The organism is Pseudomonas sp. NPDC087346, from assembly GCF_044744235.1.
Classification (GTDB): Bacteria; Pseudomonadota; Gammaproteobacteria; order Pseudomonadales; family Pseudomonadaceae; genus Aquipseudomonas.
This window is the reverse complement of the sequence record NZ_JBIUXX010000003.1, coordinates 1-49388: the sequence shown is the minus strand read 5'-3', so window position 1 is coordinate 49388 and position 49388 is coordinate 1. Positions and strand designations below refer to the sequence as shown.

Here is a 49388-nt window from a genome sequence, read left to right as displayed (position 1 = left end):
ATGGCCCCATCGCTGGCAGGCCAGCTCCCACAGGTTCATGGGCGTGCGCATCATCTGTGGATGACGCAAAAATCTGTGGGGATCAGGCAGCAATGGTTTGTGGCTCATGGCCCCATCGCTGGCAGGCCAGCTCCCACAGGTTCATGGGTGTGCGCATCATCTGTGGATGACGCAAAAATCTGTGGGGGATCAGGCAGCAATGGTTTGTGGCTCATGGCCCCATCGCTGGCAGGCCAGCTCCCACAGGGTTCTGCGTCGTTCACAAATGATGGCGGCACCCGTAAACCTGTGGGAGCTGGCTTGCCAGCGATGGGGCCAGTCGGGGCGCCGCAGTTATCGGCTCAAGGCCCGGGCCAGAAACGGCGCCGTGCGGCTCTTCTTGCTCGCGGCGACTTTCTGCGGTGTGCCCGCCGCAACAATCTTGCCGCCCTGATCACCCGCCCCCGGGCCGATATCCATCACCCAGTCGCTCTGCGCCACCACGCGCATTTCATGCTCGACGACAATCACCGTGTGCCCCGCCGTCACCAGCGTATCCAGTTGCTCCAGCAACCGATCGACATCCCGTGGATGCAGCCCGGTAGTCGGTTCATCCAGCACATATAACGTGGCGCCACGCTGATTGCGCTGCAACTCGGTCGCCAGTTTGATCCGCTGCGCCTCACCGCCCGACAGCTCCGTGGCCGGTTGGCCAAGGCGCAGATAACCCAGACCGATATCGCGCAGAACCTCCAGCGAACGACGAATCCCCGGTTGCCCGGCGAACACCTCCACCGCTTGATCAACCGTCAGTTGCAGCACCTCGGCAATGCTCAAACCCTCCCAGCGAATCGCCAGCGTCTGCGGGTTATACCGTGCGCCATGACAGGTCGGGCACGGCGCGTACACGCTGGGCATGAACAGCAATTCAACGCTGACAAAACCCTCGCCTTCGCACGTCGGACAACGGCCCTTGGCGACGTTGAAAGAAAACTGCCCGGCGTCGTACCCCGCTGCTCGCGCCTCAGGTGTGGCGGCGAACAACTTGCGCACGTTGTCGAACAGCCCGGTGTAGGTCGCCAGATTCGAGCGCGGGGTGCGGCCAATCGGTTTCTGATCGACCTGCACCAGACGTTTGATCGACTCCAGCCCGGCGATAACCTGACCAGCACTGGTCTGCGGCGCGTCATCCTCCAGACTGAGTTCTTCCCGCTCGGGCTCAACCGTCGGCCGCCCCAATTGCGCGCCCACCAGCTCCAGCAAGGCCTGACTGACCAGACTCGATTTGCCCGAACCTGAAACGCCGGTGACCGAGGTAAAACAGCCCAAAGGAAACTCAGCGCTGAGGTTGCGCAGATTATTGCGGCTGATCCCCGCCAGTTTCAGCCAGCCCGAAGGTTTGCGCGCAACGCGGGTCTGGCGTTGCGATTCGCCAAACAGATAGGCGCGGGTTTGCGATTGTTCAATATCGGCCAGCCCCGCAGGCGGGCCGCTGTACAGCACTTGCCCACCCTGCTCGCCTGCCGCTGGGCCAACATCGATCAGCCAGTCGGCGCGGCGCATGGTTTCCAGATCATGCTCGACCACAAACAGCGTGTTGCCATCGGTTTTCAGCCGCTGCAAGGCTTCGAACAGCGCTTCGCCATCGGCGGGATGCAATCCGGCGGACGGCTCATCAAGTACATAGATCACGCCAAACAACTGCGAGCCCAGTTGCGTCGCCAGCCGCAGGCGTTGCAGCTCACCGGAAGACAAGGTCGGCGTGCTGCGTTCCAGCGCCAGGTAACCCAGGCCCAGATCAGTCAGAGTGCTGACCCGCTCCAGCAAGTCCTCGGCAATGCGTTGCGCCGCCAGACGTTTTTCCAGCGACAGGTTCGGCGTGTGCCGCACGTCCGGCGCGTTGCTGTGGCCACTCGCGCCATGGGCCACTCGCTGCTCACGGGCTTCACGGGTTTGCGCATGGCTGAGGGTTTCGCCGCTCTCCTCGAACTGCTGCAGATAACTGGCAGCCGCCACCGGCTTCAGCACCTCGGCCACTTGCAACAGCGGCATCTGCGACAGTTCACCAATGTCGTAACCGGCGAAGGTCACCGACAACGCCTCGCGTTTCAGCCGTTTGCCGTCGCACAACGGGCAAGGGCTACCGAGCATGAACTGCGAAACACGCTTTTTCATCAGCGCACTTTGCGAGTGAGTGAAGGTGTGCAGGATGTAGCGCCGGGCGCCGGTAAACGTGCCCTGATAGCTTGGCTCCATTTTGCGTTCAAGGGCTACGCGGGTTTCCTCCGGGGTCAGCCCGGCGTACACCGGCACGGTTGGCGATTCTTCGGTGAACAGAATCCAGTCACGCTGTTTTTTCGGCAGCTTGCGCCACGGGATATCGACATCGATGCCCATGGTCACGAGGATGTCGCGCAGATTCTGGCCCTGCCAGGCCAACGGCCAGGAGGCTACGGCGCGCTGGCGGATGGTCAGATTCGGGTCCGGCACCATCAGCGCTTCGGTCACTTCGTAAACCCGGCCAAGGCCATGACATTCAGGGCAAGCGCCCTGCGGGGTGTTCGGCGAAAAGTCCTCGGCATACAGCATCGGCTGTCCCGGCGGATAACTGCCGGCGCGGGAATAGAGCATGCGGATCAGACTGGATAGGGTCGTCACGCTGCCGACCGATGATCGTGTGCTCGGCGTACCGCGCTGCTGTTGCAGGGCTACAGCGGGTGGCAGACCTTCGATGGAGTCGACATCCGGCACGCCGACCTGATCGATCAGCCGCCGCGCATACGGTGCAACAGATTCGAAATAGCGCCGCTGCGCCTCGGCGTACAGGGTCGAAAATGCCAGCGATGATTTGCCTGAGCCGGACACGCCGGTGAACACCACCAGCGCATCGCGAGGGATATCGACATCGACGTTCTTCAGATTGTGCTCACGGGCGCCACGCACCCGGACCATGCCGGTGGGTGCTTGGGAGGTGCGTTTTGCAGTCATCGGGTTGCCTTGTCTGAAGGATGGATACTCTCTGTGGCGAGGGGATTTATCCCCGTTCGGCTGCGCAGCAGTCGCAAGACTTGAGGATGCGGTCTACCTGAAAAATGCAGGGAGTGCTGCGCCCTCCAACGGGGATAAATCCCCTCGCCACAAGTAATTTATCTGGCCACAAAAACTGTGCTCGCCTGTAAAGGTCAGGCACTCAGCACTGAACGAATCATCTGCAACATCGCCTCGGGCCCATAAGGCTTGCCCAGCAGATGCGTATCCGGGCTGAGCTGGTGATTGCGCGAGATGATGTCGCGGGTGTGTCCCGAGGTGAACAGCACCGGCACCGGCGGCTTTTGCACCTTGGCCCAGGCCGCCAGATCGGAGCTTTTGATCAGCCCCGGCATGACCACATCGGTAAAAATCAGATCCACGTCACAACCTTCGAGCAGCATCTGCATCGCAACATCAGCATTGCTCGCCGTCAGCACCCGATAGCCTTCCTCGTTGAGCAACTCCACCGCCGAGGCACGCACCGCGTCATTGTCTTCTACCACCAGCACCCGTTCATGGCCGCCGCTGTGTGGCTGATGAATGCTCGGCGCTTCATCGCGAACCGCGCGCAAGCTGCGTGGGAAATACAACTGCACCCGCGTGCCCTCACCGACGGTGCTGTCGATCTCGACATGCCCGCCACTCTGCTTGACGAAGCCGAAGACCATGCTCAAACCGAGACCGGTGCCCTGCCCGTCAGCCTTGGTGGTGAAAAACGGCTCGAACACTTGCTCCAGCACTTGCGGCGGAATACCCGCACCACTGTCGCTCACCGCCACCCGCACGAACTCGCCGGGGACAATGCCTTTGCCGGCACAAAACTCGCGGTCGAGACGGGTATTGGCCGCACTGAGCACAATAGTGCCCTCGCCCTGCATCGCATCCCGCGCATTGATCGCGAGATTGAGGATGGCGTTTTCCAGTTGATTGCGATCGACGTAGATGTGCCATGGATCATGCGGCAACTGAACGTCGATCAAAATGGTTTCACCCAGCGCCCGCTGCAATAACTCACCGACACCGTCGAAGATTTGCTGCGGATCGCAGACTGCCGGCGACAGCGGTTGGCGGCGGGCAAACGCAAGCAATTGCGAAGATAACTTGGCACCGCGCTCAACCGCTGCCAGCGAAGCACTGACCCGGCGCTGCACGTTGGCGTTATCGCGTTCGTGGCGGGCCAGCAAATGCAGGTTGCCGGCGATCACCTGCAACAGGTTATTGAAGTCATGGGCCACGCCACCCGTGAGTCCGCCGATGGCTTCAAGCTTCTGTGACTGACGCAATTGTTCTTCGGCCGCCAGCCGCGCTTCTACCTCATCGGCCACCCGTTGTTCGAGGTTGCGGGTGAATTTGAGCAGTGATTCTTCGGCGTTTTTGCGTTCGTGAATATCGATCAACACCCCGGGAAAACGGAACGCTTCGCCCTGTTCATTGAACTCGCAACCGCCGCTGGCCAGCACCCACAGATAACTGCCATCGGGGCGCAACACACGGTATTCCGCGTTATACGGCTCGCCGCTTTGCACCGCATGGTTGACCCGCTCCTGCACCCAAGCCAGGTCATCCGGATGGATCTGCGCCTCCGTGACATCCTGCGGCAGATTGCTCAGATCCTGGCCCGGCGGATAGGAAAATGTCCGTGCGAAGCGCTCATCAGCCGACAACACGTTGTTCTTCACATCCCAGACAAACGAGCCGAGCAGCGCGCCGGCATTCAACGCCAGGCGCACCCGTTCATTGTCGGCGCGAAAGGCGGTTTCGGCGTTCTGGCGTAGTCGTTCGGAGGTCACCAGCTCGGTGGTTTCCACCACCATCGCCAACACGCCGGACGGCACCCCGGCGTCATTGGCCACCGGACTGTAATAAAGATCCATCCAGACATCTTCGGGAACGCCGTCGCGCAGCAGCACCAGTTCCTTGTTGCGGAAGGACAAGGTGCCGCCAGCCAGACAGGTATCGACCACGTGGCGGTTGAACTCGGCGACTTCCGGCCAGCCCAGTTCGACCGGCGCACCCAGCAGATATGGATGGCGGCCACCGGCAAATATCGAATAGGCGTCGTTATAGATCATGTACCCGGAGCGGCCCCAGAGCATGACCATCGGCAACGGCGACGCGAGCATCAGTTGCACGGTGCCGCACAGACTGGCCTGCCAGTTCTGCAACGGCCCCAGCTCGGTGTCGCTCCAGTCGAACGCACAAATGCGTCCGGCCATCTCGCCTTGCCAGCCGTTACAGCCATGGCTATCGGATAAGAACTGCATCGACTGACCCGGTTTCCTGTGTTGTGTGACCGATCAACCGCTTCGCCCATTGACGCTGCGCCCGTCTGTTTCGAGCATCTTCAGCGTCAATGGTTTCATAAGAGGTATAGCCGATTTCACCCTCGTTCGAGGGTCAGAGCGAGATCAGGTGTTTGAGCGGATGGTAGCCGGTCTTCATCTTCGCGGCGACATCGAGAATCGCCTTCTCGATGCCGTTGAGGTGCATGCAGGTCAACTCGATGGCGGCGCTCTGATTGCCGGCCTCGATGTACTCGATCAGGCGCAGGTGTTCGTCATCACGGCAGACTTGGTGGCTGTCGTCATCCAGCGCTGCAGCGTACAGCGAGGCGCGGGAGATCAGCTTCTGGAACCAGTCGAGCAATACTGGATTGTTCAGGCTGCGCGCCAGTTTGAGATGGAACTCGCCCAGCAGATAAATCAGCCGTTCGTGATCGCCCGACTTGTGCGCCTCATCTTCCAGCAACAGATGATCGCGCAGATCCTGCATCGCCAGCATGTCCTTGCGCCGACACAGTTCGGTGACGATGCCGATCTCGATCAGGCGACGGGTTTCGAACAGCGAGCGAATCTCTTCGTCGCTCGGCAGCGACACCGATGCACCTTTGTTCGGCTCGGTGGTGACCAGTCCATCGGCCTCCAATTGCTTGAGCGCGGCACGCACCGAGGTGCGGCTGACATTGAATAACTCTGCCAGCGATGCCTCGCCCAGCTTCATTCCGGGACGCAGCGAACGCTTGCTGATCGCCGCGTAAACCCCTTGGTAGACGCGGTCGACCGTGGTTTCCAGTTTCTTGTCGGTCATTCGAAAGCTCCTTTGGCGTCGGGCAGAATATCTGCTTTTTGCCTCAAGATGCAGGCTGACTGACATAGAACTTGTGGCGAGGGAGTCAGCTCCCTTGCCACATAATCAGTTCACTGTCTGAACGATCAATCGGTACCGTACTTCGGCGAACGTGGCCCGTACAGCAAACCCGCCGGGTGCCCGGCCGACAACAGACGATTGCTCGCCACACCGGCAATCGGGTGACCGGCATCGGTGGAGCTGTTGATGATCTGCTTCACCGCCGCAGTGATCAGCATGCCAATCAGGCCGCCGCCATTGCCGTTGTTGCCCTCTTCACTCGACGCCCGCGCCGAACCGGTCCACAGGGTGGTGCCGGTTTTCAGGTCGACCAGTCTGGCGGTGGCAGTCACTGCTGTTTCGCTGCTGATCACTATGTAGCGGGTGCCGTACTCGGTCACAGTGATGTACAGCGCGGCGTCGGCGCCGAAGATTTCATGCAGTTTGTTGGCCGGTGCCTGATGGATATCGTCAGGGGTGGTCAGGCCATTCTGACGAAACGTCTCGTCAGCCAGCGCAATCGGCAGCACGTAGTAACCGGCTTCGGCCAGCGGGAACGTCACTTGCGACAACAGGCTGTACGACGCCTTGACGTCCGGCGAAGTGTTCAGCGGCGGCAGCACCAGAATGGTCTTCGGGCGAGCCTGTTTGTAAGCCGAATAGTCCACGGTCTTGGGGCTGACGCAGCCACCGAGCAGGGTCAGCGCCAGGGCGCCGGCCAGCAGTTTCAAAGAACGCGGAATCATTTCGCGTCTCCGGTCTTGGCGTTTTTAAGCAGGAAATCCATGTACGTACCGGACTCGGGGAACAGGGTTTTCTCGGTGCGGAACTGCTGCACCATCTGGTCATCCTTGCCCATGCTCAGGTACAGCAGACCGAGGTGTGCGTGGTAACCCGGCGGCACGCTTTTACCCGTGGAGCGGATCTTTTGCAGATCGGCTTCCAGTGCTTCAGCCTGGGCTTCCTTCGGTGTCTCGCCTTTGAAGTATTCGTAGACCTGCGGCTCGTAGCCTTCCCACTGGTAAAGGGTTTTCGGGCTGCTGCAACCGGCCAGCAAGGCGCTGGCGGCCAGCGTCAGGGCCAGTAACGACCGCGATAGGGACAAATTCATGAGTGTTGCTCCTTGCAATGGGCGTTGATCAGTTGCCCGGTTTCCAGGCACCGGCGTTCATGCCATCAACCAGACGATTGATCGCCTCGCGCATGGCCAGATCCAGTACTTTGCCGTTGAGGGTGGAGTCGTAGGCAGCGGTGCCGCCGAAGCCGATGATTTCGCGGTTGGACAAGGCGTATTCGCCTGCGCCCTGCGTCGAATACACCACTTCCGAAGTGCTGATGTTGACGATGTTCAGGTTGACCTTGGCGTAGGCGACCTGAGTCTTGCCACGGCCGAGAATGCCGAACAACTGGTGGTCGCCAGTCTCTTTGCGGCCGAACTCGGTAACGTCACCGGTGACCACATAATCGGCGCCTTTGAGACGCTGGGCCTGGCCCTTGATCGCGGCTTCCTGCTGGATTTCGCCCATGTTGTCGCGATCCAGCACGGAGAACCGGTTGGTCTGCTGCAAGTGAGTGATCAGGATGGTCTTGGCCTGACCGCCGAGGCGATCGACGCCATCGGAGAAGATCCCGCGCATGTAGCTGGAACGGTTGTCGAACTTGCCCACGGCCATCGGCACGCGAACGCCGGTCCAGACTTGATTGGCGCTTTCAACCTTGGCTACCGGCAGTGCCCGGGAGCTTTCGGTTGCGCATCCGGAGAGAGTGCCGGCCAGCGTGCCGAGTACGGCAATCGCAACGCCTGAGACCAACATCCGAGAGATCATTCTCACAGTGCATTCCTTATTGAAAAACAGGGTGTCCCGACGCGGTAATCTGCGGCGGGCGGGGAAAGGGGGCGGGATTATGCCAAAGTGCCATCATTGATGACAGGATTTTTTTGACGTCAGTGATTTGGCTTGCATTTCCCATGTGCAACATGGCAATCACTAGCTCGCACCGCCCTTGTAGGAGCTGCCGCAGGCTGCGATCTTTTGCTTCTGCTTTAAGAGCAAGATCAAAAGATCGCAGCCTGCGGCAGCTCCTACAGGGGATTTGTGGCGTCAGTGGAAATCGCGGCTCTGTACCCGAACGCCATCGAGCAGCGGGCTGAGGTCGCTCAGGCGTCCGGCGATCAAATGCCGCACTTCGCCTACGCGCTCCCAGCGGCCATCGACCTTGAGCAATTGCGAGCCAACCAGCACCTTCCGTTGGCGCTCGGCGAGATCGCGCCAGACCACCACGTTGACGTTGCCGAACTCGTCTTCCAGGGTCACGAATGTCACGCCACTGGCAGTGCCCGGACGCTGCCGACCGGTCACCAGCCCGGCGATACTGACCGGCCGCCCATGTTCGACGTCCTGCAATTCCTGTGAGCTGCGGCAACGCCGGGCCTTGAGTTCAGCGCGCAACAGCGCCAATGGATGCGGCCCCAATGTCGTGCCAACCGTGGCGTAGTCGGCGTACAGATCTTCACCGACACTCGGTTTGGGCAGGATCACGTCAGGTTCTTCCTGACTCGGCAATCCGGCAAACAGCCCAAGCTGTTTCTGCACCCCGGCCACCTCCCAGCGTGCACGATGTCGATGCCCGGCCAAGCCGCGCAATGCTCCGGAGTCGGCCAACAACGCCTGCGCCCGGCTGTCCAGCATCGTCCGTTCACCCAGGTCGGCGACATCGGCAAACGCCCCGCGAGCACGCGCCGCTTCAATGCGCCGCGCATCGTCTTCACGAAAGCCCTTGATCATCCGCAAACCCATGCGAATTGCCGGTTGTGCGCCGCTGATCGGCTCCAGACTGCAATCCCAGTCACTGGCGCGCACGTCCACCGCACGGATCTGCAATTGATGCCGACGAGCGTCCTGCAGAATCTGATCGGGGCTGTAGAAGCCCATCGGCCAACTGTTGATCAGCGCACAGGCGAACGCCGCCGGTTCGTGGCACTTCAGCCAGCAACTGGCGTAGGTCAGCAAGGCAAAACTGGCGGCGTGGGATTCGGGGAAACCGTAACTGCCGAAGCCCTTGATCTGCTCGAAGATCTGCGCGGCGAATTCCGGGGTGTAGCCGTTTTTCTTCATGCCGGCGGCGAGTCGCTCCTTGTGTGGCTCCAGTCCGCCATGGCGTTTCCACGCGGCCATTGAGCGGCGCAACTGATCGGCCTCACCGGGACTGTAATCGGCGGCGACGATGGCGATCTGCATCACCTGCTCCTGAAACAGCGGCACGCCGAGGGTGCGTTCCAGCACTGCTTTGAGTTTTTCCGAGGGATAGGTTGCCTCTTCTTCCTTGTTTCTGCGGCGCAGGTACGGATGCACCATGCCGCCCTGAATCGGCCCGGGGCGGACAATCGCCACTTCGATGACCAGATCGTAAAAATTTGCCGGGCGCAGGCGCGGTAACATCGACATCTGTGCCCGCGACTCGATCTGGAATACGCCGATGGTGTCGGCGCGGCTGATCATCTCGTAGGTCGGTTTGTCATCGGCAGGAATCGTTGCCAGGGTCAGGTTCTGATTGCGATGGCGGCTGAGCAGATCGAAGCAGCGGCGGATCGCGCTGAGCATGCCGAGCGCGAGAATATCGACCTTGAGCAACCCGACGGCATCGAGATCGTCCTTGTCCCACTGAATGATCGTGCGCTCGGCCATCGCCGCGTTTTCCACCGGCACCAGACTGTCCAGTGGTTCTTCGGAAATCACGAAACCACCGGGGTGCTGCGACAGGTGTCGGGGGAAGCCGATCAGTTGCCCGGTCAGGCTCAGCACCCGGCGCAAAATTGCGCTGTCCGGATCGAATCCACCTTCGAGCAGGCGTGCATGCGGTGGTGTTTCATCGCTCCAGTGACCGCAGCAATCGGCCAGTGCATTGATCTGATCCGGCGGCAGACCCAAGGCCTTGGCCACGTCGCGCACCGCGCCAGCGGCGTGATAGGTGCTGACCACCGCCGTTAATGCGGCGCGGCCCCGGCCATAACGGCGAAACACGTATTGCAGGACTTCTTCACGGCGTTCGTGCTCGAAATCCACATCGATGTCCGGCGGCTCGTTGCGCTCTTTGGACATGAAACGCTCGAACAGCAGCGTGGTGCGATCCGGGTCGATTTCGGTGATGCCCAAGGCAAAACACACCGCCGAGTTGGCGGCTGAACCACGGCCCTGACAGAGGATGTTTTGCTTGCGGGCGAAGTCCACCACGTCGTGCACCGTCAGGAAGTAGCTTTCGTAACCGAGTTCGGCAATCAGCTTCAGTTCCTTGTTGATCTGCCGCAGCACCGTGAACGTCGCCCCTTTCTCCCAGCGCCAGGCGATTCCCTGTTTCGTCAGTTGCCGGAGCCAGGAGCGTGCCGTGTGGCCATCAGGCACCAGCTCTTTCGGATACTGATAGCGCAACTGGCCCAGATCGAAGGTACAGCGCCGCGCCAGATCGACTGACGCTTGCAGCAAACTCGGCGGATACAGTTCGCGCAGTGCCTCAAGACTGCGCAAGTGCCGCTCGCCATTCGGATGCAAACGCAACCCGGCCTCGGCCACGGGGACGTGATGGCGGATCGCGGTCATGGTGTCCTGCAAGGCACGCCGGCCACGGGCGTGCATGTGCACATCACCGCTGGCCACGGCGGGAATCTGCAACTCAGCCGCCAGACTCAGCAACGCCGCCAGCCGTCGAGTGTCGTCCTGTCCGCGATGCAGTTGCACCGCCAGCCACAGGCGTTCACCGAAGGTCTGTTGCAGCCAGCGGCCCTCATCCCGTTCATCGACGGCATCCGGCACCCACAACACCAGCAAACCGGGCAGCGGTTCACTGAAGTCTTCGCGCAGCACTTGATACTGGCCTTTCTGCGTACGGCGTCGGGCGCGAGTGATCAGCCGGCACAGCGCCTGATAGCCCTCAAGGTTCTCTACCAACAGCACCAGTTTCGGGCCGTTGTCGATGCGAATTTCGCTGCCGATAATCAGCGGCAGCTCCACCGATTTGGCCGCTTGCCAGGCGCGGACGATCCCGGCCAGGGTGCATTCGTCGGTGATCGCCAAGGCCTGATAGCCGTGTTTTTTCGCCCGTTGGAACAGTTCAAGCGCACTGGACGCACCGCGCTGAAAACTGAAGTTCGACAGGCAGTGCAATTCGGCATAGCCATCGCTCATGCGAACCAGCCCTGCAACCACAACGGGCCGCCCTCACCCACAGCCCGATAGGCCCAGCCCTGCTGGCCGGAGCGGTTCTGAATCAGGTAATAGTCGCGGCGCACATCGTCACCGTCCCACCAGCCGGATTCGATGCGCTCCGGGCCCATGAGGATGCGCGCCGAACCTTCGGCCACGGCGTGTGGCTCACCGAGCAACCAGCCCGGGCGATGAACACTCGGTAGCCCGGCGCAACGCTGTTTGTCGACGCCGTTCTGCCACGCGTTTTCCGGCCGGTGATCCGCCTGAAAACGCAGCCCCTGCACCGCGTCATCGCCCAAACGTGCGCGCAGGCGCTCGCGCAACTGCTCCCAGGGCAAGGTCTGCTGCGGCCGGTCATCGAACAGTTCCTGATACTGCGGCACGAAACTCGGCAGATCCTCGGCGCGCAACCGGAAACCGCGTACCGGCGCTTCGACCTGCACCTGCTCCAGCCGCCCACGGGCCAGTTCGAAGAGCATCGCCGGATCGCGCTCGGCGCTGAGCAAACCGACCTTGATCAGTGTGTCCGGCAGGCCGGCGTGCTCCAGATGCAGATCGAAACGCTGCACGCCGCTGTCACGTCCGCAAAGGAACGCCGACAGATCGCCGGTCAACCGTCGTAACGGAAACAGCAACGCCTGATGCGATTGCACGTCGAAATTCAGTTCGATGCGCACATCGAAGCGATCCGGCGGCAGATAGAACGCCAGCGCCAGCGGTCGTATGCCGCACAGGGTGTCCAGATGTTTGAGCATCTGCGCCTCGAAGCGCCGGGCCAAGGCCTGACGCGGCAGGTTCTGCACCTGGCTCAGATTGCGCAGGCCCATGCGCGACAGCGCCGTGGCCACGGGTGGTTCGAGGCCGATGCGGTCGATGGGCAGTTGGCCGAGATGATGCTGCAACGCCTCGACGTCGGGCACCACCAAGCCGTCATAGGCGTTGGCCAGCACCCGCGCCGCCACCGGATTCGGTGCGGCAACGATGCGATGACGAAAGCCCAGTTCCGTCAGCTCGCTGCGCAGGCGTGCCTCGAACTGCGTCCAGGAACCGAACAACCCGAGGCTGGACTCGATTTCAAACACCACGGTGCGCGGATAATGCACGCTGACCTGCGCGCTAAAACGGTAGGCCCATGCCGCGAGAAACTGCTGCCAGTGTTCGACTTCAGCCCCGTCGTAATCGGCGGTGGCAAAGCCTTTGCTCAAGGCTTGCGCGGCGGTCATCGACTGGCCGGGGCGCAAACCGAGTTCGCGGGCGGCCGGATTGACCGCTTGCAGCACCCGACGCTGGGCCGGGCCACTGAGCAGCACCAAGGGTTTATCGGGATCGGGACGCTGACGCAGAACCGCGTCGAGCGCCAATTGCGGGAACAGAATACACACCCAACGCATGATGACCTCAGTGCCCCACAGTGAAGGCAATCGGCGCCGTACGCGCCAGACCGCCACGGCACTTGAGCACTCGCAGTTGCGCGGGCCGTGCGTCGATGGCGATGCGCAACGCGGCCGGCGACGGGTTGACCGCTTCGCTCAACGGGCGCCACGCGAACGCCAGGGTCTGGCCGGTTTCCGCCGCCACCTGTAAACGCCGCAACGCGCGGTCATCGGCTTTATGCGGCCAGCACAAGACTGCGCCGCAACTGCCTGAACGCAGGCATTGCTCTGCCGCCCACAGCGCATCGCGTTCGCTGGCCTGAATCACCGACAACTGGCGCAGATCGACCCCGGCGTTCTCCCAAGCCTGCGGATACGGCACGAACGGCGGCGCTACCAGCACGATGCGCTCGCCCGCCGCCGACAGCCGCGCCAGCGTCGGCCACACCAGTTGCAGTTCACCGACACCGGGGCCGGCCAGCAGAATTTCACTCAGCGCCGCTTCCGGCCAGCCACCGCTGGGCAACGCCGCATCCAGCGCGGCGTGCCCGGTGGGTTGCGGGCTGGCGGCCGGTGGCGCAGGTCGGCCCCTCCAGACCTGGCCGCCATTGAACAGCGTATCCAACGCAACGACGGCGCCCATCAACCTTGCCTCACCAGACCGCAGAACACCCCTTCGATGGCCAGATCCTGATCGTCGCGCACGACAATCGGCTGATACGCCGGGTTGCGCGGCAACAGCCGCACCACGTCGCCGACGCGCTCGAAGCGCTTGATCGTCACTTCACCGTCCAGCCGGGCAACGACGATCTGGCCGTTGACGGCCTCGGGATTGCGCCGCACGCCGACCAGATCACCGTCGAGAATGCCGTCCTCGATCATCGAGTCGCCCTGCACTCGCAGCATGTAATCCGGGGTTCGGGAGAACAGTGCCGGATCGAGCATCAGGCGGTTATGGATGTCGGCATCGGCGCCGATTGGCGCACCGGCAGCCACCCGGCCAAGCACTGGAATATCCAGCAGTTCCGGACGTGCAGGTTGCCCCAGTAAACGAATGCCCCGGGCCTGATGGGGATTGACCTCGATAAACCCGGCTTCGGTGAGCGCGAGCACATGCTTGCGCGCCACGCTGCGTGAGGCAAAACCAAAAGCCTCGCTGATTTCAGCGAGGCTTGGGGGCTGACCGTGTTCGGCGATTCGATCGCGGATAAAAGTCAGGATGGCGGTACGGCGGGGAGTCAGGGTCGTCATGGAGTACATTTGTACTCTTTTGTGATTTTTCTGGCAACGACCGCCAGTCAGGCTGGCTAAACAAGATCAAAAGATCGCAGCGTGCCGCAGCTCCTACAGGGAAAATCAGCTCAAATCACGCTCGGCCAAAAAACCGGTGATGAAGTCGATAAACGCCAGCACTTTGGCCGTGGCCCGCCGATGGCTCGGATACACCGCGAGAATGTGCGGGCCAAAACTGTCCGGGTCGATATCGTAATCGGCCATCACCCGCACCAGTCGCCCATCAGCGATGTACGGCGCAGCACTCCACAACGGCGTGTGCAGCAAACCGCGCCCGGCCAGCGCACTGGCCAGCAGCAAGTCGTAATTGTCGCTGCGCAATCGTGGTGCGGCCAGCTGCGTCAGGCTCAGGCGCTGACCGTCACGCTCGGCCCACCAGAATTCGCGGCTGAGCAACGGGTGCCGATACAACAGCCATTCATGTTGTTCTAGGGTTTGCGGCGTCACCGGCAAGCCCTTGCGCGCCAGATATTCCGGGCTGCCGCACAACGCCAGTCGATTGCTGCCGACCACCCGCGCAATCAGCCCCGGCAAGTTGTCGTGGCCCTCGCGCAACGCCAGGTCATAACCACTTTCCAGCAGATTGACGAACTCGTCGCACAAATCCACTTGCAGGCTGATCTGCGGGTATTGCTGTAAAAAACCGTCACACACCTGATCGAGAAACGCCCGCCCATAGGCCAGCGGCGCGGTGATTTTCAGGCTGCCGCGCAGACCGTGCTGCAGTTGCTCGACTTCCTCGCTGGCTTCATCCAGCCGTTGCAACACCTGCCGCGCGGTTTCCAGATACAGCCGACCGATTTCGGTCAGCAAAATCCGCCGCGTGCTGCGCTCGAACAGCCGCGCACCCAGCTCGGACTCCAGATGATTGACCGCTTTGGTCAACGCCGACGGGGTCTTGCCCAGTTGCTCGGCGGCGCGGCTGAAACTGCCGAGCTGCGCGGTGACCACGAACATTTTCAATGCACTCAGCTTGTCCATGCTTTTTCCATTCAGGCAAAAACGTTTTTCGTCAGGGAGGCGTTCTGTCAGGCGCTGACAGTCACTAATCTCGCCATCAGACGCAATAACAAGGAAATCTTCAATGAAAAGATTCATCCCGAGTCTGTTGGTAGTCGCTGTAAGTTTTGCCTCGATGGAAGCCATGGCCGCCACCGATCTGGTGCTGCTCAATGGCAAGATTTTTACTGCCGACCGCGCTCACCCCAAGGTTCAAGCCCTGGCCGTGGAGAACGGCAAGGTGCTGAAAGTCGGCACCGACGCGCAGATCAAAGCCTTGATCGGCCCCGGCACCCAAGTGATCGACCTCGGCGGCAAGGCGTTGATGCCCGGCCTGATCGACAGCCATTCCCACGCGATTTTCGGCGGACTGGAAATGGTCTCGGCGAATATGGAAGACGAAGTCGTCGCACTCGCCGAACTGGAAAAACGCCTGCGTGCCTGGCGTGAAGACGGCAAGGCCAAACATGGCGACGTGCTCAGCATCGCCGGCATGAGTTCGGCGTATTGGGCGCAGGCCGAGGCCTTGGGCAAAACCTTCAACAATGGCGAATGGGCCAGCGTGCCGGTGGTGTTTATCGGCAGCGACCACCACACGGCGTGGGCCAACAACACCATGCTCAAGCGCTCGGGCGTTGATGCAGCGCTTCTGAAAAACCTGCCGGACGCTGAAAAAGACACCATCGGCAAACTGGCCAACGGCGAGCCCAATGGCTTTGTAGTGGATGCCGGATGGGATCGCGTCGCCTCGAAAATGCCGGTGCCAAGCCCCGCCGACATGTTGAAAGCCGCGCAATCGGCGGTGCGTTACAACAACAGCCTGGGCATCACGGCGTGGATGGACCCCGCCGCCAACGCCGCGCCGGGCGAACCGGTATTCGCCCTCAAACCCACCGAGAAAACCGTCGGCGTGCTGCCGGCCTACAAGGCGCTGTCGGAAAGCGGCCAGATGAGCGTCCACGTTGCGGCGCTGCTGGTGGCAAATTCGAAAAGCGTGCCCGCCGACCTCGATACGCTCGACAAAGTGCGCCAGCAGTTTCAGGGCATTCCCAATCTGACGCTGCCGGGGATCAAGATCTTCGCCGACGGTGTGATTGAATTCCCGGCGCAGAGCGCAGCGATGATCGATCCGTACAGCAACTCGCACAAACAGGGCGAGTTGCTGATCGATCCTGCACATTTCGGTGAACTGGTCAGCGCCATCGACCAGCGTGGCTGGCTGGTGCACATCCACGCCATCGGCGACCGCGCGGTGCGTGAATCACTGAACGGCATCGCTCAGGCGCGCAAGGATCGGCAGAGCGGCATTACCCACTCGATCACTCACCTGCAAATGGTCAATCCGAAAGAGTTCGCCCGGTTCAAACCGCTGAACGTGATCGCGTCGATGCAATTGCTGTGGGCCAGCGCCGACGACTACACCACCGACATGATCAAGCCCTACGTCAGCGCCCTCGCCTTCCGTTATCAATATCCGGCGCATTCGCTGCTCAAACAGGGCGCGACCATTGCCGGTGCCAGTGACTGGCCGGTGTCCTCGCCGAATCCGTTCAACGCCATGGCCCAGGCCATTACCCGCGTCGGCCCGCTGGGCGTGCTCAACGCCGATGAACGTCTGGACCGCGAGACCATGTTCTACGCCTACACCGTCAACGCGGCGCGGACCATTGGCCTGGACAAGCAGATCGGTTCGCTGACACCGGGCAAACAGGCTGACTTCATCGTGGTCGACCGCGACGTGTTCAGCGTCGATAACAAAGCCCTGCATGACACCCAGGTCCTGCAAACCTGGTTCGGCGGCCGTCAGGTCTACACCGCCGCCCAATAACAATAATGATCCCCTTGTGGGAGCGGGCTTGCTCGCGAAAGCGGTATGACATCCAGCGATGATGTCGACTGATCCACCGCTATCGCGAGCAGGCTCACTCCTACAGTTTTTCTTTCTGCCCAATAACAATCACAACAATGGGACTTCACATGAAAGCCTTGCCCCTGTTCGCCCTGACTTCCTTGAGTCTGCTGCCCTTGAGCAGCTACGCCGTGCCCTTGAACGATGACTTCTCGGTGGCGGTGGACTTGACCCTGGCCAGCGATTACCGCACTCGCGGCATCTCGCAGACCCTCAACGACCCCGCCGCACAAGCCGGTTTGACCCTGGCGCACAGCAGCGGTCTGTACATCGGCGCCTGGAGTTCCAACGTCGATTTCGGCGGCGATCTGAAAACCCGTCAGGAAGTCGATTACTACGCCGGCTGGCTGTGGCAGGCGACCGAAGCGGTCAGTCTCGATCTGGGCTACATCAAATACGCCTACCCCAAGGAAAGTCAGTTCAACCAGAGCGAGGTCTACGGCATTCTCGGCGCCTACGGGGTGAAACTCGGCGCGTACTATTCCAGCGATGCGCCGGGCGAAGACAGCAAGCAAAGTTCGATGTACAGCTACATCGGTTATGAAACCGAATTGCCCTTCGAATCAGGGCTGAAACTGCGTTACGGCAATATGGACTTCAAGGACCCGCACATGTACTCATCATCCGGTCACGGCGATGCGTCCTACCGCGAGTGGGAAGTCAAAGTCACGCACAACCTGGCCGGGGTGGTGCTGGGGTTGAGCTATATCGATACCGACGTCTCAAAAACCGAGTGCCAGAGCAACTGGGGCTACAAGGATGTGTGCAGCGCGACGCTGGTGGCGAGCATCAACAAATCTTTCTGAAGCACCACAATCCCTGGTAGGAGCTGCGGCACGCTGCGATCTTTTGATTCTGCTTGTAAAAACAAGATCAAAAGATCGCAGCGTGCCGCAGCTCCTACAAGGGCCGCATTCGGATGCGGGTGATTGTTACTGGATGTTTACAGAATTTTTACTAACGTTCTTCTACAGTTACGCGCGTAATCGCGTGTGTTTTCTATCTCAGTAGAGGAACGTTTTGAATGGCTTTGGGCAAAGGACTGCGTTTACCGTCCATCACTCCTACCCGACTGGTGCTGCTGTTTTCTTTGGCATTGGTGGCGTTGTACAACCTGGCGACCTGGAAGGCGCTCGGTACGTTGATCACCCTGCAAGGCGCGCACAAACTGGCGTTTTTTGCTTCCTTCGCACTGTTTCTGTGGGCCGCCATTACCCTGCTGCTGACGCTGGTGTCGTTCAAGTGGACGCTGAAACCGGCGCTCACCGTCGTCGCCCTGCTCTCGGCCTGCGCGGCGTATTTCATGAACGAATACGGGATCACCATCGATACAGTGATGATCCAGAACGTCTTCGAAACCAACCCGGCGGAAGCCACGGCGCTGTTCAGCGGCAAACTGCTGACTTACCTGCTGCTGCTCGGCGTGCTGCCGGCGGTGTTGATCTGGCGCTGGCCGGTGAGTTATCGACCGTTCTTTCGCGGGCTGCTGAACAAGGTGCTGGTGATCATCGCCTGCGTGCTAGTGATTGCTGCTTCGGTGGCTGCGTTCTATTCCACCTACGCGCCGATCTTCCGTCAGGAAGACAAGCTCACCCACTTCATTAACCCGACCAACTACATCTACGCGATCAGCAAGTACACCAAGCAGCGTCTGGGGATCAAAAAGCACTTCGTGGTGCAGGCCATCGGTGAAGACGCGGTGATGAGCGCCAAAGCCGCCAGCCGCGAGAAGAAATCGCTGATGGTCTTTGTGGTTGGCGAAACCGCCCGCGCCGATCACTTCTCGCTGAACGGTTACGAACGCGAGACCAATCCCGAACTGAGCAAGCTCGATATCCTCAACTTCAGTAAAGTGCATTCCTGCGGCACGTCGACGGCGGTGTCGGTGCCGTGCATGTTCTCGATGTTCCCGCGTGAGGATTACAGCGACAAGAAAGGCAAAACCTACGAAGGCCTGCTCGACATCCTGCAACGGGCCGGCGTGCAAGTGCTGTGGCTGGACAACAACAGCGACTGCAAAGGCACCTGCCTGCGCGTGCCGCACCGTGATATCGCGAAGAATCAGCCGGGGCCGTTTTGCGACGGCAATAACTGCCTCGACGAGGCGCTGCTGGCCGATCTGCAGGCCTATATCGACAGCCTGAAAGGCCACGCGATCATCGTCCTGCACGCCGACGGCAGCCACGGCCCGGAGTATTACGAGCGCTATCCGCAAACGCTGGAGCGCTTCAAACCGATCTGCCACACCAATCAACTGGGCAGTTGCATCCGTGATGAACTGGTGAATGTGTACGACAACACCATCCTCTATACCGACCATTTCCTGGCCAAGGTGATCGAGTTGCTCAAGCGCAATCAGGACAACCTCGACACTTCGATGGTCTACGTTTCCGATCATGGCGAATCACTGGGTGAAAACGGTCTGTACCTGCATGCCGCGCCGTATGCATTGGCGCCCGAGGCGCAGACGCATGTGCCGATGGTGATGTGGTTTGGTGAAAGTACGTTGACCCATGAAGGGATTGATCGGGGTTGTCTGCAAGGCAAGCGTGATGACGCGGATCTGAGCCATGACAACCTGTTTCATTCGGTGCTTGGATTGTTCGAAGTAAAAACCTCGCTGTATCAGCCGGGGCTGGACATCTTCCACGGCTGCCGCCCAGCCATGACCGCCGCGCAATAACCGACAACCACAAATCCCTGTAGGAGCTGCGGCACGCTGCGATCTTTTGATTCTGCCTGTAAAAACAAGATCAAAAGATCGCAGCGTGCCGCAGCTCCTACAGGGGATTTTGGTGGATCAGGGATTGAGGTTTTCCAGGAAGGGCCACGGGTAGATTCCGCGTTCGTGGCCATCGCTGAATACCAGTTGCAGGCCATAACCCTGCGGGTTGAGTTCGATTATCCGCACTCGCTCATCAACCATCGGCGTCGAACCACACAGGCGAAATGCGCGGCATTGTGAGCACGGACACTGACGGCGCAGTTCTGCGTGATTGAGTACCGATTCGCGACCGTCCGGCCAGCTCAGGCGCAGGGTTTTCTCGCTTTGCGAGTTGGCGACCGATAGCGGGTTCATTGCAACTGACTCAAGGCGATGCGCACGGCTTTGCGCACTTCCGGATCGCCGTCATCTGCCGCTGCCTGCAACGCCGCCACCGCGCCGCGATCATTCAATTCACCCAGTGCCAGCGCCGCTTCCTTGCGCAGATTGCTGATGCGATGGCTCAGGGTTTCGATCAGCGCTTGCAGTGCCGGGGCGAAACGCAAACGACCGAGGCTGCGGGTGGCACGCAAGCGGACTTGCCAGTAATCATCGGCCAGTGCTTCGACCAGTGCCGGGCCAGCATCGACGTGGCCGACCTTGCCCAGCGTCGTCGCCGCTTCTTCGCGCACCTGCCATGCCGAATCCTGCAAAGCCTGACGCAGCGCCGGCAGCACTTCGGCGCCGGACGCCAGACCCAGCGCACCGGTGGCGGCGCGACGCACGTCAGTGTCAGGGTCATCACTGGCCAGACGTGCCAGCGCCGGCAAGGCGTCGAGCTGTTTGAGCCAGCCAAGCACGCCGACAGCTTCGCGGCGCACGCTGGCATCGGTATCGTTCAACGCCAGCAGCGCAGCAGGCGCCGCATCGGCAAAGCGCAATTCGCGCAAGGCCCGGAACGCGGCGATCCGCACCGCGACTTCGGCGTGCGCGGTCCACGGCAGAATCACCACGCCCGCCGCTTCAGTCTTGAGCAGGCTCAGGCTCTGCGCAGCGGCGGCTTGTACCGCCGGGGCCGGATCAGTCAGGGCCTGACACAAGGCCTCGACCACTGGCTCGTCCTCCCAGGCCTCCAGCAACCGCGCCGCTTCGGTACGAACTTCTTCGGCAGGATCGTGCGCTAAACGTTCGACCAGCCACAGCAAGCCGTCCGGTTCTTCGAGGTCGGCCAGATCGATCAGGGCGATGCGCCGTACTCCAGCGTCCTCGGCCATCAGACGCGGTTGCAGGGCAAGAATCTCGGTGTTATCGGTCACAGCAAAAAATGAGGTCATAGGGCAAATCGCGGCAAAGGGTTTTCAGGAGGCAGGCCGAGCGGATTCAAGCGTGGCAGCGGCCGGTCGTTGTCGTGGCGCAGCAGGTCGAGGCAATGGCGTTTGAGGCGCGAGAACTCGGCGCTGGTGACCAGTTCGGTGGTGCGCGGACGAGGAAAGTCGAGGCGCAGGTCTTCGATAATTCGCCCCGGTCGTGCACTCATCACCAGCAAGCGGTCGGCGAGAAACAGCGCCTCGTCGATGTCATGCGTGACGAACACCACGGTGGTGCGGATGCGCGTCCAGATGTCCAGCAGCAGTTCCTGCATGTTCAGTCGGGTCAGTGCATCCAGCGCGCCGAACGGCTCGTCCATCAGCAACAGGCGCGGACGATTGACCAGCACCCGGGCGATTTCGACCCGTTGCTGCATGCCGCCCGATAGCTGATCGGGCCAGCGTTCGGCAAAGCCGTCGAGACCGACCAGCGCGAGGATTTCATCAGCGGCGCGATGGCGTTCGGTCTTGCCGATACCGCGCATCTTCAGACCGAAAGCGACGTTGTCGCGCACCGTGCGCCACGGGAACAACGTGTGGTGCTGAAAGACCATGCCGCGCTGCGGTGACGGCCCGGACACTTCGCTGCCATCAACCTTGAGGCTGCCGGCATGCGCTTGCAGGTGACCGGCCAGGGCGCCGAGCAATGTCGACTTACCGCAACCGGACGGGCCGAGAATGCACACGAACTGTCCCGGTTCGATCTGGCAATCCAGCGCTTGCAACGCTTCGAACGCTTGCTGGCCCTCGCCAAGCACGATGGACAATTGACGGATATCGATCCGCCCTTCCGGGGTTTGCATCGCAGTCATCAGGCTTTTCCTCGTGGGCGATGCCACGGCGTGAACAGCCCGCCGAGGCGTTTGATCAACAGGCTACTGCCCATGCCCAAAACGCCGATCAGCAACATGCCGACGACGATGTCGGCGTAGTTCTGAATGGTGTAGGACTCCCAGGTGTAGTAGCCGATGCCGAACTGGCCGGAGATCATTTCGGCGGTCACCAGACAGAACCACGAGGTGCCCATGCCGATGGCCAGGCCGGTAATGATGCTCGGCGCGGCACCCGGCAGAATCACTTCCAGCAAGACCGCCCGCCGCCCTGCCCCGAGGCTTCTGGCCGAGGCGATCAGACGCGGGTCAACGCCTTCAACGCCGTGCACGGTGTTAAGCAGGATCGGGAACAGCGCGCCGGTGAAGGTGATGAACACCATCGACAGCTCGGACGACGGGAACATCAGGATCGCCAGTGGAATCCATGCCACGGCCGGGATCGGGCGTAGCACTTCCAGCGGAGGCAGCAGCAGGTCTTCGGCCCACTTCGAGCGGCCGATGGCCAGGCCAAGTGCGATGCCGATGATCAGTGCGGCAAGGTATCCGGCGAAGACCCGGCTGAGACTGCTGGTCAGGTGTTGGGCGAGCTTGCCGGAGTCGCCGAGGCCGAGTGCGGCTTCAATGACGGCCACGGGGGTGGGAACGTTGGCGAAGGTGACCAGGCCAAGATTCCAGTGGTGGCTGGCGGCGAGTTGCCAGAACAGCAGGCAGAGCAGCAGCGAGGCTGTCCTTGATCCCCAACGTGTAATGGATGTGAGCATAGTTCTTCCTCAATACCAGAACCCTGTGGGAGCGGGCTTGCCCGCGATGAGGCCGGTACATCCAACATTTTTGCCGAATGTAAGTCCGCCATCGCGGGCAAGCCCGCTCCCACAGGGGAATATGGCGCGTTCAAAATCAGCGGGCGGTCACGGCCTGGGTCGTGGCGTCGGTGAAGTCGAAGACCTTGCCGCCCTGCGCCGCCGCATATTGCTGGGCCTGGCCCTTGAGCAGGAATGCACTCAAACGGCCCTTGGCATCACTGGCAAACCACGCCTGCTCCGCCAGCAATTTGATCCCGCTGTCACCGGCCTGCGCATACACCGCACGAATGGTTTTGCCTTCCTGCTTGAGGCCGGCCAACGCGGTGAACGCCGATTCAGCCGAGGCGTACTGGCGCACCTTGTCTTCGCCGCGCACCCAAATCTCGGTGACATGGCTGAAGTCGCTGATCGGCTTACCGGTGGCCGCATCCACGGCTTTCAGAGGCGTTTGCGCGTAATCAGCCAATTGCGCCGTGTAGTCGAGTTTCGAAGCCTTGAACGCCGCACGAATGTATTGATCGTCGATAAAGTTGTTCAGATCCAGTCCGCGATCGGCTTTCTTCAACAGCTTCAACGTATCTATTGCAGTGCCCACAGCCTGACGGTATTCCGGTTTCCAGCTCAGGTCGCGGGTCTGCACGCCGAGCGGGCCGTGGAACAGGTAATTGACCTCGGCATCGACGCCAGTGACTTTGGCGATCAGCTCGCTGTACTTCTCAGGCTCCGCCGCCAGCAATTGATTGGCTTCGATGCTCGCACGCAGATAGGCGACGACGATTTCCGGGTATTTCTTCGCATAGGCCTGATCCACTAGCGCACCGTGGAAAGTCGGCGCATTGGCCTGGGCACCGTCGTAAATCTTGCGAGCGAAACCACGGCTGGGGAACAGTTCGGCGAACGGCACGAAGTCGGCGTGCGCGTCGATCTTGCCGGCCTGCAACGCCGAGCCGGCGACTTCCGGCGGCTGGGCAATGATGTTCACGTCCTTGAGCGGGTCCCAGCCCTGCGCCGCCACCGCCCGCAACAACATGCCGTGCGCAGTGGAGGCGAACGGCACGGAAATGGTCTTGCCCTTGAGTTCGCTCAGCGACTGCACGCTCGACGCGCTCGGCACCACAATGCCGTTGCCGCTGCCCTTGATACTGCCCGACAACACGCTGATAAACAGGCTGTGTTTGCCCGCCGTTTCAAACGCCACGCCGTTGAAGGCGCCGGGGAAATCGGCCATCGCGCCGAAGTCGAGTTTGCCGGCGACCATCTCGTTGGTCAGCGGCGCGCCACTGGTGAAGTTTTTCCACTGGACGTCGTATTGGGCGTCTTTGTATTGGCCGTCGTGCGGCAGGTATTTGTCGAGCAGGCCGAGTTCACGGATCAACAGACCGCCCGCGGCGCAGTTGATGGTGGTGTCCTGGGTGCCGATGGCGATGCGGATGGTTTCGGCCGAGGCCGACAAACTGAACGATGCCAGTACCAGACCGGCGATTGCTGCACGCAACATGGTTGTTTCCCCTCGAATCATTTATTGGATGTTCGTCTCCGCCACGATCAGGGCGCGGTGGGAAACGAGGGGTGTCTTTGAATCGAGCGTCCGGTGTTTGCGGATGGCTTTTTATGTTGTCTGGGTGGGCCTCATCGCTGGCAAGCCAGCTCCCACAGGTTTCTCTGGTGTCTATGAATCCAAGCCCCGCTGCAAATCCCTGTGGGAGCTGGCTTGCCAGCGATGGCGTCCTTAGAGTCAACGCAGGAGATAGGGGATTTCGACTTTCACCGCGCCTGTCGGGCAATCCTTTTCACACGGCATGCAGTACCAGCACTCGTCGAACGCCATGTAGGCCTTTTGCGTAGCTGGATTAATCGCCAGCAGGTCCATCGGGCAGACGTCGACGCACACGGTGCAGCCCTTTTCGGCAATGCATTTGTCCTCGTCCACGGTGACCGGGGCGTTGGAGCGGAAGAAGATTTCCTGGGCTTGATAGGCCATGGTTCGGGCTCTCTGTCAGTGATGCATCACGCGGCGAAGGCGCCAACGCGCAAGCGGTCGTAGGCCTGCATTTCTTCGGCATCGAGCGGGATGATGTAAGGCTCGACGGCTTTCTTGAAACTGGTCATTTGACCGTCATCGCCCTTCTTCAAATGGCAATGGCAGAACCATTCTGCGTCGTCGCGTTGCGGGTGATCGACGCGATAGTGGTACAAACCCCAGCGGCTTTCAGCGCGAAACAACGAAGCGCGGGCGGCCATTTCGGCGCAGTCGCGGATCACGCTGGTTTCCATGGCGCGCATCAGTTCGTGGGCGTTGTTGGCCTTCACCTGGTCGAGGTCACGCTCGATGTCGCTGAAGCGTTGCAGGCCGATCTGCATTTTTTTGGTCACTTTCGGCGGTTGCAGGTAGTCGTTCACGAACCGTCGCAGTTTGTATTCGACCTGCGCGGGCGGCAGGCCGTGCTCGCGATCCAGTGGCGCGTAGACCCGGGCCTTTTCGGTTTCGACCTGCTTGGCATCCAGCGCGGAGAACTCGCGGTCAGCGACAAAATCAGCGGCGTTATGCCCGGCAAACCAGCCGTAGGTGAACGCGCCAAGCATGTAGTTGTGCGGCACCGCCGCCATGTCGCCTGCCGAGTACAAGCCTTTCACCGAAGTCTCGGCGCGTTCGTTGACCCATACGCCGGACGCCGAATGCCCGCTGCAAAAACCGATTTCGGAGATGTGCATCTCGACCATCTGCGTGCGGTAATCGGTGCCACGATTGGCGTGAAACTGGCCACGACTAGGGCGCTCGTTGCTGTGCAAAATCTCTTCGATGTTCTGGATGGTTTCCTCGGCCAGGTGATCGAGTTTGAGGAACACCGGGCCGTTGCCGCTTTCCAGTTCCTGGTGAAACTCCCACATCATCTGCCCGCTCCAGTAGTCGCACTCGATGAAGCGTTCACCCTTGTTGTTCGCGGTGTAGCCACCCAAGGGGCCGGTGACGTAGGCGCAGGCCGGGCCGTTGTAATCCTTGATCAACGGATTGATCTGGAAGCATTCGAGGTTCGCCAGTTCGGCCCCGGCGTGATAGGCCATGGCGTAGCCGTCGCCGGCATTGGTCGGGTTTTCGTAGGTGCCCATCAAGTAACCCGAGGACGGCAAACCGAGGCGCCCGGCCGCGCCGCACGCCAGAATCACTGCCTTGGCCTTGATCACATGGAAATCGGCGGTGCGGCAATCGAAGCCCATCACGCCGTTGACCGTGCCCTCCTCGTCGGTCAGCAAGCGCGTGCAGACCAACCGATTGGTGATGCTCACCCGCGCGCGTTTCAACTGACGATAAAGAACCTTTTTGATGTCGTGCCCTTCCGGCATCGGCAGCACGTAGGCGCCCATGTGATGGACTTTCTTCACCGCGTAATCGCCGGTTTCATCCTTCTCGAACTTCACGCCCCAGCGGTCGAGTTGCTCGATGGTTTCAAAGCTGTGGGTTGCGTAGGCGTACACCGCCGCCTGATTGACGATGCCGTCGTTGGCGATGGTGATTTCCTTGGTGTACTGCTCCGGCGTGGAATGCCCGGGAATGATCGCGTTGTTGAGGCCATCCATGCCCATGCTGATCGCGCCGCTGCGTTTGACGTTGGCCTTGTCGACCAGCAACACGCGCAGATCGCGGTTCTTCTCTTTGGCCTTGATCGCCGCCATCGGGCCAGCGGTGCCACCGCCGATGACGACGATGTCGTATTCCTGTTCGAGGGTGTTGCGAGTCATCTTTACGCCCCTTTTTGCCGGTCGATCCGCAGGCGGTACTGGAACGCATCGCCACGGTAGTAAAGGTGTTCGAAGTCCAGTGGCTGGCCGTTGGCGTCGTGGGTCAGGCGTTCGATGCGCATGATCGGCGAGCCCGCCTCGACATTCAGCGCCTGAGTCAGGTCGCTGTCGGCGAGTACCGCATCGATGGCCAGATCAGCATGGCCGAGGGCGATGCCGCAGTCGTTTTCGAGGATCAGGAAGATGTCGCGGGTGACCAGATCGGCCTTCTCCAGACGCTCGCCGATGGCTTTGGGCAGATAGGTAATTTCCAGCGAGATCGGCTCGCGGTTGATCAGCCGAACGCGTTTGATCTGCGCCACGGTTTCGCCTTCGGCGACTTGCAGACGCTCGGCGACGCGTTTGTCCGCCGCGATGAATTTGAAACTGCGCAGACGGTTGATCACCTCGTAACCGCGACCGGTCATCGACTCGGCGAGGCCTTGCAGGCTGCTGACGTTTTGGAAGGTCTTGGGCTTGGCGACGAAAGTGCCTTTGCCGTGGATCTTGAAGATCAGCCCTTCTTTTTGCAGATCACCCAAGGCCTGGCGCACGGTGATGCGGCTGACTTTGAACAGCGTGCCAAGCTCGCTTTCCGAGGGCATCTGACTGTCTTGCGGGTATTCGCCGTCAAGAATGCGCGCACGCAGGACGTCGCGCAGTTGGGTGTGCAGCGGAACGCTGCTGAGGGAGAGAACGTTATCGGTCATCAGGGGATCACTTGTTATAACGAGTTATGACGTGATCTTAGAGACGTTATGACAAGTTTGAGAAATACCGAATGGGCATAACCTTAGATGCAGGTTGAGCTGGCTTTTGTGGTGAGGGGATTTATCCCCGTTGGGTTGCGAAGCAGCCCCAAACCCTGCCAGTACAGGCGTTCTGAACTACCGGGTTGCCTGGATTTGCGACGGCTGCGCCGCCGAACGGGGATAAATCCCCTCGCCACAGGTTTGGGTCTGAAAGGGGGAATTTTCAGTGACGCTTAAGGATCTGGTCCATCACCCAGTCGGTTTTCAGTGCCTGTTCGGCCATTGCCGGATGCTGTGAATCGCCACGGATGTGCGCGTTCATGCCCATAACGTGATGCCACTGAATATGCTCGTGGTGCGGGATTTCCAGGCTGATCTGCTCATCGGCAAACAGTTGCAGCGGATGCTCATCAAACACTGAAAAACTGATGCGCCCAAGACTGCCGATGATCTCGACCCGATCCTCGCGTCGATCCGCGACAAAGCTCCAGCAGCCCATCCCCAGCGCCCCGGAGGCAAACCGCCAACTGGCGCTGACCGCGTCTTCCGCCGCATACAACCCGGCCTGACGCGCAGTGAATCCAGCAACTTCAACGATGTCGCCGAGCAGGTACTGGAACAGGTCGAAACCATGACTGGCAAGATCAGCGAAATAACCGCCGCCCGCCACCGCCGGATCGGTGCGCCAATTGTTCCTGCCGTCCAGATCCATCGGTGACGGCGCCTTGGTCAGCGTCCAGCTCAGGTGCCGAACCTCGCCGATACGCCCCTGCGCCAGCCACTGCCGCACTTGCTGGAAGCGCGGCAACGAGCGGCGATAGTAGGCAACGAACAGGTGCAAACCGGCATCGGCGAACGCCTGCTGCATCTCGCGACTTTGCCCGACGTTGAGCGACATCGGTTTTTCCACGCAGCAATGCTTGCCGGCGGCGGCGACTTTCAGGCTGTAGGCGTGATGGCTGTCAGGTGGCGTGGCGATGTACACCGCGTCCACTTCAGGGTCGTTGATCAGCGCATCGACATCGGTGTAAACCCGCGCGATGCCGTGGCGCGCGGCGTAATCGGTCACCGCGTCAAGACGCCGGCCCATCACCGCCACCAGCGCCGAACCGGGCGCCTTGTAGAAGGCCGGCCCGCTCTTGCGCTCGGTGACGCTGCCACAACCGATCATGCCCCAGCGCACCAAGTTCATCGTCATTCCTTATGCGTTAGCCCATGCGCAGAGCGCGCAGATCCAGGTGACCGTCCTTCAGCGGCGGGCACCAGTAGTAGCCGCCAGTGATAGGCCGGCTGATGCGATACAGACCGTCGGTGATGCCGTCTTCCAGACCGCTCATGCGCCGCAGTTGCGCTTCGAATGCATCGAGGGAGAAGCCGAACGCGAGGAACATCAGGCCCGCACGATCACCTTCGATCCATGGCATCGAACGACGAACAACGAACGCCTCAGGGGCAAAGCTTTCCTGCGCGGTGCGTTTGACGTGGGCGGAGATCGGCGCGTCGTCGATCTCTTCGTTGTCGCTCAGACGACGGCCCATGATGTTGTCTTTGTCCTCGGCGGACAGCGCATGGAAACCTTTGAGGTTGTGCTGCCATTGCTGGATCGCGGCAAAGCTGCCACCAACCAGACCTTCAGCGCCCTCTCCCTGCAAGGCAGCGGCGATGGCGGCTTCATCGTGCGGGTTTTCGGTGCCGTCTTCGTAGCCGGTCAGGTCGTGGCCGTCCTTGTGGCGGAAGGCTTCCTGCATCTGCGCCAGACTGAATGCCGGTGCCAGAGCCGCCTCAAAGGCATTGCAGCGGTTGAGCAGGTCACCACGGTCGACGCCATGCAACCACACCCACAGCGCGTGCTGAGTCGAAGGGTTTTCCACGCCGACACCGGACATGGCCGGGAAGCTGCGCAGGCCTTCGATCTGCACGTTGAGGGCCTTGGCCAGGGATTCACCGAAACCGACCACCGCCGACTTGCCGTCCACCAGATTCAGCAGGTTGTCGATCGCTTGCGGCAGTGCTTCAACCGACTCAAGAGCGAAAAACAGATGACGTGCTTGCAGCGGAACGGGGGTGGCGAGAATGCCCGGCTGGTAATAACTCATGTGAACTCCTTGGGAAAGTGCGCGGAGTTTACCTGTAGCCAGACAGTTTGTGGGGTTGAAGCTTCTAAACCAACGCCGTCCCCTCATTGCGCCACGCACTCGGGCTCATCCCCGTCCAGCGTTTGAACGCCCGGCGAAAACTGCGCACATCGCTGTAACCGACTTCCTCGGTTATCCGTTCAATCGGCATGTCCGGATTCGCCAGCAGACTCATCGTCCGCGCCTGACGCACTTGCTCCAGCAGAGCTTCAAACGTCAGCGCATGCTCAGTCAGCCGTCGGCGCAAGGTGCGACTGCTCATGTTCAGGTCTCCGGCGATCTTTTCGATGTGACTGCCGCAACTCAGATCCCGAGCGATCGCCCGCTCCACGGCCTGGATCAGGTCCAGTTTCTGATGCACTTGCGCCGCTTCCAGCTCCAGCAAGTTGACCGCCTGACGCAGCGCCAGAGAATTATGATTGGGCAGGTTGACGTCGAGCCAGCGCGCGTCGATCAGCATGCGGTTGTGCAGGCAGCCGAAGCGCACTTCGGTGCCAAGCAAACGATGATATTCACTGAGGTAATCCGGCGCGGCATGCACGAACTCCACGGCAATCGGCCGGAACTCCGCCCCCGCCAAAGCCCGCCCGTATACCAGCAGGCTAGCGAAAAACTCTTCGACCGCAAACACCTGAACCTCGGCAAACGGCAGACGACATTCGGCATCAACATGGACCTGATCGCCCACCACATCGACGCTGGAAACCACGATCCCGCCAGAGGTGTGCTGATGACGAATGCCCAAGGCAAACGCATCGCGCAGCGTCTTGCACAGCGACAACACATGGCCGAGCAAACCCAAGGTACCCAGCACGTTCTGCGCCCCGACCCACAAGCCGAGCCCCTGATTGGGCAGCACTTTCAGCGTGCGCTGAATCATCGCCACGGCCTGACGGTAGGAAATCCGCTGCGCCGGGTCCTGCAAATCCTCGAAAGTAAAACCCAGACCACGGCACAGGCTTTCGGGCTGGATGCCTTTGAGTTCAGCGACTTCAGCGAGGGTTTGCAGGAGAAACGGCGACACCAGCGCCAGTTCGTAGGTGGGATCGACGACTTTGATATTCATGGGGTAGACATTCCGGAGCACGCTTGATTGTTATTTTTGTAACCGGTTATGTCGAAAGAAGTTAGCACAGGGTTTGCGGGCTGTCCGCAGAAGTCCCCCTATGTGTCCGCCAATACCCTGCCCCATTGGGCGCCAAGCGCTTATTTCTATAGTGCCAGCATCCTCCGTGCCGGCGTTGCGCCCAAAAAACACAATAATAATGAGGACGGATATGAACCCGAACCGCGCGACATTCCCCTTGCGCCTGGCCCTGACGATGATGGGTTGCGCCGCATCCCTGCCGGCGCTGGCGACCGAAGCTGGCGTCGACAATATCGGCCCCGGCACCGACGGTTTTTTCATGTTGCCGCTGGACGTCAACAGCCTTCCGGAGAACATGGTCGCGTTCAACCTCTACTACAACCATTACAAGTCGACCAAGCTCAACATCAGCTCGCTGGGCGGCAAAGTGCCGAATGTCGATATCGAGTCCACCGCGGTGATTCCGCGTCTGGACTACCTGAGCCCGGTGCGCGTGTTCGGCGGGAGGCTGGCCGGTTACATAGCCCAGCCGTGGCTGAAACAGGAAGTCTCGGTGTACGGCGCCAGCGATACCCGCGAGGGCATGGGCGACACCACCGTCGCGCCGATCATTCTGTGGGACATGGGCAAGAACCTGACCCTCGGCGCTGCCCTCGAAGTCACGGTGCCCACCGGTGAATACGCCGTGGATCGGCTGGCCAACACCAGCAACAATTTCTACACCTACAAACCGCTGTTCTCCTTCACCTGGCTGCCGACCGATAAAACCGAAGTGTCGATTAAGACCACCTACAGCTTCAACGCGAAGAACAAGGACACCGACTACAAGTCCGGGCAGATCTTCCACTTCGATTATTCGGCCAGCTACAAAATCACCGACGATTTGATGTTCGGTATCAACGGCTACTACCTGAAACAGACCACCGACGACAAACAGTTCGGTCACACGGTGCAGTTTGCCGGGCAAGATGTGGATGACGGCGTGCGTGGGCAGGTTTTCGCGATTGGTCCGGCGTTGCACCTGACCTTCCTCAAGTACGCCAGCGCGGAGATCCGCTGGGCCAAGGAATTCGACGTGGAAAACCGGCCTGAGGGCGACATGCTCTGGGCCAAGGTCAGCATCCCCTACGCCTTCTGACCCAACATCAATCCCTGTAGGAGCTGCGGCACGCTGCGATCTTTTGACTTTTGTTTTTAAAGATCAAAAGATCGCAGCGTGCCGCAGCTCCTACAAGAGATTTGGTTCATAGCTACAGCCTCGGTTGAAATTCCGAGCCGAGGCAAGGAAACGTCTGACAGCATTAATTTCGGCCATTCGGGATACTTCAGGCACTTCGTCTGCCAGTGACGACAGCGAGCCTTATCCCCCTTAGACTGCTTGGCATTGATCATGGAGGTCATTATGAGCGCCGAACTTTCACCCATCGTTTCAGACTTCGAAACCGACGAAGAGGCTGCGAGCTATGACCGTTGGTATCGCGCCAAAGTACAAGCCGCACTTGACGATCCGAGTCCAGGCATTCCTCACGATGAGGCCATGGTAATGCTCGATCAGATGATCGAAGAGAATCGCAAGAATCGACGCGCTGCCGGTTAAATGGAGCCAACAGGCTCTGGAAGAACTGGCTGACGTCATCAATTTCATAGAACAGTACAACTTTCCTGCTGCAGTTTCGTTGCACCACAAGCTGGGAACGGCAGCACAAAAGATTTCTTCAATCCCTCATGGCTTTCGCCTCGGCCGAGTACCCGGCACTCGCGAAATGGTGATTAACCCGAACTACCTGCTGGTTTATCAGGTTACCGATCACATCAGAATACTGACAGTGCTCCATGCTCGAAGGAAATACCCGTAACCTCTCCAGCCAAAAAAAGGGCGACCATAAGGCCGCCCAAACGTACTACACGAGAGTCTTTTACAACGTCAGTTGCCCACGTTCCTCCTCGGTCAACTGCTGCTTCGCCTGTTCATCCAGCGCCCCGGCGCCCAACACCTGCACCGGACTGTTCGGGTTATAACCCGGGGCCGGTGCGCGGCTGGCGCCATCGCGGGACGGCGCCAGTTGTTCGCTGCCAAAACTCAGCACCTGCACGGTGAACACCGACGCCTGATTCTGCCGCGATGCGGCTTGCTGCTGACGCGCCACGTCTTCCGCCGCTTGCGTAGCCGAAGAGGCTGCCGAACTGGCCGAGGTGATTGCACCGGTATTCACTGCCGACACCGCCGGCACCCCGCTCGCCTTGCCTTGCACCGAAATGTTGGCCGCGTTGACCACCGTCAGCGCAGCGATGTTGACGTTGCCCGAGACACGAATCCCCGCCTCGCCCGCATCGATGGTGCCGAGCGGCGCGATCAGGTCGATGTCGCCCGGCGCGACTTCGGCAATCGGGTTGAGTGTGGCGATACCGGCCCCCGTGCTTGGCACCGATGGCGACAGGGTCACGTTGCCCCACTTGTCGTACACGCGTTTCGGCGGGGTGTAGACCACAGTGGTTTTCGAGCCACGACCGGCGTTGATATCACCCTCCGCCGACCAGCCGAGAATCGAGCCACCGAACGTGGTCATGATCCGGCTCTGGCCGAGCAGGATACTGCCCTGCGAATACAGCTGAATGTTGCCCGAGCCCTGGGTGATGATCCCCGCCGTAGACGGTGGCGCCGCGCCTTCGATACCGAACACCTGACCACCGCCCGGCGTGAGCATCTGGATGTCGCCACCGAATAGAGTCTTGATCCCGGCGCCGCCGTAAAGGGTGATATCGCCGTCATACCGCAGCTGATTACCGGCGACATCGGTCGTCGGAAACAACGATGAAATGGCGTTGCGACCTCGCAGATAACTGCCCTTGCGTGGGCCGTCGACATCGTTGTACTCCAGACCACCGGCACGCAGTTCGGCGAAATACACCTGACGGGCAAATACCGCTTGCTCGACGCTTGGCAGCGCGGCAAAAAATGCTTGCGCCTGCTCGCCATCGCCGCTGAAGCCGTAGCCCAACGTCAGCCAGTTCTGCAGTTCATCCAGGTAGGTTTTGGCGACTTTGCCCGGTTGGCCATTGAGCGCCAGATCTGGATTGGCAAGGTTCTGCGGATTCAGATAACGCGCGACGAATCGCGAGTAATCCGGACCTTGCGCCCCCGCACCGGCCTGCAACACCACGCTGGCGCCCGGCCGGTTGTCCCCCGCCACTATCGGTCCGAGGCTGGTGATACTGGCGCGATCTTCCATCAGGATGTTGCGCCCGGCATTGATGTCCAGCAGACCGGGGCCGGCGATGTCGAAGCTGCTGTAGAGGATGTCGCGTCCCGCCGAAACCCGCGACACATCGCGAGGGTCGTTATGGATGAACAGGTTGCCAGAAGAGCTGATGGCTTCGTTGTTCCAGCCCATTTGCGTCGGTGCCGCCGTCGGCTGACCCAGGTTGGTGCCGGAAGCGACGATATCGCGCCCGGCCAGCATCCACACCGGCGCCGCGCCTTCATACCAGGTGCGCAACGAGGTATTGAAGTGCAAGGTTTCCCCGCTGCGAACTCCCACCAGATCACCCGTCAGTGCATAAAACCGCGCCGGCACCCGGGCACCGGTGGATGCCGAATAACTGTCGGCACCAAACGCGAACAACGGGTAACTGACATTCAGATTCGCCGCCACGCCATCAACGTTGTAATTGCTCATGACCGGTTGGCTCGAGCCAAACTGTGCGTAACCGCTGAACGCCGGCGCAAACGGCGTGGCGATGGCCGACAGGCTGGCACCGGACTGATTGATCGCGTAGCCGCCAGCGTAGATCGAATTGCCAGCCAGCAATTCGAGTTGTCCGGCATTCGAAGGCGCCAGCAACAGCGAATAGCTGGTCGCCGGGGTGACACCACTGCCCTGACTGTACGCGGCCGAAGGGCCGGCATAGATCGAGCCTTGACCGGCCACCGCACGCAGGATGGACGGATAGACAAAACGTCCGTCGGAAGGTGAGGTATTGCGGTTGGCGACCGGCCCCTGTTCGTTGACTTCGGCCAGTTGGGTGCCCGGCGTCAGGTTGCCGCCCGCCGAGAACAGATCGATGGCCGTGTGTTCGGTCCACAACGAGAATCCGGCCAGGCCGCCACCCGCGTGTTCGACGCCCTGCTCGTCAGTGAACGGCGTGGAGTTTTGCAACCGCACACGGCCCGGGTCCGTTGCGCCGCCCAATACCAGATCGCCGCGAGTGTTCAGGCGCATGCCCGAGTCGCCGGGGATCAACACCAGACCGCCGGACGCACTGCCGAGGGTTGAAGTGAAGGCATCCAGCGCACGGGTTTCACGTGGGTCCTGAAACACCGACGCGGCGCCGTATTGCAGATTGATTCCGCCCAGAGCGCCGTCCGTGAGTTGCGCCGCACCGCGCAGGTTGATCAATGCGCCTTGCAAGTCGTGACGCGGATTGGCGCTGCCACTCTGCCCGGCCCGCGCTTCCAGTGACGGGTTGAGCGTGCCGCCGATGCGAATGTCCATGTCGCCACCACCGGTCAGTTGCAGGCTGCCATCACTGCCAACCCGGCCCGTGCTGCCGACGGCCACGATCAAGCCCTGGCTGCGGGGATTGAGTTGGGTGTCGCCGAGCGTTTTGAGCATGCCGGCATCGCCACCGGCGCGCAGGCTGACGTTGCCGCCACCCAAGGCGCCGAACCCGGTAAAGCCCACCAGATACGGTCCGGTATCGGTACTTTGATCGGGCAACGGCTGGGTCGCGTAGCTGCCGAAGTTGATCCACCAGGCGGTCGGCACATCGCTGTTGCCGGAACCCTGGCGCCAGAGCCAGTTGCCCACCGAAACACTGGCAACCTGTTCGCGAAGATCAGCCTGCGAATTGACGCCGCGACGTCCGACGACATCCCCGGACACCGAACCGCCGGCATTGATGGTCAGGTTGCCGCCGAGCTCCGGGTACCAGGCTTGATACAGGCTCTCGCTACCGCCATTGACCCATTTTTCATAGGCGGTACCTTTGCTGCCGAGCACCGAACCGTCATCCGACAAACGCCCGCGAGGCTGGTTATAGCGCGGATCAACATCGCTGGACTGGGTACCTGCGGTGTATACGCCGAACGGTGAATCCATGCTCAGATCACCGGCCGCGATCAGATCAAGATCACCGGTACCGGTGCGCAATACGCTGAACATCTGCGAGTGTGGCGAAACGCTGATACCACCCTTGTTCGGCGTGCACGACGCCGGGTCGGCATCGCACCACCAGTTGTCGTCGGCGCTGACCGGCGTCCCCGGCGGCATGCCGGCCTGGTTGTCGACCGCCCACAGGAATTTGGCCGGCATCAGACAAACCCCGGGCGCGAGATCGCACATGTACAGATCGTCGTCGCTGACCACGTCGCCCGGTATATAGCCCCACGGGTTTTCCGCCCAGGTGGTCTCGAGTTTTTTCTCGGTCACGATCAAGCCGTAATGGGCATCGGCCAGACGCAGATTGCCCTCGGTGGTCAACGGTTTGACTGCACGATTGTCGGCGGCGTCCAGATCGGCCCCGGCCACTGCGCGCATCGACCACGACGCACTGCCCGCCGGCAACATGCTCGCCACCGCCCAGTTACTGCCCTGTTGCGTGGTGCTGGAATAGCCGCGCAGTTCAATGAATGCGCTGCCATCGGCCAACACCACATTGGTCATCGACGGGATCAACGAGCCACGCAGCAAGGCCAGCGCGCCGCTCAACTTCACACCTTCGGTGACGTTGTCAGCACCGATCGAGCCCGGCAACGGCACGCCTTTGGGCCAGAGCATCGCTTGCATCGCCGCAGCACTGTTCAAACGAGTGCCAGCGCCCAGACGGCTGCCGGCAGGCACGATCAGGTTGTCCTTGAGCAAGGTGCCGGCGGCATACAACAGATTGCCCGACGCATCATGTACCGCGCCCGACAACACGGTTCCCGCATTGAACGTGTAGTCGCTGGCCAGAACGCCTTCGCTTGGCAACAAGGTACCGCCAGCCAGCGTGGAAGCCTGGATCGGCAAGTCGTAATTGAGCGTGGTGCCGACCGGGAACTGCGTACCTTCGGCGAGGCTGACACCGGCGCCGGGCACCGTCAGATCGCCGCCAAACGGCTGAACGCCCGGCAACAGTTTCCAGCCGGCGTCGTCGACGGTTTCCGCTGGCGGGGCAAAACCATCGTTGATGCTGCCGTAAATATCGAGGTTGCCGCCGGCACGGATGAGCAGGCTGCCAGCCTCGCCCGAGCCATACACCGAGGTCTTTTGCGTGTGCGGATTGAGGCTGGCATAACGGTAACGCGACAGATCGATATCGCCCTCCACCAGCAGGTCGCCATCGGCGGTTTTGCTGGCGATCTCAACCCCTGGGCGCAGATGGAACGCATCGGCGTAGGTCGGGTTGTTCAGGCCGGCGAGTTTGCGTTGCAGCAGGTCAGCGTTACCCAGCGCGGCATTGATGAAGGTCTCGCTGTCGCCGCTGATACGCTCGAACATCGCCTGATCGATCACCTGATACGGCCGACCGCTGGCCGCTGGATCGACACCGTCGCGGGCATCGGTGTAACGCCGCATGCCATTCAGGCCGATTGAACGCGCACCTTGAATGCTCAGCACGCCGCTGGCATCGATGGCGATGTCGTTTGCCCCGAGGCGCGGCGCGTTCAGCTCCAGCGTGCCGCGTTGTACCCCGTCGTTCTGCCCGGGCAATTGGCCGATGGCAGCATCGGTGCCGTGGCGCAGATCGATCCGCGCCGCGGAGGCCAGTGTCAGCAGACCTTCACCGGAATTGAGTTCGACCATGGCGCGGTTCGGCGCGTCGATGATCTTGCCGTAGCTGTCGACCCGCAACACGCGGCCATGGGCATCGAGCAGTGAGTTGCCGGCGAGGGTCAGGCCGTTTTTCGCAGACAGACGAATGCTGCCGACCCGCTCGCCACTGGCATCGACCAGACCGGTCACGGTCAGGCTGCCGTTGTCCACCGAGACATTGACTTCGCCAGCCTTGAGTCCGTCGCCGATCAGCAGATCGCCTTGCTTGAGCTGGAAGCTGCGGCTGCCGAACACTTGACCGGCATTCAAGCGCTGGTTGAGCGCGGCAAACTGCCCGTTCAACTCACCGCCCAATTGCTGCGCACGAATATCTACGCCGCCAGCCTTGTACGGCACCAGCGTACCGCCGGCATCGTAGTAGCCGCTGCTGGCGCCAATAATCTCGCCTTGCAGATCGACCACCCCGGCACCTTCGGCCAGCGCCACGGCACTGAGATTGCCGGCCTGATTGTTCTGCGCCGACAGGTCGATGCGCGAACCTGTCGCCTGACGAATATTGCCGTTGTTGCTGTACAGCGAAACATCGCCGCCCCAGCTGTACTTTTTCACGTCGTTGAACGGCAGCGTGCGCCCGGCGAGATCCAGTTGCGCCTGACTGCCAAGGGTCAGATCGCCCTCGGACTTGACCAGCAACTTGCCGCTGGCCAGCGCAATGCGGCTGTCGAGCACCACACTGCGGGCGTCGAGCGTCAGTTGCGCGCCCAGTGCATCGGCCACCGTCGCCGCACCCGCGCCCGACAGGGTCAGATTGTTGCCAGCCTTGAGCGTATTGACCGAAGCGGCCTCACCGCTGAGCAACGGCGTGCGCAAGTTGAGGTTGCCGCCGCTGTAGGCGTAACCCTTGACCGGGTCATAAACCCCCTGCTCCTGATACACCGCGAGACTGCCTTTATGGTTGGCGGTGATGCGTTCGCTGGCCGTCAGGTTGACGTTGGCGAAGCCCAGCGCCAGCCGATCATTCTGATCCAGACCGCTCGCTTGCGGGTTCGGGCCATAACCGAATTCGATGCGCTGCGCCTGAATGTCCAGCGTGCCCTGTCCGGTACCGGCGCCGCCGCTGACGACTGCGCCCGGTTTCTGCGGCGCGCCGTTCCAGATCAGATTGGCCGTGCGGATGGTCGCGACGTCGTCGGCTTCACCCTGTCCGTAAATCGCCGGAGTGGTCAGCACCAGACTCTGCAGTTTGTTTTGGCCGGTCTGCCGGTCCAGGGTATCGAGGGTCACGTTGCCGAAAAAGTTGAATGAATCGCGGGCCGTCAGGCTCAGGGTTTCCAGCGCCGGGGCACCATATTGCCTGTCGCCCTGCAGCAGACGGTCGAGTACATTCTGGCTCAGGGTCAGGCCCGCCGGAACGCGATCACCCGCTGCCGCCAATGCATCGCTGCTGCCGGAGTTCACGGCGCCAACCGCCAGGGTCAGATGACGCGTACCGAAGCGCACCGCTTCTCCGAGTTCGAACTGCTTGTCGGTGGCGGCAGTGATGCTGCCGGCCGAGTACAGCACCGTCGGCTCTTTGCACACCTGAGTCAGGCAACCGCCGATCTTGATACTGCCGGCGGCAAAACTGCTGCTGATCTCGGGAGCGAGAACGCTGGTCCAGCCGTTTGACGCCAGCAACAGGCTGGCGGCGCCAGTCTGATAGATATAGCCCGTCGAGGAATCGTAAGGCACATCGCCCCGGCCGAGGGTGTTGATCCCGGCGCCGGCTTCAACGGTGATCCCGCCGTCCTTGTTGTTGGTACGCAGCAGCACTTCCGGCGCCGACAGCACCGCGCCTTCACGCAAAGTGATGGAATTGGTGGCGCCGAGAAACGAGATGATGTTGCCGGCCGAGCGATAGTCCACCGTCGGTTGCGCACCCAGGGTCAAACGGCCGGTATTCAGGCTGTTGAGGGTGTCGGCATACAACGAAACACCAGTGAAGTCCGCTGTCCGCTGCTGCCCGGCGCCAAGGATCTCGAACTCCGAAGCCCCGCCACGCACCACCGCCCCGCCTTTTCTGCCACCTTCGGCAGGCTGGAACAGCACCTGACCATTGAAGTCGACGGCGACACGTTCACCGCCCTGCAACAGTTCCAGGTTCAGGGTCTTCCCATCCATCGGCGCCAGTGCTCTCGGCACTCCGCGTCGGGCCGCATCGCTGTTGATGAACTGGGTGAAGCTGGTTTCGTTGTACTGCGAATAGCGGCGCAAGACGTCAGCCGATGTCACGACAATCTGACTGGCGACACTGTCGCGCAGGCCAGTATTGGCAATCGACATCTGTCCGGCGCTGCTCCACGAACCATTGCGCATTTGCAGCGCGGTGCTCGTCAGGCTCTGCGGTATCTGGCGATTGACCTCGACCCGGAATGCGCCGGGCAGCAAGGCGAAGGTCGATGGCAACAACGTGTAAGTGCCTGGCGCCAGGCCCGGAACACCGGCCCCAACGGTGATCTGCTGACCAATACGCGGATCAACCGCGCCAGCCTCGCCGAGCATCGGCGCATAAGTGCTCTGATTGCCGGGAACGATGGCATACACCGGGTTGCTGCTCAGGCCTGGCAGGCTGAAGGTGCCGTCATTGGCATTGCGCACCAACGGATTGAATCGGGCGTCTGTAGACCCGCCGCGCCCGGACACGAAACCGGCGCCGCGCAAGTCGCCGCCTCCAGACAAATCGATCACTGCGCCGTTCTGCACATCGACGTATTGCGATTTGAGCGTGACGCCCGCAGGACCGCCAGCGATCCCTTGCAACACCACGGACTTACCGTCGTAGCGATAGTCGATACCGTCAGTGGTGCCGCCATACGGCATGACCAGTCCCGCGCCGCTGACCGAGGTGACGCTGCCGGGCAACAGGTTCAGTTCGCGGGTCTTGGTGAAGATTTCATCGCCCAGACTGATGGCGCCGAGCGGCGCTCGAATCACCCCGCCGTGTTCGATTTTCCCGGCGATCAGCGACAGACTGCCGAACACCGAATAAGGCAACGCCGCCGGAGCCGGGCCGTGCTGACCGACACGCAGCGTGTGCACCGGGTCATCGGTGCCGCCCTGATAACCGACGCGCACTTCGGCAGCGGTATCGCTGGCCGGATAAATCTGCGCCGCCGTGAGGTTCAGGTCGCCCGCCGTCCACAACTGCGACTTCACCTGATTGTCGGTCGGTGCGAGAAAGCGCAAATCACCCCTGCTGTCGAGCGAGACCCGATCAAAACCGCGACGACTGATGTCGGCGGCCGCTGCGTTGAGCTGCTGGATCGTGCCCTGCGCGCCGAACGACAGACTGTTGACCACGTCCAGCAAATCGGCGCTCGCATTGAACTGCGCGGCAGACAAATGCGTGGTCGGACTGTTGATGATCCGCGGGCGCAGGGAACCGGGAATGCCGAAATAACTGCCCACACCGGACAGGCGGATATAAGGCGCGGTCAGATTGATCTGCGCGTTATCTTTCGAACGCTCGGCCAGCGACAACGCGCCGGCATACAGATTGAGGCTCTGGTTCATGTGCAGATCGACATCGCCGTCGAACGACAGCAAACCGTTGCTGAGCAGACCCAGATTGTCGAAACCGCCAGACATCAAACGCTCGGCGCTCAAGCGCGCACGACCATATTGCAGGCCCGTCGCCGACTCGCCCGGTTGCAGATCGGCCGGCAACAGCGCTTGCTCCGCTGACTGGCCAATGATCATTTCCCGAGGTCGGCGCACGTCATTCTCGGCATTGTTCAGCCGGTACAGCGGGGTTTCCAGTGCGATGTCCAGCTGACCGCCCGCCGCGCCGACGCCACCGGCAGCCGCCTGCAACTGGCCGTCGATGAACAGACCGTTGTAGGAACTCAAACTGATCCGCCCACCATCGCTGGCGACCCGGGTCGAACCTTGTCCGGCGATATCCAGCACGGTTTGAGCGCCACTGGCTTCCAGTCGAGCACCTTCGCGGATGACGACGTAGGCATCGGCAGCGGTCGCGGTGGCCTGCTTCGAATTGATTTCGCCACCGATGATGATGCTGCCGCCCTTGTCGACCTTGCCGTAGGTACGGCCCAAGGCATCCGTGGCAGTTGCCGCACGTCCGGCGACATCGAGTACGGCATGCTCACCGATCCAGATCGAGCGGTCATGGGCCTGCGGATCGAAGTTTTGCGCGAACGTCGAAGGATCGATCGAAGCGAACTGTTGTTGGCGGATGTCGATGGTGCCGCCCCAGGCACTCAGTTGACCGTCAACGGTGATTTGCCCGCCACCGCGCAAATCGATGCGCTGCCCGGGATCGACACTGATCCGCGTCTGTTGGCCGATGGTCAGCGTGCTGTTGGCAGGATCGATCAGATCAATCCTGCTCGCGCCGGCCTGCAACAACAGGCTGGCGCCGCCGCGCTGAGTCAATTGCCCCTTGAGCGGATCTTCCTGATACAGCGCTGGCGTCCACAGTTCCAGCGCGGTGTGTGGATCGCTGCCGCTGACCTGAGTTGTCGCCGATTCAGCGAAGCGATAAACCGGCATCGTCACATCGACAACGCTGCCGTCGGCCACGTCCAGGCCCTTCAGGCCGATCACGCTATACGCCGAGAAGCCGTTGTTGAACAGGCTGGAAGCCAACTGCAAAGTCTGCTCGGCGGGTGCTTGATCGGACTCGCCGATCAACACTTTGTTGGCCTGAATTTTCAGGGTTCCGCCGCCGCTCACGCCATAACCGCGCACCTCGCCGTCGAGGGTCAGGTGCGTGGCACCCGCCGCCGTATTCGTGTTGGATTCCAGCGTGAGATCGCCGCCCTTGCCGCCACGGGTTTTGCCGTTAGCCAGCAGTGCGCCGCTGGAGGAAACATCCAGCAGGCTGCCGGCGCTGACGTCGATGTCGCCACTGCTGCGGATCGAGATCAGGCCTCCGTTCAGATAAGCCAGGCTGGTGCCATCTTGCGGATTGGTGCCCAGATTGCTCCACACACCACGGGTGTCGAGTTGCACACCCTCACCCACCGTAACTTGCGTCGGCTTGCCGGTTTTTGCAGCCAGCAGCGTGTCAGTGCGCGAGTTCGTCAGCAGTTGATTGAGCACGTTGCCCAGCCGCAGACTGCCGCTGCGCGCGCTCAAATCGGCATTGACCTGCACCTCCGGCGCATACAGCGTGATGTCGCCACCGGCATCCACTGCCAGTTTGTCGTTGACTTCAATCCGCTCTTTTGCCGATACCTTCACCGCGCCGAGCTGGAATCCATTGAGCTGATCGGCGTCGAGGAACAGCTTGCCCTGACGCGCATCGGACACCGCCGCAGTCAAATCCAGATCATCGGCAGCGACCGGTCGCTCGCCGCCAATCTGTACCTGATCGAACAACGGATTGAGGCTGTACAGCAAGCCGCCGGCCGAGGCGACATACGCCGGGTCATAACTGCCAACGATCAATTGCGCACGGCGCGCCACTGCGGTCTGGCTCTGCTCATAACCATCGAGCGTCGCACGTGGGGTCTGGGTCTGACGCTCGCCCTGATAGACCTCGCCAAGCATCTGCCCAACGAGCACCGCGTTGCGGGTGGCTATCACCAGTTGCCCGGCATCACGGCCCACGGTGTAACCCGACTCGCTACGCTTGGTCGGAGCAATCAGCGGGCTGTAGTAATAATTGGTCTGGCCCCAGCGTTTACTGCTGTCTTCATAACCTTTGTACAAACCGCTGTAGAGGATGTCGCCCGGCGCTTTCGAGACTTCATAGAGCCGACCATCGGCGCCGCGCAGCCAGCTCTGGCGAATCTCGCCGCTCTGTACATCCAGGGTGCCGCCGGACAGATTGATCAGCGAGCCTTTCTCGGTCACCAGATCGTTGCCGGCAAAATTCACCGAACCGCCCTGGGCCATCCACTCGCCAACGCTGTGGCCTTGAGTGCCGAGATAACCGCCGACTTCAAGCAAACCGCCAGCGGTGTACCAGCGATCCGTGGCATAGCCATTGGTGCCGGCCGGCACATAGACCAACTCGCGCACGTCGACCCACACGTCATTGCTGTTGAGCGCGCCTTTCTCGCGGTTGACCGATGCATCGCGCTGCTCGTTGCCCTGCACGTTGATCTTGATGTTGTTGGATTCCATCGCGACTTTGACGCCGATGGCACCGGAAACATCGATTATCGCGCCGTCACGCACCAGACTCCGGCGCCCCGCCGCCACGGCGACCTGGCCGCCCGTGGCAAGGGTGATCGAGCCATTCTGGAACTCGACGCTGCCACCGCTTTGAATCTCGATGCGCGACTGGTCGCCACGCACGCGATTGTTGGCATTGACGCTGGCCAATGCCGCCTGGTGCTGGCTGTCGAGCGCGGTCAGATCGCTGCTGTCGAGCATGATCGCCGTGGCGCTGCCCTCACCGAGGGTGACGCTGCCACGGCTGTCGCTCGCCGGATTGAGCAAGTGAATGGTGCCGCGTGTGGCCACCGAAGTGCTGGTCAGCAGTACGCCGTTTTGCTGCACGTCATGCCCGGTCAGGGTGATGTCGCCGGTCGCGGCCTGGATCAAACCGCTGTTGCTGACTTTGCCGGTGCTGCCATCAGCCTTGAAGCCGGGAATGACTTCGTTGCCGAACGTCGTGGAGAAACCGTTGCCTTCGGTGCCTGAACCTTTGCGAATGTAAAAACGCTCGCCGGCGCCGAGCACGGTCTGGCCCTTGGCGGTGCTGATGCTGCCGTCGTTCTGCACCTCGTTGCCGAGCAGCAAGGCATAGCCGCCGGCATCGGTGGAGGTCGCCGGTTTGTGAGTTGTAATCGACGCGCCGCGCTCCACCAGCACCTTGCCTGCGGCATCGGTGAAGGTTGGCTGACTGCCCGTGCTGTCGAAGTACAAGCCACGGTCGCGGAACTGGATATCGGTGATGTTGGCCGCAGCCGCCACCAGGTTGCGCACGTTGACCTGGCTGGTGCCGCTGAACACGATGCCGTTGCGGTTGATCAGCATCACCGTGCCGTCACCCTTGATCTGGCCTTGAATCTGACTGGCCCGGGCACTCGGATCATTGATTCGGTTGAGCACCGCCCAGTTCGACTGCTGGGCGAATTCGACGGTGGTGTTGCGTCCGACGTTGAAGGTTTCCCAGTTGAGAATCGCCTTGTCGGCGGTCTGCTCGATCTTCACCGTGGTCTTGCCATCGGCCTGCGTCTGCTGCGGGCCTTTGGCGTTCTGCCAACCCTGCGTGAGGCTGTTATCGACCTTCAACCCGCCCTCACCGAGACCGTCCGGCACAAACTGCACCGTGCCCAACGCCGCCGTACGCCCGGCAGCCTGAGCCGCTTGCTGTGCGGCAATCGCGGCCACGGTGTTGTTCAGTGTCTGGATCGAGCGCTGCAACTGTTGATTGGCTTTTTGTTGCTGGGCCAACGGCGGCGTCATGCCCGGCAAGCCGCCAGCGCCCGGACGTGACGCGGCCGTTTGCTGCGCGGCGCCCTTGGCGGCGAACCAGCCGGAGCTGAACGCGGTTTGCGCATGGGCACTGCCCGCCACCAGACACAACGCCACCGCCTGGGCCAGCGGCTTGAGCAGCCACAATGCCGGATCAACGGCATCACGCTTGAAGGACTGGACGTGGGTACGACGACGGGATGGGCGAGCGAGCATCACTACGAGATCCTTTTGATAGCCGCAGGTCGGCAACAATCTGCTGTTACGTCATAGGCGGTTGGCGAGAGCCGCGACCGAACGGATGTCACACAAACTTCATGTTTGCGGAGTAACGGCGCGCCAATGCAAAAAAATGGCAGCCCCAAAAGGGGCTGCCATCGTTGCTGCCGAGTGAATCGATACGCTTATGGACGACCGATGGCGTTGCACACGCTGGCGTTGTTGATGTCCAGTTTGTTGCCGGTGGAGTTGGTGACGAAGTTGGCAGTCACAGCGTTTTTCCAGTTGGTCGGAACGTTGCTGAAGCCGTGAGCGAGGGTCGCTGCAGCATTGCCTGGCACGCTGTAGTGAGTGGTCAGGAACGCTTTGACATCAGCGGCAACGCTCGCATCCGCGTAGCACTGGCCGAAGATGAAGTTGGTGTAGGCAGAGATCGGGTAGCCGCTGGCAGGGTTGGCAACCACCGGAACCCACTGCTCAGGCTTGGCCGGGTTGGCTGGCAAGGTAGCGGTCGACAGTGCGGCAGTCACGTTGGCCTGGGTTGGCTGAACGCCGTTGACCCGGGAAACCAAAGCGTTGCTCGAAGCGTTCACGCCGTCTGGACCGACATAACCGATCGAACCGTCAACCAGGTTCACCGTCGGCGCTACGTTGGCAGTATCGGCAACACCGACCCAGTTCGATGGCAGCGCGGAACCGGCTGGCAGACGAGCGCTGGTGAATGTCGAGTTGGTGGTGAACTTGGTTGGGCAGATCGAAGCCAGGTGACGGCTGAGGATTTCGGTGGTGCCACTGGAAACGTTGCGATAAACAACACGGATATCGGTGTTGTCAGAAGTGCCCAGCAGAGTGCCCCACTTGGTGACAGTGCCCGAGAACACATCGCACAGTTGCGCGCTGGTCAGGTTCAGAGTGGTCTGGCCAGTCTTCTTGTAAGGGATGGCTACCGAAGTGGCAACCGATGGCAGCTGAATCAGCGGACCGTACGCAGTGCCGAAGTTGGTGGTGTAAGTGCTCAACTCGCTAGCGCTGAGGATCGAGTCGCTACCGGCGAAGTGCACGCTGCCGGTGGTATTGAACAGCGCCGAGTTGTTGGTCAGGAAAGCCGATTTGCCAGTGCCGCTACCGGTGCCCAGGTAGCTGAAGTTGGCTGGCAGGATGCTGTTGGCAGAACCTTTGTACAGAGCGGCAGGCAGAGTCGCGCCACCACCGGTAACGTTGGCGGCCATGGCCTGGGCGGAAGCCAGAGCGGCGACGGTCAGTGAGGCGGCGATCAGAGTGCGCTTGAACATGAAGAATCTCCTTTTCAACTAGGGTGTGAACACAGGTTTTCGGATGACTTGCATGACACTGGGAAGACCCACCTGGCCCTCGCTAGCGCTGGCCGTGGTTAAGTCGCACTGAGAAATTCGCAGGTTCCGGTGACAGATAAAGGAAAAAACCTCGGGAGCTGAAGGCTGATTTTCTTGGGATTTTCTCGGGTGTTTTTGGTCAATTGCGTGGGCGCTGGGCGGTGCTTTTCCAGAGGATTGGCTACAGCCGTTGAAGGGCCGTTGCAGATGACAGTAAGGAGAACCCGAGGATGGGGGGAACGAGGGTCGGGTGATGCTGCAGTTTTTGAAAAATGCCTGAATTATTTATTGCCCCGGACAAGCCCACACAGGCTATTTTGGCTGTCCGCAGTACTGGCATACGCCGAAAAACCAAATGTAGGAGTGAGCCTGCTCGCGATGGCGGCGTGTCAGTCAGCATCAATGTCGGCTGATCGAGCGCCATCGCGAGCAGGCTCACTCCTACAGGGTTTTGTGGTTGGCGAGCTGGCCTGCCAGACAACATCAATCCCGGCTATTGCACCAACTGGTTGATCTCGATGATCGGCAACAACACCGCCATCACAATCACCAACACCACCGCCCCCATCACCACAATCATCAACGGCTCCAGCAACGCGGTCATGCCCATCGCCCGCCGTTCGATATCCCGCGACAGCGTCTGCGCCGCACGCTCCAGCATCGGCGGTAACGCACCGGTTTTCTCGCCGCTGGCGATCAAATGAATCAGCACCGGCGGAAACACGTTCTCGACGCGCAACGCCGCTGCGAGGTTGACGCCCTCGCGCACCTTGGCCGTGGCATCGTTGACGCTCAGGCTCAGGCGGTCGTTGGACAAGGTCTGCCGCGCCGCCTCCAGCGCGCGCAATAACGGCACACCAGCGCCACCCAGAATCGCCAGCGTCGAAGCAAATCGCGCAGTGTTCAGCCCCAACACGAACCGCCCGATCAAGGGCAACTTCAACACCCGATGATGCCAACTCAAACGCGCCACCGGATTGCGCAAATACAGGCGCCAACTCCAGAACGCGCCGGCCATGATCGCCGCACACAACCAGCCCCAACCCCGCACGAAATCACTCGCCGCGAGCATCGCCAGCGTCAGTCCCGGCAGATCCTGTCGCGCCTGGGAAAACGCACTCACGACCTGCGGCACCACGTAACTGAGCAGGAAAATCACAATCCCGATCGACACCAGCCCGACCACACCCGGATAGATGAACGCCGTAAGAATCTTGCCACGCAGGTTGTTGCGCTCTTCGATGTAATCCGCCAGACGCTCCATCACCTGTGCCAGATCACCGGACTCCTCGCCCGCCGCAATCAACGCCCGGTAAATCTCGGGAAAATCCCGTGGACGCGCCGCCAGTGATTCGGCCAGACGCATACCACTGCGCACGTCGGCACGCACCGCGCTGAGGGTGTGGGCGATGTGTTTTTTCTCGGCCTGCTCGACCGTGGCACTTAACGCCGCTTCCAGCGGCAGACTGGCGCCGAGCAGGCTCGCCAGTTGCCGCGTGGCCCAGGCCAGATCGTTGTCGGAAAGCCTGGCGCTGAACAACCCGCCACCGCCATGTTGGGCGACATTGCTTTCCTTGTGCACCGACAACGCGGTCAGCCCGCGACTGCGCAACACGCCAAACGCGGCGCCCTGGCTGTCCGCCTCCAGATGCCCGGATTCGATCTTGCCGGTGGCGTCGGCGGCTTCAAAACGATAGCGATTCATCAGGCGTCCCGTGTCACACGAAGGATCTCTTCGGGGGCCGTGGCACCGCTGCGAATCCAGCGCTCACCGTCCTCACGCAAGCTGAACATCCCGGCCTTCTGCGCCGACGCGCGCAAGGCCTGCTCCCCTGCTCCTTGGTGAATCAAAGTGCGGATATCGTCATCGATGCAGAACAATTCATGAATACCGGTCCGTCCGCTGTAGCCGGTTTGATTGCAGGCTGCGCAGCCGACCGGGCGCCAGGTGCCGGGCGTTGCCGGATCTTCCTGTTTGCACTGATTGCACAGACGCCGCACCAGCCGTTGCGCGAGAACCCCGAGCATCGACGACGCCAGCAGAAACGGTTCGACGCCCATGTCGATCAAGCGGTTGACTGCCGACACCGCGTCGTTGGTGTGCAATGTCGCCAGTACCAGGTGACCGGTCAGCGAGGCTTGCACGGCGATTTGCGCGGTTTCCAGATCGCGGATTTCACCGATCATGATGATGTCCGGGTCCTGCCGCAGAATTGCTCGCAATGCCAGGGCAAACGTCATGTCGATCTTGGCGTTGACCTGAATCTGGCTGATCCCCGGCAGGTCATATTCCACCGGGTCTTCCACGGTGAGGATGTTGCTGGTGCTGGCATCGAGTCGCGCCAGCGCCGCGTAGAGGCTGGTGGTCTTGCCGCTGCCGGTGGGCCCCGTGACCAGCACGATGCCGTGGGGCTGGCGAATCAGATGATCGAGCTTGGCCAGCACCTGCGCGTCCATGCCCAGGGTTTCCAGATGCAGACGTCCGGCCTGTTTGTCGAGCAATCGCATGACCACACGCTCGCCGTGGCCGGTGGGCACGGTCGAGACGCGGATATCGATCGGCCGCCCGGCCACCCGCAGCGCGATGCGCCCGTCCTGCGGCAGGCGTTTTTCGGCGATGTCGAGCTGCGCCATGATCTTGATCCGCGACACCAGCGCGCCGTGCAACGCCTTGCGTGGCGAGACCACGTCACGCAGGGTGCCATCGACCCGGTAGCGCACCACCGAATGGGTTTCGAACGGCTCGATGTGAATATCACTGGCTTCGTCGCGTGCGGCCTGGGTCAGCAAGGCGTTGATCATGCGGATGACTGGCGCGCCGTCCTGGGTATCGAGCAGGTCGGTGATCTCAGGCATGTCCTGCATCAAGCGGTCGAGATCGACCTCGTTTTCGGCAGCGCCGACTACCGCCGCCGCACTGCCGGTGTCGGCATAGGCTGCGGCGAGCAGGCCATCGAGTTCATCATCACGCACACGCGAAAGCCGCGCCTCACCGAACTGCCGGCGCACCTCACTGATCGACCAGCCCGGCGTCGACGGACACACCGTCAGCACCCCATCGCACAACAAAATGCGCTGAGCCTTGGCCCAGGCGTAGGGCAAAGAACTCACGAGGTCGCCCTCCCCGATTGAGTACAACTCCCTGTGGCGCCGAGGCTTTCTGTGGCCCTGAGGCGACCTGTGGCACTGAGGCTTTCTGTGACACTGAGATTCCCTGTGGTGAGGGGATTTATCCCCGTTGGGTTGCGAAGCAGCCCCAGAAC

32 protein-coding genes are annotated in these 49388 nt (G+C 61.2%); 6 read left to right on the top strand and 26 right to left on the bottom strand.

Annotated elements, in window-relative coordinates; all coding sequences use genetic code 11:
* Nucleotides 1–333 precede the first annotated feature (333 nt).
* The 11 genes from ACIOZM_RS02885 to ACIOZM_RS02835 form a co-directional block, all read right to left on the bottom strand.
* Nucleotides 334–2967, bottom strand: a complete 2634-nt coding sequence (locus tag ACIOZM_RS02885) for an excinuclease ABC subunit A (protein ID WP_401209338.1) — start codon at nt 2965–2967, stop codon at nt 334–336.
* 194 nt (nt 2968–3161) lie between these two features.
* Entirely contained in the window at nt 3162–5273 is a 2112-nt protein-coding gene (locus ACIOZM_RS02880) for an ATP-binding protein (protein WP_401209336.1), read from the bottom strand.
* A gap of 133 nt (nt 5274–5406) precedes the next feature.
* Entirely contained in the window at nt 5407–6096 is a 690-nt protein-coding gene (locus ACIOZM_RS02875) for a GntR family transcriptional regulator (protein ID WP_401209334.1), read from the bottom strand.
* Between the two features lie 125 nt (nt 6097–6221).
* Complete coding sequence (locus tag ACIOZM_RS02870; RefSeq protein WP_401209332.1) at nt 6222–6881, bottom strand: DUF799 domain-containing protein; 660 nt, start codon at nt 6879–6881, stop codon at nt 6222–6224.
* A complete protein-coding gene (locus tag ACIOZM_RS02865; protein WP_401209331.1) occupies nt 6878–7246 on the bottom strand; it encodes a DUF4810 domain-containing protein in 369 nt (122 codons plus the stop codon). Before ACIOZM_RS02865 ends, ACIOZM_RS02870 begins: the two co-directional genes overlap by 4 nt.
* A 28-nt stretch (nt 7247–7274) precedes the next feature.
* A complete protein-coding gene (locus ACIOZM_RS02860; RefSeq protein WP_401209690.1) occupies nt 7275–7961 on the bottom strand; it encodes a CsgG/HfaB family protein in 687 nt (228 codons plus the stop codon).
* 276 nt (nt 7962–8237) lie between these two features.
* Nucleotides 8238–11315 (bottom strand): error-prone DNA polymerase, encoded by a 3078-nt coding sequence (locus ACIOZM_RS02855; RefSeq protein WP_401209328.1) that lies wholly within the window; start codon nt 11313–11315, stop codon nt 8238–8240.
* Complete coding sequence (locus ACIOZM_RS02850; RefSeq protein WP_401209326.1) at nt 11312–12727, bottom strand: Y-family DNA polymerase; 1416 nt, start codon at nt 12725–12727, stop codon at nt 11312–11314. Before ACIOZM_RS02850 ends, ACIOZM_RS02855 begins: the two co-directional genes overlap by 4 nt.
* A 7-nt stretch (nt 12728–12734) precedes the next feature.
* Nucleotides 12735–13352, bottom strand: coding sequence for a translesion DNA synthesis-associated protein ImuA (gene imuA, locus ACIOZM_RS02845; protein ID WP_401209324.1), 618 nt, complete (start codon nt 13350–13352; stop codon nt 12735–12737).
* Nucleotides 13352–13969, bottom strand: coding sequence for a transcriptional repressor LexA (gene lexA, locus ACIOZM_RS02840; RefSeq protein WP_401209321.1), 618 nt, complete (start codon nt 13967–13969; stop codon nt 13352–13354). The genes imuA and lexA overlap by 1 nt, the downstream gene beginning before the upstream one ends.
* A 96-nt stretch (nt 13970–14065) precedes the next feature.
* Nucleotides 14066–14983 (bottom strand): LysR substrate-binding domain-containing protein, encoded by a 918-nt coding sequence (locus ACIOZM_RS02835; protein ID WP_401209318.1) that lies wholly within the window; start codon nt 14981–14983, stop codon nt 14066–14068.
* A 103-nt stretch (nt 14984–15086) separates the two neighbouring features.
* Between ACIOZM_RS02835 and ACIOZM_RS02830 the strand changes: the two genes are divergently transcribed.
* The 3 genes from ACIOZM_RS02830 (at nt 15087) to ACIOZM_RS02820 (ending at nt 19593) form a co-directional block, all read left to right on the top strand.
* A complete protein-coding gene (locus tag ACIOZM_RS02830; protein ID WP_401209315.1) occupies nt 15087–16829 on the top strand; it encodes an amidohydrolase in 1743 nt (580 codons plus the stop codon).
* A 149-nt stretch (nt 16830–16978) separates the two neighbouring features.
* Entirely contained in the window at nt 16979–17716 is a 738-nt protein-coding gene (locus ACIOZM_RS02825) for a TorF family putative porin (protein WP_401209312.1), read from the top strand.
* 218 nt (nt 17717–17934) lie between these two features.
* Complete coding sequence (locus ACIOZM_RS02820; RefSeq protein WP_401209310.1) at nt 17935–19593, top strand: phosphoethanolamine transferase; 1659 nt, start codon at nt 17935–17937, stop codon at nt 19591–19593.
* Nucleotides 19594–19710: 117 nt separating this feature from the next.
* On the opposite strand, the gene ACIOZM_RS02815 is transcribed toward ACIOZM_RS02820, so the two are convergent.
* From ACIOZM_RS02815 to ACIOZM_RS02765, 11 genes are all read right to left on the bottom strand, one after another.
* Nucleotides 19711–19989, bottom strand: coding sequence for a DUF971 domain-containing protein (locus ACIOZM_RS02815; protein WP_401209308.1), 279 nt, complete (start codon nt 19987–19989; stop codon nt 19711–19713).
* Entirely contained in the window at nt 19986–20948 is a 963-nt protein-coding gene (locus ACIOZM_RS02810) for a HEAT repeat domain-containing protein (protein WP_401209306.1), read from the bottom strand. The genes ACIOZM_RS02815 and ACIOZM_RS02810 overlap by 4 nt, the downstream gene beginning before the upstream one ends.
* Nucleotides 20945–21793, bottom strand: coding sequence for an ABC transporter ATP-binding protein (locus tag ACIOZM_RS02805; protein WP_401209303.1), 849 nt, complete (start codon nt 21791–21793; stop codon nt 20945–20947). Before ACIOZM_RS02805 ends, ACIOZM_RS02810 begins: the two co-directional genes overlap by 4 nt.
* Entirely contained in the window at nt 21793–22575 is a 783-nt protein-coding gene (locus ACIOZM_RS02800; protein ID WP_401209300.1) for an ABC transporter permease, read from the bottom strand. Before ACIOZM_RS02800 ends, ACIOZM_RS02805 begins: the two co-directional genes overlap by 1 nt.
* Nucleotides 22576–22711: 136 nt before the next feature.
* Entirely contained in the window at nt 22712–24115 is a 1404-nt protein-coding gene (locus tag ACIOZM_RS02795) for an ABC transporter substrate-binding protein (protein WP_401209297.1), read from the bottom strand.
* A gap of 237 nt (nt 24116–24352) precedes the next feature.
* Entirely contained in the window at nt 24353–24598 is a 246-nt protein-coding gene (locus ACIOZM_RS02790) for a ferredoxin family protein (RefSeq protein ID WP_007959413.1), read from the bottom strand.
* Between the two features lie 26 nt (nt 24599–24624).
* Nucleotides 24625–26355: a fumarate reductase/succinate dehydrogenase flavoprotein subunit gene (locus ACIOZM_RS02785; RefSeq protein ID WP_401209295.1), complete on the bottom strand. Its 1731-nt coding sequence runs from the start codon at nt 26353–26355 to the stop codon at nt 24625–24627.
* Nucleotides 26356–26357: 2 nt separating this feature from the next.
* Nucleotides 26358–27104, bottom strand: coding sequence for a GntR family transcriptional regulator (locus ACIOZM_RS02780; RefSeq protein WP_401209294.1), 747 nt, complete (start codon nt 27102–27104; stop codon nt 26358–26360).
* Between the two features lie 265 nt (nt 27105–27369).
* A complete protein-coding gene (locus tag ACIOZM_RS02775) occupies nt 27370–28338 on the bottom strand; it encodes a Gfo/Idh/MocA family protein (RefSeq protein ID WP_401209291.1) in 969 nt (322 codons plus the stop codon).
* A 16-nt stretch (nt 28339–28354) separates the two neighbouring features.
* Nucleotides 28355–29242 (bottom strand): Dyp-type peroxidase, encoded by an 888-nt coding sequence (locus ACIOZM_RS02770; protein WP_401209289.1) that lies wholly within the window; start codon nt 29240–29242, stop codon nt 28355–28357.
* A gap of 64 nt (nt 29243–29306) precedes the next feature.
* Complete coding sequence (locus ACIOZM_RS02765) at nt 29307–30347, bottom strand: AraC family transcriptional regulator (RefSeq protein WP_401209286.1); 1041 nt, start codon at nt 30345–30347, stop codon at nt 29307–29309.
* A gap of 211 nt (nt 30348–30558) precedes the next feature.
* Here ACIOZM_RS02765 and ACIOZM_RS02760 point away from each other — a divergent pair, with 211 nt between their 5' ends.
* The 3 genes from ACIOZM_RS02760 (at nt 30559) to ACIOZM_RS02750 (ending at nt 32224) form a co-directional block, all read left to right on the top strand.
* Entirely contained in the window at nt 30559–31506 is a 948-nt protein-coding gene (locus ACIOZM_RS02760) for a transporter (protein ID WP_401209284.1), read from the top strand.
* Between the two features lie 264 nt (nt 31507–31770).
* Nucleotides 31771–31965 carry a stability determinant gene (locus tag ACIOZM_RS02755; RefSeq protein ID WP_401209282.1) on the top strand — a complete coding sequence of 65 codons (195 nt, stop codon included), beginning with the start codon at nt 31771–31773 and terminating at the stop codon, nt 31963–31965.
* The gene (locus ACIOZM_RS02750; RefSeq protein ID WP_401209688.1) at nt 31937–32224 is read left to right on the top strand and encodes a type II toxin-antitoxin system RelE/ParE family toxin; all 288 of its coding nucleotides are present in this window, start codon (nt 31937–31939) and stop codon (nt 32222–32224) included. Before ACIOZM_RS02755 ends, ACIOZM_RS02750 begins: the two co-directional genes overlap by 29 nt.
* A 60-nt stretch (nt 32225–32284) precedes the next feature.
* On the opposite strand, the gene ACIOZM_RS02745 is transcribed toward ACIOZM_RS02750, so the two are convergent.
* From ACIOZM_RS02745 to gspE, 4 genes are all read right to left on the bottom strand, one after another.
* A complete protein-coding gene (locus tag ACIOZM_RS02745) occupies nt 32285–44770 on the bottom strand; it encodes a filamentous haemagglutinin family protein (protein ID WP_401209280.1) in 12486 nt (4161 codons plus the stop codon).
* A 188-nt stretch (nt 44771–44958) separates the two neighbouring features.
* Nucleotides 44959–46065: a substrate-binding domain-containing protein gene (locus ACIOZM_RS02740; RefSeq protein WP_401209278.1), complete on the bottom strand. Its 1107-nt coding sequence runs from the start codon at nt 46063–46065 to the stop codon at nt 44959–44961.
* A gap of 553 nt (nt 46066–46618) precedes the next feature.
* Nucleotides 46619–47830, bottom strand: coding sequence for a type II secretion system inner membrane protein GspF (gspF, locus tag ACIOZM_RS02735; protein WP_401209276.1), 1212 nt, complete (start codon nt 47828–47830; stop codon nt 46619–46621).
* Nucleotides 47830–49236: a type II secretion system ATPase GspE gene (gspE, locus tag ACIOZM_RS02730; protein ID WP_401209273.1), complete on the bottom strand. Its 1407-nt coding sequence runs from the start codon at nt 49234–49236 to the stop codon at nt 47830–47832. Before gspE ends, gspF begins: the two co-directional genes overlap by 1 nt.
* Nucleotides 49237–49388: the final 152 nt, after the last annotated feature.

What these genes read in the sequence shown, in the direction of transcription:
- ACIOZM_RS02885 (WP_401209338.1), bottom strand. Translation starts at nt 2,967, where the DNA reads ATGACTGCAAAACGCACCTCCCAAGCACCCACCGGCATGGTCCGGGTG.
- ACIOZM_RS02880 (WP_401209336.1), bottom strand. Translation starts at nt 5,273, where the DNA reads ATGCAGTTCTTATCCGATAGCCATGGCTGTAACGGCTGGCAAGGCGAG.
- ACIOZM_RS02875 (WP_401209334.1), bottom strand. Translation starts at nt 6,096, where the DNA reads ATGACCGACAAGAAACTGGAAACCACGGTCGACCGCGTCTACCAAGGG.
- ACIOZM_RS02870 (WP_401209332.1), bottom strand. Translation starts at nt 6,881, where the DNA reads ATGATTCCGCGTTCTTTGAAACTGCTGGCCGGCGCCCTGGCGCTGACC.
- ACIOZM_RS02865 (WP_401209331.1), bottom strand. Translation starts at nt 7,246, where the DNA reads ATGAATTTGTCCCTATCGCGGTCGTTACTGGCCCTGACGCTGGCCGCC.
- ACIOZM_RS02860 (WP_401209690.1), bottom strand. Translation starts at nt 7,961, where the DNA reads ATGATCTCTCGGATGTTGGTCTCAGGCGTTGCGATTGCCGTACTCGGC.
- ACIOZM_RS02855 (WP_401209328.1), bottom strand. Translation starts at nt 11,315, where the DNA reads ATGAGCGATGGCTATGCCGAATTGCACTGCCTGTCGAACTTCAGTTTT.
- ACIOZM_RS02850 (WP_401209326.1), bottom strand. Translation starts at nt 12,727, where the DNA reads ATGCGTTGGGTGTGTATTCTGTTCCCGCAATTGGCGCTCGACGCGGTT.
- imuA (WP_401209324.1), bottom strand. Translation starts at nt 13,352, where the DNA reads ATGGGCGCCGTCGTTGCGTTGGATACGCTGTTCAATGGCGGCCAGGTC.
- lexA (WP_401209321.1), bottom strand. Translation starts at nt 13,969, where the DNA reads ATGTACTCCATGACGACCCTGACTCCCCGCCGTACCGCCATCCTGACT.
- ACIOZM_RS02835 (WP_401209318.1), bottom strand. Translation starts at nt 14,983, where the DNA reads ATGGACAAGCTGAGTGCATTGAAAATGTTCGTGGTCACCGCGCAGCTC.
- ACIOZM_RS02830 (WP_401209315.1), top strand. Translation starts at nt 15,087, where the DNA reads ATGAAAAGATTCATCCCGAGTCTGTTGGTAGTCGCTGTAAGTTTTGCC.
- ACIOZM_RS02825 (WP_401209312.1), top strand. Translation starts at nt 16,979, where the DNA reads ATGAAAGCCTTGCCCCTGTTCGCCCTGACTTCCTTGAGTCTGCTGCCC.
- ACIOZM_RS02820 (WP_401209310.1), top strand. Translation starts at nt 17,935, where the DNA reads ATGGCTTTGGGCAAAGGACTGCGTTTACCGTCCATCACTCCTACCCGA.
- ACIOZM_RS02815 (WP_401209308.1), bottom strand. Translation starts at nt 19,989, where the DNA reads ATGAACCCGCTATCGGTCGCCAACTCGCAAAGCGAGAAAACCCTGCGC.
- ACIOZM_RS02810 (WP_401209306.1), bottom strand. Translation starts at nt 20,948, where the DNA reads ATGACCTCATTTTTTGCTGTGACCGATAACACCGAGATTCTTGCCCTG.
- ACIOZM_RS02805 (WP_401209303.1), bottom strand. Translation starts at nt 21,793, where the DNA reads ATGACTGCGATGCAAACCCCGGAAGGGCGGATCGATATCCGTCAATTG.
- ACIOZM_RS02800 (WP_401209300.1), bottom strand. Translation starts at nt 22,575, where the DNA reads ATGCTCACATCCATTACACGTTGGGGATCAAGGACAGCCTCGCTGCTG.
- ACIOZM_RS02795 (WP_401209297.1), bottom strand. Translation starts at nt 24,115, where the DNA reads ATGTTGCGTGCAGCAATCGCCGGTCTGGTACTGGCATCGTTCAGTTTG.
- ACIOZM_RS02790 (WP_007959413.1), bottom strand. Translation starts at nt 24,598, where the DNA reads ATGGCCTATCAAGCCCAGGAAATCTTCTTCCGCTCCAACGCCCCGGTC.
- ACIOZM_RS02785 (WP_401209295.1), bottom strand. Translation starts at nt 26,355, where the DNA reads ATGACTCGCAACACCCTCGAACAGGAATACGACATCGTCGTCATCGGC.
- ACIOZM_RS02780 (WP_401209294.1), bottom strand. Translation starts at nt 27,104, where the DNA reads ATGACCGATAACGTTCTCTCCCTCAGCAGCGTTCCGCTGCACACCCAA.
- ACIOZM_RS02775 (WP_401209291.1), bottom strand. Translation starts at nt 28,338, where the DNA reads ATGAACTTGGTGCGCTGGGGCATGATCGGTTGTGGCAGCGTCACCGAG.
- ACIOZM_RS02770 (WP_401209289.1), bottom strand. Translation starts at nt 29,242, where the DNA reads ATGAGTTATTACCAGCCGGGCATTCTCGCCACCCCCGTTCCGCTGCAA.
- ACIOZM_RS02765 (WP_401209286.1), bottom strand. Translation starts at nt 30,347, where the DNA reads ATGAATATCAAAGTCGTCGATCCCACCTACGAACTGGCGCTGGTGTCG.
- ACIOZM_RS02760 (WP_401209284.1), top strand. Translation starts at nt 30,559, where the DNA reads ATGAACCCGAACCGCGCGACATTCCCCTTGCGCCTGGCCCTGACGATG.
- ACIOZM_RS02755 (WP_401209282.1), top strand. Translation starts at nt 31,771, where the DNA reads ATGAGCGCCGAACTTTCACCCATCGTTTCAGACTTCGAAACCGACGAA.
- ACIOZM_RS02745 (WP_401209280.1), bottom strand. Translation starts at nt 44,770, where the DNA reads ATGCTCGCTCGCCCATCCCGTCGTCGTACCCACGTCCAGTCCTTCAAG.
- ACIOZM_RS02740 (WP_401209278.1), bottom strand. Translation starts at nt 46,065, where the DNA reads ATGTTCAAGCGCACTCTGATCGCCGCCTCACTGACCGTCGCCGCTCTG.
- gspF (WP_401209276.1), bottom strand. Translation starts at nt 47,830, where the DNA reads ATGAATCGCTATCGTTTTGAAGCCGCCGACGCCACCGGCAAGATCGAA.